The sequence below is a fragment of the Mycolicibacterium sp. HS_4_1 genome, assembly GCF_054515875.1.
In genome coordinates this window covers 2515315-2570734 of sequence record NZ_CM137261.1, presented here as the reverse complement: position 1 = coordinate 2570734, position 55420 = coordinate 2515315, and the positions used below count along the sequence as shown (strand labels likewise).

Sequence of the window (55420 nt, the reverse complement as noted above, 5' to 3'; positions counted from 1 at the left end):
GTCTGATTCGAGACAAGGCATCTCTGTCTCCCAGATAGCTGATGCACCCGGGGGTGGATGCCAGAATCGAGGAATACCGACGGGGAACCAACCAAACGGGTCGGCGGTCCACGTCGGTCAGGGGGCGAAGTGGCGCAGGTGTACCGGCTGTGGACACAGGCACGTTCGTGGTGCGACTACGAAATGACCGTCGAGAAGGAGCATCTACCGGCGATCCGCAGTCTGTTCCCGCCGGAGTGGCCCGGAGGCAATCAAGCCCTCTTGCCGGACGTCGAACTGGTTCCAGAGCCAGATGGACCGAGAGGCCCGTGGGCGATCTCCGTACGAACAGCGGGACGGACACTCGGCTATCTCGACGCCGAGGTCGCACCCGAATGGGCTGGAGTCATTCGGCGGGTCGTCGCATCGGGTTTCATACCAACCACTGTCAGCCGAATCGCGGCCCACGAGTACGACGGCTGGGACGGGCTGGAGTTCCGGGCCTGGATACGTATCGCTCTCGGCAAGCCCAAAGATGCGCTGCCGCTCAACGATCCGCCTGTAGTCCCTTTCACCTTGCTGCCGAGGTCCTCGATCGTGCAGGTGACCAAGGAGGACGAACACTTCGATGAGTTGCTGAAGTTCGTCCCGAAAGGCGGCTACGGAACCTTGTTCGTCACGCTGCATGAACAGGCGTGTGGAGGTAACGCAAAACCCCATGTCGAAGTGCGTATCAACGACAGGCGCATCGGACAGCTCACCCCGCAGATGAGCCAGCGGTTCCTGCCGATGATCAGGCACCTCCAGGACCGGGGCCTCGTCACAGCGTCCTGGGGCGACATCACCGGTTCCGCTGTCGCTGCAGAGGTTCGCATCGACGCGGTCAAGGCCAATGAGGCAACGGCTGCGGTCCTCGACGGCCCACCGGTGACGGTGCCTTCGCTCCTGGCCGAAGAGACGAATCCAGCTGGCTACGATCTCTCCGCGATGGGCCAGTGGCTCCGACCTCTTCCTCTTGTGAAGCCAGTGTCGCCGCCGATGCCCGACGAGCCTCCTGACGGGTCCTTGGTGCGGTTCTCGAAAGGCCGCCGCTACAACTACGTGGCCGTCCGTCGGTCCGATCACTGGGAAACCACAGCTACGGGCGATTGGGGCTCGATCAACGAGGCCATGACCTGGCGGGACCTCGCCACAAAGGTTGCCAAGTTTGACATCGCGACGGCGTGGGCTTCAGTCGATCCTCGTGATGATCCCCGGGTACGTGAGCACCTTGCGGTGGTGCGGTTCACCATCAACGCCCAGTACCTGGCAGCGATCAACGTCAGCGACGACGACACGCCGTGCGGCGACTGGTACACGACGATCAGCGACGAAGCTGAACAGCACCTGCCCTTCGGGGACCACGCCGAATGGTCCGACATCACGCGCTTCGGCGAATACATTCAGGTCGTGACGGAGTGGGTGCCGCTGAACTAGAAGTTATGTTCGAGACAGCTGGTACCGCGTGTCAGGTGACGGCCCGCCGGTCCGGAATGCATATCTTCGACATCGAGCCAGGCCCTTGCACCACCGCGACCAGATGGGGGAAGTCAGCATCGTGTCGCCGAGTAGGGATGATTTCCTGCAGACCACCAAGACCAACTTGGCCAGGCGCGTTGGGTACCTCTGCTCGAACCCGAATTGTGGCAAGCTCACCGTCGGTCCAGCCGCCGGACACCCTGGCTCTACCAACATCGGTATCGCGGCACATATCACCGCCGCGTCGGTCCTCGGCCCCCGATACGACGAGACCCTGAACCGCGAGCAACGGCGAAGCGCCGACAACGGCATCTGGTGCTGCCAGAACTGTGCGCACCTCATCGACGCCGATGACTCGGCCTACGAGGAAGAAACGTTGCGGTCCTGGAAACGCGCTGCCGAAGCCCGCGCCGCCAGCAGCATCGCAGCCGCACCGGCTGACGGTGACGATGCTCCAACCGTCCTGGATATCCAGCTGGTGGTCGATGGTGTCGGGCGGTTCTTCACCGGCGGAGATGAAGTGCGTGAAACCTTGCTGGAGTACTGCGACCAGCAGACCCGCGACAGCCAAACCAAGTCCCAGCGCCGGACGGCCTCGGAGCGAACGGCGTGGGCAGCATATGACTCGCTATTGGGACACGACCACCCGGCGGCACCGCCGACGGCGGAAGACGTAGACGAAGTCATCGCCGAGCGACGCGCCAGGGTTACCCGAGAATGGCATCGCACCGAACACTATGTCGCCGGAATGACCTGGCCAGCACTCAGATTCGTCGTCACCAACTACACCTCTGAGTACCTGCGTGACGTCAAGTTGGTGATCAACTTTGCGGGTGCTGCTGGCATCGAAAAGGAGGACCTGAGCGACTTCTCGATCTATCGGCTGCTTGACCCGGATTACGAAGAACCGGTCACGATGTACAACGCGGCTGCGAGAGTCCGGATACCGAAGCCTGCCCACTACCCGGTCAGCTGGAAGAACCTCGATGCTGGTCTCGAAGTCGGGATCAACCTTGCAGAACTCCCCCCCCCCCCCCCCCCCCCCCCCCCCCCCCGGCGAAGAGTTCGCGTGGGATAGTACCGAGTATCACGACGTGGTCCTGTCAGCGCAAAGCGGTGTCAACCGGGTATCGGTCACCTGGGTTGCCGTGGCACCCGGCTACGGCGCACCGGTCGCAGGTGCGGGCATCGAACTCGGGGTTGAAGAGGAACCGATGTTGGAAGCTGTCGCGCAGCTATTCGGAGACGCCATCCCGGAGGACTGACCATCGCTGCCGGGCTCTGTGCGGGTATGCGCCCGCCCATTACCCCCGCCGCGCACCCGGGTGGCAGATCGCCGGTCAGGACCACAGTGTCTAAGGGTGGTACTTGGTCCAAGTGGATATGGAACCAGGGGGGTCGTATTGGCCCCCACCCGTACACCACACGAGGTAGTTATCGCTGGACCGCCCCAACGTAAACGGCACCTCGCCCCTGCAGGAGCTACCAACCTTGCCGACGCGAGGTTTGTCCGCTGTTCCCTTTGCCGGTCCTACCGCACCCTCCTCGGCGGAGGACCATGTCATGGAGTCACCGCCTGGGTATCCGCCACACAACATAGTTTGCCCCGACACAGGATCGGTGGAGAACTTCATCCAGTCGCCGCACTCGTCACCGATGGTCGGTCCGCCGGGAATCTGGGCGGCGCTCGTCGTTGGTGCGGCCATGACGGTTACCGGCGGCGGAGCGGCAACAGACTGCGCGGCTGCCACCGAGGTCGGGGTCGAGGTGGACGTAGATGGTGCCTGGCCGGATGGGTTGGCGCTGGCATTGGACTGCGCGTGCTGCCATGGCCGCCACAGCACTCCGATAACAGCCAGTAGCAAGACGGTGGCCGCGACGCTGCCAAGGATGAGCCAGGTCCGCCGAGATGATCCGGCGGCTGCCACCGGAGACGCTGCGCTCGTAGACGGTGCCGGAGCAGATCGGCGCGGTCGTGGGGCTGCCCGGGTAGTCGCGTTTGCCGATACAGTGCCCCGGCCTGGGGATTCATCGGCGAGGGCATGCGCGAACGCCGAACACGACGTGAATCGGTCGTCGGGATTTTTGGCCAGCGCGATCTGCAGTACGTCGTCGAGGACGGCACAGTCCGCGCGCTGGTCGCCCAACGGAGGCGGCTCTGCGCTGAGATGTCGGCTGATCACCACCGCCGGGTTGGAGTTCGGGAACAGCTGCACCCCGGTCAGGAGGTGGTAGGCGGTGGCTGCCAGCGCGTACTGGTCGGCGCGCCCGTCCATCGGCTCACCCATGAGTTGTTCCGGTGCAGCGTAGGCAACAGTGCCCACCGTCATGTTGGTGGTGGTGATTCCGGTGGTGTCGTCGAGCGGTCTCGCAATACCGAAATCGGCGAGGAAGACCTGCGGATCGTCGGTGTCGATGTCGGCGACGATGATGTTGGCGGGCTTGACGTCTCGGTGCAGCAGGCCCTTCTTGTGGGCGTAATCGAGCGCGCTGGCCACGGCGATGATGATGGTGGTGGCCAGTTCGGTGGGCATGCCCGCCGGGTAGCGCTGCTGTATGAGTTGAGCCGCGTCGGTGCCGTCGATGTAGTCCATCGCGATCCACATCTGGCCGTCGTGTTCGCCCCGATCCTGGACACCCACGATGTGTGGATGCCGCAGACCCGCAGCCAGGTCAGCCTCCCGGATGAACCGCTCCCGAAACGAGGTATCGCTGGAAACGTCTGCGCGAAGGACCTTCAGGGCGTCCCGCCTGGGCAGTCGGGGGTGCTGGACAAGATAGACCTCACCCATCCCCCCGGAGCCCAGCAATCGCAGAATCCGGTATCCGGCGAAGGTCTCACCGATCCGCAATGGCATGGGCGAATGCTAGCGGGTGCAGCCTCCGCGCCCGACCGCTTCCTGTGGTGTTGCTGTAGGCCTGTGCAATCGGATCATGCGAGTCCGAGAGGTCGCTCGTCAGATCACCATACCGTTGCGCCGGGCCATCTCCTTGTACTCGTCGATGCTGACAACGGCCCGCTTGGTTACAGTCAGCGGAGCGTCAGGATCGCGGGGACCCCCCTCGATGTTCTCACACTCGACGATGGGCACGTGGTTGATGTTCATCAGGTCGAACCAGCCTTCGTTATGCACTGGGTGGTGCCACGGATGACACACGGACGGCAGAGCTGACACCAGGTCCGGCAGCCGATGAGTTTCGTTCGGCAGGTACTGGGTCCAGTCGCTAACGTTGACCCAGCCATCAGCATCAAGAGTCGTATCACCGGCCTGCACCAGTTCCCAAGCCATCGGCGGGAAGTACACCGAGGCCAGGGCGTTGATGCCGATCGGAGCGCCCTCCAGATTCCGGCGCGCGTTTGGCCCGTAAATCTGGAACCCCGACATGGACCCAGCAACACGGGCTGTCATGCCTCGGGCCAGCGCAAGGTAGAGCCTCATATCGGATGGCAGCTGCACCGACTGGCCGTTGGTGAGGTCGGACGGCAGCGACGGCCAATTGCGATAGATCAGCTCACCGGTGGCGCACATCCCGAGCAAGATCGACCGGACGACCGAGCCGGGGTCGAATTCGATCGATGGCATCTGGATGCGCGGCGGTACCTCGATTCTCCAGGACTTGACCCACAGCGGACGAAGGCCGCTGGCCAGGACTCCGTAGGCCTCGTCGTACTGGCCCGCCAGCGTGTTGCAGTCACCGCACAGCCCATAGAAGTGGATGCCGCCCATGGTGCTTCGACCGGCATCAGCCTCGTGGCCGTTCCTCGTGAAGTGGTGGCGCTTGACCAACATCTTGTTGCCCGCGCACTTCGGAGGTACGTGCGCCTTCGATAACACCATCTTCACTCCGCACATACCGCACGGGTATTCCCCATGGCGGTTCATCAGCGGGCCGAGCATAGGCGCTCGGGAAACGTTGCTGGATTTGGCTTTGGCCTTGGACATGGTGGCGCAACGCTACGCGCTCCCACCGACACCCCAGATCGATTGGGCAGGTAGGTCAGCGTGGCTGATGCACCTGTGCCCCCGGCAGTCGCTTCCGACTCGCAGGGTCAGCCCTCTCGAAGAGCTCGTTGAACCACTCAACGCCCGAGATGTCAGGGTATTCGGTGGTCAGAACGTCGGCTCCTGACAGGTATCGCTGGTTGTTCCATACGATGCCGAAGTTCTTGCCCGCTTTGATGCGGTGGAGACCTACAAGCTGCGGTGGGCCACCAGAAGCCGCGTCCTCGCCGGACCGCAGGGCTTCACAGAATGCGCTGAAGACCGCGCGGCTGGTGCCCGCTGCTGGACTGGCATCCCAGCGCGCGACTGCTTCGTTGACCGTCGTCTGGCCGCTGCCCCTCAGCTCCAGGACACTGGAGGTGAGCGGCATCGAAACTGGCTGAAGTTTCCAACGACGACTCGATGCCGAATAGTTCGCGACTGACAGGTGGAAGTCGCTCGAACGGTCTCCGTCCCGGCTGCCGATCACGATGCCCATGGTCCTTCGCTCATGGTCCGGATAGCTCGACCACTGCCGCTGGATCATGCCGAATATGGCTTCGTGGGCGAGTTGCGGTTGCAGCCCCAAATACTGCCCTCTATCGATACGGTCCAGAACCATCGGGATGACCATCGCGGGAAATTGCACATCTCCCCAGTAACCAAAGATGAACGGAGCTGACACTGACGCGAACGTCTTGCGGCCACGGTCCCATGCCGATACGCCGTCACCACGTGCCCATGTAATGCGGCTGTCGGATGCGATGTACAGCGATGCCGGAGCACGCGAATCAACGCCACACCACACCACGATCGAGGTCACGATCAACATATTGACAGCAGAGCGAATATGGGGCACCGTTGCCCCCGCAACTCCTGGGACCGGCCCCATTCATGCCGGTACGAGGTGTCCCTGCGAATTCTTCGGAATTCGCACCCAGGTCGTTGGGGAGGGTCGGCGAGAATGCTGGCCCTCCCACCCAACGATCAGTCGATCACGGGATTGTCGAGCAGATTTCGCGGGCCGACGCCGATCAACGTGGCGATCTTTCAGCGACTTCAGAATCAGATTGCGCTCGCCGCGCGCGGCACCCGCTACGCCGGTTGAGGCTATGAACCAGCCACCTAGTTCGCGTTCCGATCCAACCTGGAGACCACTTCACTCAGGGTGCTTCCCAGTGCGTCTGCAACATGTTGGAGCTCGATCACGTCAAGGCGGCGCTCGCCAATCTCGTACTTGCTGACGAATGACTGGGGCACCGCAAGTCGCTCGGCGACCTCAACCTGGGTCAACCCAGCCTCCCGGCGCAGGTTACGCAGCAGCGCACACAGCTGCTGGTACTGCTCCGAGTAGATGGACTTCTCCATCCTGGCAGCGCACCTTGCCGCCAGGAATATCCCAATTTAGGATATTGTTCTTCTAGTTTGCTGTGTCGCTCAGGAATGAGGCGTGATCCCGGTGATCCCGCAGTGTTTACAGCGGACTTCGGCCAGCGGCACGGGTCGATGCTGATTGCTGCTACCGCGAGAAGGGCGGGCGATGGACTGTCTGAGGTGGCCCGGCGCGGAATGTTCTTCGGCCTGGCGGACGCGGTCCTTCCCTAACATGCGGAACAGCGCGCCGGTAACGCGATTTCTCACAACGGTCGCACTCGTCGGTGCGCTGATCAGTGCCAGCTCATGTTCTAAATCAACTGCTGATGGCACCACGTGGTCGGCGTTGCCGCACACCATGGGTTGCCAGGTCCTTCCGTTCGGACCGAAAGCCGATCCCCGGATGTCCAAGCCGTTGACGCCCGAGGCCTGGGTGGACTGGGTGTCCGTACGCCACCCCGGGGATCAGCGCCTTGAGGTAACCTTGCATTTCCCCTTGGGGCCACCAGCCGAGGGCATGTCCTACGGGGCCGACATCGCCACCACAACCGACCTGGACGGGGCTGCCGCCGCCCACGACCCGGTTCTCGTCGTGAACTCGCCGGACCGCTTCCACTCGACCTGGTACGCCGATGGCGATGGACTCGACCGGCCCCCACAACAGGTCCCGCCGTCGGTGAACGTGAACGCCTCGCGACACACCGTGGACATTGTGGTCGACCTGGACGGCCAGAACAAACTCCTCGGCAACGGTCCCTTCAAACCGGAAATTCAGATGTCGTCGGCCCCAATCATGGTGGCCAGTAACGGCACGCTGCCGATGGTGTTCCAACCGCAGGCGTGCACCTGGAATACCCCGATCAGCTCCACGCCCCCATCGGGTGCAAGCACCCCTGCGGCTACCGCACCCGAACAGCAGCTACCTGCACCTGCCGCCCCAGCAGCTTCCGTCACAGTGCCCGGAGCCGACGGTCACGGCTTCCTTGGGAACTACCTCGCCCGGTGCCTCGACGTCGATCCGGCGGTGGCCATAGGGCGCACCAACAGTGCACTTGTGGTCGTCTGCCAATCCCGCAACGGCGCTCTGTATTACAAGGGGATGGGCCTGCAGAACCAGCAAGGTGTCTACGCCGACGGCGTGACCCGCACCTCCTCGGGCTTCACGGTCACCAACAACGGGGTCCTCTACACGATCTCATCCAGCGAACTCACGATTACCCAGGGCGGCAGCGTCCTCAGCGACGAACCGATGACCGCGTACTGGTCCCAGTAGGCCAAGCACCGACCGAGTTCCTGCGTCTTCCTGCATCCACAGACCACAAACCAACCGGAGGAACGATGACACGGACGGCCCCTGCCACGTGGCCCCGCCGATCACCAATGGCGCGCCATCTCTTCACCGTGGGCACCGCCCTGCTGCTCGTGGGCATGAGTATCGGTGCGGTCGGCGCACCCGCTGCGGCCCACGCGGACGACCTCTGGGTCGCCGTGGCGGCATCACAGACCAGTGGCGAAGAAGGCGTCGATACCGGCTTTACCCGCCAGTCCGCGTTGATCAACGCCACAAGAGGCTGTAACCGCCTCGGCGGCGTAGTCGACTGCCAGCCACTGGCGGCAGGTCCCGAAGGATGCGTCGCCGCCGCCACGATGGGGACTCCCTACAGCATCCGAGGAGCGTGGGCTCCCACGCGGGAAGCGGCGGCTCAAGCCGCACTCGCCCAAGCTGCACCCGGTTCGCGCGTCATTGTGGACTGCCTCGGGGACCCAGGCCTGCCAGCTCACCGCGACGCCTCCGGGGCGTTAGTGCCCGGAGTGTAGCCATGCACAACATCCCCATCGGCTTGGAGCGGACCCGAGAGCCGGTCGCAGTGCTCGATCGCCCTCGGGACGACGAAAAGACGGGGCCCCTTCTGTGCTGAGACCATCAAGGCCGCCGCCATCAAGTGCCGGTACTGCGGCTCAGCCCACTAGCGACTGTCGGTGCCGGGTGGTTCGACACGATGCTCTCGTGAGTCGGCGTTCACCCGTTGTCCCCGAGGGTGTGAAAGCAAGACGTGCCGTCGCACCCGCCGAGCGATGTTCCTACCGGGATTTTGTTTTGATACACCTCGACACTCCACCGGACTTCCGTCGCGCCGGGAGCGTAGACCTGCAGACTGAACGCTGAGGTTGCTGTGTCTACTTGAGGTGTGGTGTAGAGGCTCGTACCCGGAAGGTAAACGTACTGATCGATTGTAGTTTTCGGTTGGCCAGCGTCGATTATGGTCTTGGTCCAGTTGGTCTGACAGTAGTTGCTGTACCACAATTCCACCCGCCCAATCGAGTGCTTGAAGCTGGTATCTCTCGTGGGACCAAGGTTCCACACGGGAGCGGTGTGCACGACATACGCATCACCCCAGCATCCGGCTTTGTTTGGATCATGGTTCGTTTGGCAGTCACCGGCACCATCGCAACCCGGAAGAGTGATCGGGTCGGCGTGGGCGATACCAGCGGTGAGCAAACCGCCGTGGACGACACCGAGGCTGAGAATCCAGCAACTTAGGGCTCGCACGCATTTGGCGAACATTCAATCCCCCAGCCCTCAGCAACGCCACCGCCAGCTGACCGAATGCTAGAGCGTCAACGCACTACGCGCAGGATTTCTGGGCTTCATGCCGTGATGAGAGTCTTCAGCGCACCGCGAACCGCTCAGCATCGTCCGGAGCATCCGGACTACCGGGGCAAACTTTGACGAACGATGGTGACCGCCTCGATACGCAAACGCACTGCCTCTAGCGGGCGCGCATGGAGGAGGATCAGAACCGTGGCGCGTCTTGCACAACGTCGGCGATAGGGGCTTCTTGATGCTCTCGGGCCCGCTGTCGGGCAATCACGACCTGGGCGGGGTCCCGAACATCGAACCGTTCGGCATGGAGCCACTGGCACCGCAAGCACGCGGAGTAGGCGAAGAAGTCCGTCCCATTTAGGACCACGCCTGGATGGGCGTCCGGCCACCGGTCTAGGTCATCACCGTGCAGCTGTTCGTAAGCCACCCGCAGTGCCTCTCGCTGACGCCACAGAGCAGCTGCGCGGTCAGCGCCGAGCTGGTTGTTCTTCCAGCTGGCGTACCAGTGCACCCGGCGCGGCGCACCGGTCATGGCGTTGAAGTAGGGGCCCCACGTTGTGACTGCGTACGCCGGGGCCGCTGCCAGCGCGACCATCGAATCCCCTTGAGGCAGTTCGGTCAACGCCATGCCCCCTTCAACGTCACCGCCGGATCGGAAGTTCCAACCGAACCGGCAAGTACGACAGCGCCGACGGACATATTTCGGCGCGATTCGCTACACGGTTTCTGTAGCGGAGCAATAACTTTCGACGTCAACACGCACCGTCCGACATAGCCTCAAGAAGGCTGACAACGCACTTACACCGCAGTTGCCCGGGACAACCACGACGTTGAACTCCGACCCGTCATCAGACGCGATCCATTCCTCCCGGGGTCCAAGACCTCCGGCCTCTCGGGGCAACCGCTGCCTAGACAGCCGCAGCGAATCCGTACGAACCCCGCAAGCCAGAAGCGCCAGGAATCCGCTCGGCCCATGGGTGCCCACGCACCTCGAATTGTCGCATGTTCGACTCCAACACAGTTCAAACTGTTGGACGTGCCGAGAAACCGATCACCCGTCACCAAGTGGGTCGGCTATGTCTCGCTGGTCCTGGGGCTCGCCGCAATCGTCGTCGGAGTCTGGTCGGCAATGACCGTGGGCCCCTGGCGTCAGCTCGGCACCGGCGCGTTCAGGGACATCTCTGGCGGCATCCAGAGCCTTGTCACCGCCGCAGGTGTGGCCGTCGGTGGGTCATGGGCGTATTTCAAATTCGTCCGAGGGCGGACATACCGCCCCCGCCTTTCTGTCGAACTGGCCTGCCAATGGCGCGCGGTGGATGAGACAGACCTGCTTCACGTGAGAGTTCGTGTCACCAATATCGGCGCGTCGATGATCACGCTGAATCAGCACGGGACCGGCCTGCAAGTGGCCTTCCACGGCGACTCCGTCCACAACGAGGTCAAGTGGAATTACGTGCAGCTGTCGATCGACAACGAAGGGACCCCTGACAACGTTGACCGTGCTTTTGAAATCCTGCGTGAGCACGCATGGATTGAACCGGGAGAAACGGTGTCGGACGACCTGCTGCTTGATCTGGGCAGACCGCCAAACATCTGCAGGCTCGAAGTCAGGTTGTTGTGGTCGCTGAAGGACGACCACAACGGCAAATTCAGCGACGAAGATGTCGAGGTATTCGCGCGACGGATTGTGGCCCCGGAGGAGTTGCTGATCGATAAAATGGCTGGCGGCAAGGCTAGTTGATAGGGGCCGATGTTATGGCAGGACCGTCACGCAGATTTGAAGAGTCTACGGAGACTAGGCAGCAGAAACCGTCGCAGCCTCGCTCCGAGAAAATCCAGGCAGGCAAGCCAAAATCACAGGTGGAAAAGACAAAGGACGTCCACCATGACAAAGCGAGGTGATGACCACGGTCCGGGAAGGTCGGTGATGGGACAACGTGGTGCCGACCCCAATAGATCGACTCATATAGAGCAGGGCAAGCCCACGGAGTCCAGTCCGAAGCCCGAAACTGACCCGAAGCCGGACGAGAAACCTCAGTCAACCAATAGGTAGTCGACACCCATCACGCACTGCGTGGTCGGCTCATACGCATCATCCAGCTACGACGAGTTGAGATCGGGATCGCCATGGATGACAGTGATGTGCCTGGTTTCGGAGCCATGCCTCCGCAGCGCGAGGCAGACGTGAGTCGATCCGATGCGCTACAGCGAGGTAAACCTCCCGGCGGATATGGGACTCAGCCAGGCTTCGGACCACTCCCGGTTGGTAGTGGGTCATCGCCATGCTCGCCTGCGAGCGATCACCCACCCAGTCGCCGCTGGCTTTGGATCGCAGTGTTGGCGCTCGCTCTGGTGATCGCCGCTGGCGTAATCCTGGGCTTCTCCCACCTGTTTTAGACGAGCTCTCGCCAGTCGGCTGGGCCCTCGCCAAGTTTCAGCGTCGTCGCCGGAGGCGAAAGGCCCCTCCCACGTGCAGTTAATAGCCGGTATCGCGAACCTGCATCCCCCAAACCACCACTCCAGCCCGACGCTTGGGCGCGCTGGAGGCAGAGTGTTTACTCCCCGAGCGCCATCCGGGACAGCGCCGCCGCTATCTGACGGTCTCGACCCTGGGCAGCATGCTGATAGCGCATAGCCGCCTGTGGCGTGGAGTGGCCCAACCGGGACATCAGCTCCGCCAGCGTGGCACCGGTTTGAGCCGCCAGTACCGCGCCAGTATGGCGCAAATCATGGAACCGAAGATCGTCACGGCCAGCTGCAGTGCGCGCAGAGTAGAACCTGCGGTAGAGCGACGCGGGTGCAAGGTGTCCCCCATGCTTCGCCGGGAACAACAGCGCATCGGGCTTGGCCTCGACGTGGGTCTGCAGGTGCGCTTCGATCACCGGCACCAGGTGGGGCGGGATTGCAACATCACGGGTTCCGGCGTCACTCTTGGGCGTGGTGACCTCGAATCCGTCGCCCATACGAACCACCGCGCGACTGATGTGTACAACACCCTCATGCACGACCAGCTCATTTCCGTCGTCATCGCGTTCGGTGCGTGCGGTCAACTCGATGTCCTTGCGACGCAACTCGGTGAGCTCACCGAATCGCATTGCGCACCAAGCTGCCATCAGTACTAGAGCCTGATAGGGCGCAGGCATGGATTTGGTGAGCACCTCCAGCTCGGACAATGTCGCGGGCCTGATCTTCTTGACCCTCGGGGAAGTTCCAGCACCGCGAATTACGCAAGGACTCAACGTCGCCTTGCCGTCAGCCACAGCGGTGTTCATGATCGCGTTCAGCAGGCCGTAGGCGTGTGAGCGTGCCGTCGGGGTCGCCTTACCCATTCGGGTGTGCCAGACACGTACATCGTCGGCGGTGATCGCACTAACGGACATTGCTCCGAACGTCGGAAGCAAGTGCTCGTCAAGCAGCCATTGGTAGTGCTCGCGAGTGCGCACCTTCAATGGCTCCCCCTTGACTCGCCGGTCGGCCATCCACGACTTGGCGTAGCGACCGAAGGTCAGCTTGCGGTCAACCTTGAGCGCCGCCTCGGGCGGCACCCAGGCGTTGCGAATAATCTCGGACTGCCGCAGAGCCAACCAGCAGCGCGCGTCCTTGATCGTCAAGAACGTCGTCGGGGCCTTGTGCCGTCGTCCATCCGGACCGACATAGCGAGCCCGGTAGTGCCCGCCGGAGAGCAGCTCGACGCTTCCGAAGGTGCCCTTGGTGCGCGCCACTGGATACACCTTCCCGCGATACTGAGGTGGGCAGACCGTGGGCTGAAGGATGCCCACGGGGTATCTGTGGACAAAAATTAGCACACACACTTCCGGAGTCTTCCGCAATTTTCCGGATACTAATCTTGTTGCACAGCAACCGATTACATCATATCCGCTGATCGCGCCCAATGTCGCCAGCAAACCAAAGAGGTGATTCAATCCCAGTATCGCGCACCACGACCTTCAGGACAGGCCCGGTTTTCGAACCGGGCCTTTTCTTGTTTCACGGCAACCAGCAACCGCACACGCGTTCACAGTCAATCTGCAGGAATTTCCCTATTTCGCTTACAGACCCGCAAAAGCCCGGGTAGCGTCCAGCTCGCAATATCGGCATATTGCCGTTCCGAGCTAACTCTCCGAGGTCGAAAATGTTGCGTGCGTTGGTCGTTGCTGCCCTGATCACGTCTGCCGGGGTGGCCATCGCGCCCGCCGCGCAGGCATCCGGCTACAAGAACTGTTCGGCAGCCCACGCCGACGGCCGATACAACATCCCGCAGGGCGATCCCGACTACAAGGCGTCCCAGGACCGCGACGGCGACGGAATCGCCTGCGAAGGCTGATCAGAGGCCGTCGGAGTACGACTCAGACCGCGGCAGCCCGCAGGCCTTCGTCGAGTTCCTCACGGACGTGTCGCTCTACCAGGAGGGGCACGAAATCCCGCACGCTGCTCGACGCGAACCCGTCGTGCGTCTGCCGGACTGCGGTGGCGATCTGCGCGGGGTCGAGTGACGGGTAGCGAGCCGTCAGACGTATCACAACTTCGCTGATCGCTCGCTCTTCGCTGAACTCGCGCATCGACCTATTCTCGCGCGGCGCTCCCCCGCGCGCGGCCAAAGCGCGAAATGAGACCGGTCACCGACCGGCAGTCACCTCGCCGTAGAAGATGCCCAATCGGTCGATCCGCCACAGCTGCCCATAAACGACGAGTACGGCGCCGAACACCGCCGGCCAGATGAGCAGAGCGGCAAGGCCCCATGTCAGCAAGGCTGCGCCGGCCACCGCGCCGACGATCCAAATTCGTTGCACCACAGCGAAGCCCGCCGGCATGCTCGAGCGATCCCGCAGCCACAGCCGTTCGCCGTAGATGCCGCGGGACGACCAGGCAACCGGTTTGTCGACGGGCGCGAATGCGTGCGGATTCCACCAGAGCCAGAGGATGACGACGCCGACAGGCGCCAACGCCCACCACCCGATCCAGACACGGCTCCAGATCGCCAGCATCATGAGCGGGATGGCCGCGAATCGTGTCCACACGCTCCATGGGTTGGCGTGGCGGCGCCAGGCGTCGTCGCTCATGCCGGCCACATGGGCGTACTTGTCCAGAAGTTTCATTTGAGCATCCCCCTTGCCAAAGTCCGGATGGTTGCCTCGAGCACGGCGGCGTAGTCGGCGCCGAACCGGTCCTTGTTCAGCACGAGCAGACCGACCGACGGCATGACGCCCAGCAGGACCTCCGGCGCGATGTCGTCGACCAGGACGCCAGAAGCGACGTTTTCTTCAGGCCCTGGGTGGCGAACAGGCGCTCGGCCGTATCCGCCAGGACGCGCGCGATGTCGTCCTTCTCGCCGGACGTGAAAGCGCGTGCCATACCTATGACTCCTTCAGTCATTCAGTCATAGGGTCCTCGTTTCACGCCGCGGCGTCCAGGGCATCCCAACACCACCCGCAGGCCACGAAGCGGCGCCGACAGTGAACATGCTCGGACCCCCGCCACGCCGCGTGTAACGCTTTACTGATGCGCACCGATGAAGTAGACCGAGCCGTCTCACTCAATAGCTGCTCGGCGATGTTTATTCGCCGTCCAGCTAATTCCATCGACGTAACCCCAGCAGCGTCGACCGTCACGGTCCAGTCACCCGCTCAGAGGTGTCACGAGACAGCCATAGCGGCAGTTCAAATGCATTATCAGCGCAGCGCTGGCGGCTTGATGCTCGGCATCACCGCGCTGCCACACATGTCCCACCCGACTCTGCAGCAGCGATCGCCCTCGATTTGGCCAGCAAATATCAATTCGCAATATGAATCTTCGTCAAAAGTTCGCTCAGATGGTTGCGAAGCGGCTGAATCTGGACTACAAATATTTGCTGTAAGCGAGTTTCGCTCCAGGAGGGACACCAGTCATGGCTAACATCACCACTCGCATCGCAGGATCGATCGCGCTGGCCGGCGGGGCCGCAATCGTCGCGCTCGCCGGAGCCGGCGCCGCCTCGGCCGCCCCGACCCCGCCGCCGCCGAACCCGATCCAGGCGATCGGCCAGTTCGGCACCCAGGTCAACCAGGCCGTCGGCCAGTTCGGTACCGCCAACGAGCAGGCCCTGGGCAAGGCCGGGACCTACTACAACCAGCAAACCGGCACCGCCGGCACGTACTACAACCAGGGCGCCGGCACGCTCGGCACCTATGCCACCCAGCAGCTCGTCGGCTTGGTGGGCGGCATCTTCGCGCCGCAGCACTGATCTCGCAAACCGTCATCGTCAGGGCGTGGGCCACAACGGCCCACGCCCTGCGGTGTTTTCTGTACCACTGCGCACCCCACGCACATTGCTAGAAGAGCTAAACTTTGTCGTCATGAGCTCAAAGACGTCGATCGCCGTTGCCGCGGCACTGGCCGTGGTGAGCTGGGGCGCTTCGACGGCCATCGCCATGGCCGACCCCACGCCGGCTCCCCCGGGCCCCGCCGCCCCTAACCCGGCCGGCCCGAAGACCAGCATCGACGGCGACGGACTGTTCGTCGTCGGCAAGGACATCGCGCCCGGCACGTACGCCACGGCCGGCCCAGTCGGCGATCACCGCTGCTACTGGCGCCGCATGAACAACGTGGATCCGCACGCCAAGGACAACGTCATCGACAGCGCCATGAGCGCCAAGCCGCAGGTCGTCCTCATCGACGCGACGGACAAGGCATTCAAGACCAGCGGCTGCCAGCCCTGGCACGTCACCGACGCCGCGCCGGACTCCCCCGGACCGGGACCGAACATCTCCCCGCAGGCGCGCGCCGCGATCGCGATTCTCGGCACCCTCGGCGGCGGTGGTGGTCCCGCCCCGGCACCGGCGCCGCCCGCGCCGGCACCCACGCAGTAGTAGTGCATCCTTAGCGGCATGGACGTCGACACGCTGCTGCAATCGATCCCGCCACTGGCGGTGTATCTCGTGGTAGGGCTCGTGATCGGGCTGGAAAGCCTGGGCATCCCGCTGCCGGGCGAGATCATTCTGGTCACGGCTGCGGTCCTGGCGACGCGACACACCCTCGACATCGACCCGGCCGCCGTCGGGCTCTCGGCCGCCGCCGGCGCCATCATCGGCGACTCGATCGGATACAGCATCGGCCGACGCTTCGGCATGTCGCTGTTCGAACGCCTCGGCCGCAGGTTTCCCAAACACTTCGGGCCGGGCCACGTCGCGCTTGCGCGCCGGCTCTTCAGCCGCTGGGGCGTCTGGGCCGTCTTCTTCGGCCGCTTCGTCGCACTGCTGCGCATCTTCGCGGGCCCCCTGGCCGGTGCTCTCAAGATGCGATACCCCCACTTCCTGGCGGCGAACGCGGCCGGCGGCGTGGTCTGGGCCTGTGGCACCACCGCCGTCGTCTATTACCTGGGCGTGGCCGCCGAGAAGTGGCTGGCCCGGTTCTCCTGGGTTGCCTTGCTGGTCGGCGCCCTGCTCGCCTTGACCGTCACCCTGGTGCTGAAGGAGCGCACGGCCAAGGCCATCGAGCAGCTGGAAACCGAGCACGACTGGGATACCCTCCGCCACTCATAGATTTCGTCAACTTGCGGTTGACGATCTCCTGTCGTCAACCTAGGGTTGACGCATGTCTGAATCCGCACATACGTCGACCCCCAATCCGATCGCCGGCACCATCCGGCTCGACGACCTGATCGAGACGATCAAGAAGGTGCACACCGAACCGCTCGACCAACTCACCGACGCGATGCTCGCCGCCGAACACCTCGGTGACATCGCCGACCATCTCATCGGCCACTTCGTCGACCAAGCCCGCCGCTCGGGCGCGTCCTGGACCGACATCGGCAGCAGCATGGGCGTCACCAAACAGGCCGCCCAGAAACGCTTCGTCCCCAAGGAACCCCGGTTCGACACCATGGATCCGAAAGACGGATTCAGCCGCTTCACCCCGCGCGCCCGGACCGCCGTCGTCGAAGCCCAACAAGCCGCACACACGTCGCGCAGCGCCGAGATCACCCCCGACCATCTGTTGCTCGGACTGCTCACCGATCCGGGCTCACTGGCGATGGTCCTGCTGAGCAACCAAGGCGTCACCGCCGACCAGATTCGCACGGCCGCCGCCGTCCCCGTCGGCACCGCCGAACCCAAGGCCCTGATCCCATTCGACAGCGCCGCCAAGAAGGTGCTGGAGCTGACCTTCCGCGAGGCACTTCGGCTGGGGCACAACTACATCGGGACCGAGCACATCCTGCTGGCACTGCTCGAATCCGAGGACACCGACGGACCCTTGCACCACCTCGGCGTCGACAAAGGCCGCCTCGAAACCGAGCTGGAAAAGATGCTCAGCGACTTCGTCGCCGCCCAGCAGTCGGCCGGCGGCCAGCCCGGGCAGGCGTGAGTGTCCACTGACAGGGACGAAACGATCCACCGACCACGCTGAAGTGGCCAGATCTGGTCCATTCGGGCGAGGCCGTGATGGCGGTATGCCATCATGCGAGGCAGTCACAACTGAGAGGACGCGATGAGCACGGGCGTGAACGGCAACAGGACCTACCGCTGGCTGGCGGGTTTCCTCGGTGCGCTGACCCTGCTGGCCGCCACGCTGGCGCCGTCGGCGGCAGCCGAGACGAGCATCGGCAACCTGGGCCAGACCCTCCACGTCGACTTCAAGGGCCTCGTTGCGGATGTCACCGTCCACAACGTATTGCCGTCGGACGAACCGCCGGGCTGGACCTGGAACGGCTCGCCGCGCTGGCGCAATCAGGGCGGCCCCTGGAAGGCCGACGTCACCGTGCACGTCATCTCGACACCCAACCCCTACTGGATGGCCTCGGGTGTCACCTTCAGCGGCGTCACCCCCTACGCCGACGCGTACGTGTCCAAGCACACCGACGACCCCAACGCGTTGGAGACCAAGCTGCTGAACGCGCCGGCGGGCTCGACCGTCGACGGCGTCGTCTACTGGGACGTCTATCGCGGGCTGGTGACCAACGTGGTCATGCTGAACCCGGCCACCGGCACCCACCTGGCGCAGTGGAACATCTGGCAGCCGGGCGACCAGCTGCCCTGAGGCTCCCAAGAACGCACATAAACTGCCCCTGCCCCTTGCGGACAGGGGCAGTTTTGTGGCCGGGGACAAGGAGATTCCGATGACGGTTCAAGTGCGGGCTGCGCGGACCGGCGATATCGCCGAACTTGCCGACGTGGCCGCGGCGACCTTCCCGCTGGCGTGCCCGCCGTCGTCGACACGGGAGAACATCGCCGCGTTCATCGCCGCCAACCTGTCCGCGGATCGTTTCGGCGAGTACTTGCGTGATCCCGAGCGCGCTGTGTTCGTCGCCCACGACGACGTCCGAATCCTGGGCTACACCATGCTGATTCGTGGCGTGATCGACGACGCCGACGTGCAGCGTGCGGTGCCGGAGCGACCGGCCGTCGAACTGTCCAAGTGCTACGTACTGCCCGACGTCCATGGCGGCAAGGTCGCCGCGACACTCATGGATGCGTCGGTCGGGTTCGCCCGGGACCTCGGCGCCCGCTGCGTGTGGCTGGGCGTCAACCAGGAAAACGGGCGCGCCCAACGGTTTTACCGCAAGCACGGATTCGAGGTCAGCGGCACCAAGACCTTTCAGCTCGGCGAGCGAACCGAGAGTGACTACGTGCTGGTGCGGCCGCTGTCGCGCTAGACGTGGAGCTGCGTGCCCTCATGGGTCAGCGCGAGCAGCCGAGACGTGGCACGCAGGTACTTCTTGCGGAAGCCACCGGCGAGCATCTCCTCGCTGAAGACGGCGTTCATCTTCTCCCCCGACGCCACGACGGGAACGCCGGCGTCGTAGAGGCGGTCGATCAGCGACACCAGGCGCAGCGCGACGGCCTGGTCGTACACCATGTGCACGCCGGTGATGAAAACCCGTTGCACGCCTTCGATCAACGCGTGATAGCGCGACGGGTGCATGGTCGCCAGGTGCGCGCACAAGGCGTCGAACTCGTCGAGCGTGGCACCCTCGACACCGACGGCCCAGGACCGCACCTCGTCCTCCGACGGCGGCACCGGAGCCGACGGCAGTGCGCGCTGCCGGTAGTCGGGGCCCTCGACCCGGACGGTGGTGAAAATACTTGACAGCGTGTTGATTTCCCGCAGGAAGTCCTGTGCGGCGAAGCGCCCTTCACCGAGCTGTTCGGGCAGCGTGTTCGACGTCGCCGCGATGGACACGCCGCGCTCCACCAGCGCCGAGAGCAGCCGCGAGATCAGAGTGGTGTTGCCGGGATCGTCGAGCTCGAACTCGTCGATGCAGACCACCACATAGTCGGACAGCAGGTCGATGCACTCGGTGAAGCCGAAAACGCCGGCCAGCTGGGTCAGCTCACCGAACGTGGCGAATGCGGCCGGGCCCGCGTCGGCCCCGGCCAGCGTGTAATAGGTCGACGCCAAAAGGTGGGTCTTGCCGACGCCGAAGCCACCGTCGAGGTACATGCCGACACCGGGCAGCGCTTCGCGCTTGCCGAACAACTTCTTCTTGCCGGCCCGCTGGCGGGTTGCGTGGTCGCAGAATTTGCGGGCCGAGACCACCGCCGCGGCCTGCGACGGTTCGTTCGGATCCGGGCGGTAGGAGTCGAAGCTGACGTCGGCGAAGGTGGGTGGCGGAACCAGTTCGGCGATCAGTCTTTCCGGCGTGACGGTCGGGTGACGATCGGTCAGGTGCGCGACTTCGCTGGCCCCAGGCATTAACGCACCATAGCGGCGTGTTGCAATGATTCACGTGTCCGATCCCGACGCTGCGACGCAGCTCACAGAGCTCAACGCGGTTGGCGCTGCCTTCCCGGCCGGCGCCGAGACCGGCGACGACACGGCGCTGGCGCCGTTCTACAGCTACCCTGCCGAACTCGACCGGCCCTGGGTGCGGGCCAACATGATCTCCAGCCTGGACGGCGGCGCCACCGACGACGGACGCGCCGGCGGCCTCGCCGGTCCGGGCGACCGGGCACTGTTCGGCTATATGCGCCAGCAGGCCGACGTCATCCTGGTCGGCGCGGCGACCGTCCGCATCGAGAACTACTCCGGCGCCCAGATGTCCGCGGCGCAACGGCAGGCCCGCCAACTCCGCGGCCAGGCCGAGGTGCCGCCGATCGCGGTGATCACCCACAGCGCGGACATCCCGCACGACGCCAAGCTGTTCACCCGCACCGAGGTGCCGCCGCTGCTCCTCACCAGCCGCGACAGTATCGACGACACCTACCACCGGTTCACCGGGCTCGCCGAGGTCATCGACGCCTCCGGCACCGCACCCGACCGGGTCGACCCGCACATCGTGCTCCGCATTCTCGGTGAGCGCGGGCTGCGGCGGGTGCTGACCGAGGGCGGGCCGTCAGTGCTGAACATGTTGATCGAAGAAGATCTGATCGACGAGATGTGCGTGACCATCGCCCCCATCCTGGTCGGCGGATTTGCCCGGCGGATCGCCTCTGGTCCCGGTGAGGCCCACACCCGGCTGCGGCGCAGCCACGTGCTCACCGACACCGCGGGCTACCTGTACACGCGCTACGTCCGCTGACGGGTCCGGACCACCCGCATCGCTACTGTGGTGGCCATGCGTCGCCACCTGCTCCCGGCCCTGAGCCTGTCGACCGTGGTGCTGTCGACGGTCGTCGCCGGATGCGCTCCGCTGCTGGCCGCCAACCCCCGGTACGTCACGGACTCCGGTGCCCGCCCGCAAGGCGCAGCCACCGCGTCCAAGGCGCCTGACGGCCCGCCGCCGATCGCCGTGCCCAAGAAGGACCTGACGTGGCGCGAGTGCACGTCCCGGGTGTTCGGCGACGCGACGGTGCCCGCCGTGCCCGGCGTCATCCTGGACTGTTCCGATTACGATGCCGACCTCGATTCCCTGGGCGGCTCAGCCGGGACCGTCAGCATCGGTGTCGTACGTGCCCGCCTGGCCACCACACCGGCCGACGCCGGACCGATCGTCATGACCACCGGATCGGACATCCCGACCTCGCGTCAGCTGCCGGTGTGGTTGCAGCGCGGCGGCGTCGACCTGCTGAAGACGCGCCCGGTCGTCGCCGTCGACCGCCGCGGGATGGGCATGTCCGGACCACTGAGCTGCGTGTCGACCAATGACCGCCAGGACCTGCTGGACCAGGCCCAGTTCCTCGCCGGCGACGACCAGGTCGCCAACCTGGCGAAGGTCGCCACCTCGGCCACCACGGACTGCACCGACAGCATCGCGCCCGGTGAATCGGCCTACGACAACGCGCACTCGGCGGAGGACCTGGAACGACTGCGCAGCACCTGGGACGTACCCGCGCTGGCCGTGCTCGGCATCGGCAACGGCGCCCAGATCGCGCTGGCGTACGCGGCGTCGCACCCGACCAAGGTCGCCCGGCTGGTGCTGGACTCCCCCTTGCCGCTGGGCATCTCCGCCGAAGCCGCGGCCGAGCAGCGGGTCAAGGGCCAGCAGGCTGCGCTCGACGCGTTCGCCGCGCAGTGCGTGGCCAACAACTGCCCACTGGGCCCGGACCCCAAGGGCGCCATCGACGGCATGCTGGCCGACGCGCGCGCCGGCCGGGGTGCCGGCGGCGCCTCGACGGCCGGCCTGGTCGAGGCGATCACCACCGCACTCGGCTATCCGCGTGGCGACGGGCTGGCCAACACCCAGTTCCTCGCCGGCGCACTGGCTTCGGCCCGAAACGGTGACCCGACCGCCCTCAACGCGCTGAGCGCGACGGCCGAGGCGACACGCCAGACCGACGGCCAGTTCGTCAACCGGTGCGACGACTCCGTCAACCGCCCCACCCCGGACCGGGTCCGCGAACTGCTCGTCGCCTGGCCCAAGAAGTACCCGCAGTTCGGCGCCGTCGGCGCGCTCAGCCTGGCGCCGTGCCTGAGCTGGCCCAGCAGCCCCGCACCCGCACCGCCCAAGGAGCTGAAGATCCCGCTCCTGCTGCTGGGCACCCACAACGACGCGATCATCGGCGGCGACGGCATTGCCGCGGTGGCGGCCATGGCGATCAACGCGGGCACCAACAGCCGGCGCGTCATGTGGCAGGGCACGGGCCACGGCACCGTCGTCTACACGGCGTGCGCACTGCCGCCGGTGCAGGCGTACGTGAACACCGGCAAGCTGCCGGACACCGACACGTTCTGCCCGGCCTGAGCGGCCCGCCCAACACCCCGTTATAGGGTTCGGTGGTGACGCGCCCTCTATCGCTTCTGAGCGTCTTCGGTCCCCGCAGCGGCCCACCGAGCACCGCGGACGTCGTTCGCAATGCGCTGTGGCCCATCGCGATCGTGTCGATCATCCACCGCAGCTACGTGCTGACGACCAACGGTTACATCACCGACGACTTCGGTCCGGTGTACCGCGCGGTGTCCAACTTCCGGCGGCACTGGGCGATCTACAACGAGCATTTCAACTACGTCGACCCGCACTACCTGTACCCGCCCGGCGGCACGCTGCTGCTGTCGCCGTTCGGCTTCCTGCCGGAGTTCGCCTCCCGGATGTGGTTCGTCGCGTTCAACTCGGTCGCGATCATCGTCGCCGCCTGCCTTCTGGTACGGCTGTTCAAGTTCTCGCTCACGTCGGTGGCGTTGCCGGCCCTCCTACTGGCCATGTACTGCACCGAATCGGTCACCAACACTTTGGTTTTCACCAACGTGAATGGCTGCATCCTGCTGGCCGAGGTGTTGTTCTTCACCTGGCTGCTGGACGGCAAGAAAAATCACGAGTGGTTGGCCGGCGCCGCGATCGGCCTGACCCTGGTACTCAAGCCGCTGCTGGGCGTCCTGCTGCTCCTGCCGTTGCTGAACCGCCAGTGGCGGGCGCTGGTGGCCGCGTTCGCGATGCCGCTCATCTTCAACGCCGTGGCCTGGCCGTTGTCGGCCGATCCGATGGGCTTTGTCCGCAACACGGTGCCGTACATCTTCCAGACCCGCGACTACTTCAACAGCTCGCTGCTGGGCAACGGCATCTACTACGGCCTGCCGATGTGGCTCATCGTGGCGCTGCGCGCCGCCTTCGTGCTGCTGGCCGCGGCCAGCCTGTGGCTGCTGTACCGCTACTACCGCGAGCGCGACCAACTGTTCTGGATGCTGACCTCGTCGGGCGTGCTGCTGATCACCTCGTGGCTGGTGCTGTCGCTGGCGCAGGGCTACTACTCAATGATGCTGTTCCCGTTCCTCATGACGGTGGTCCTGCCGCGGTCGGCGATCCGCAGCTGGCCGGCCTGGCTCGCGGTGTACGGCTTCCTCACCATGGACCGCTGGCTGATGTGGCGCTGGCCGACCACGGGCCGCTTCCTCGAGTACATCAGGATCACCTACGGCTGGTCGCTGATGCTCATCGTGGTGTTCTGCGTGCTGTACTTCCGGTACCTCGATGCCAAGAAGGACGGCCGGCTGGATCAGGGCATCGACCCGTTGTGGTTGCCGAAGGACGAATCGAAGCCCGAGCCTGCGGCAGCCTCCGCGGGTAGCGTGGGCGCATGACTCGCAGCGAGGAGCCGAAGGCGGATCGCGCACTGACACTGCCGCCCCCCAAAGTTGAACTCTCCGACGCCCAGTGGCGCGAGAAGCTCTCGGCAGAGGAGTTCCACGTGCTGCGCGAGGCCGGGACGGAACGCCCTTTCGTCGGCGAGTACACCGACACCAAGACCGAGGGCATCTACCAATGCCGGGCCTGCGGCGCTGAGCTGTTCCGCAGCACCGAGAAGTTCGAATCCCATTGCGGCTGGCCGTCGTTCTTCGACCCGGCCGATTCGGACGCGGTGATCCTGCGGGCCGACAACACCCTCGGCATGCGGCGGGTGGAGGTGCTGTGCGCCAACTGCCACAGCCACCTCGGGCACGTCTTCGAGGGCGAGGGCTACCCCACCCCGACCGACCAGCGCTACTGCATCAACTCGATCTCGCTTCGCCTGGTTCCGGCCGAGAGCTGAGACGTGGTGGCACAGCCCACCGACGCGCAATTGCGACGGTGGCGACAGCATCTGGCCAACGAACGCGCCGAGGCCGCCGTCTACCGGGATCTGGCGCAGCGCCGTGCGGGCACCGAACGCGACATCCTGCTGCAACTGGCGACCGCCGAAGGTCGCCATGAGAAACACTGGCTGACGCTGCTAGGCGACCAGGTCGGCAAGCCACGCCGCCCCGACGTCCGGACTCGGCTGCTGGGCTTTCTCGCCCGTCACCTCGGATCGGTGTTCACGCTGGCCCTGGCCCAGCGCGCCGAAGCCCGCTCGGAGTACGACCACGACGCCGACGCCACACCCACGATGGCGGCCGACGAACGCATCCACATGGAGGTCGTGCGCGCCCTCGCCAGCCGCGGCCGCGACCAGCTGTCGGGCAGTTTCCGCGCCGCGGTGTTCGGCGCCAACGACGGACTGGTCAGCAATCTGGCTCTGGTGCTGGGCGTCGGCGCGACCGGGGTGTCGAGCGCGACGATCCTGGCCACCGGTCTGGCCGGGTTGATCGCGGGAGCGCTGTCCATGGGCGCCGGCGAGTACGTGTCGGTCAACTCTCAGCTCGAACTGCTGGAGGCCTCGTTGCCCAGCGCCACGGCAGGTACCGCGGTGCAAGCCCTCGATGTCGACGCCAACGAGCTGGAGCTGGTGTACCGGGCCCGCGGGATGAGCCCACAGGACGCCGCCGCCCGGGCCGCCGGAGTGTTCGCGAACCTGCGGTCGGGTGCACTGGCCGACTCACCGCTCGGCGAGGTGTCGACCGAGAAACACGAAGCCGTGGGCACCGGATTGCGGGCCGCGGTGTCCAGCTTCCTGTTCTTCGCGTCCGGCGCGCTGATCCCGGTGCTGCCCTACCTGTTCGGGCTCACCGGAATCGCGGCTGTGGTGGTCTCGGCGGTCCTGGTCGGCTTGGCGTTGCTGTCGACGGGCATGGTCGTCGGCCTGCTCTCCGGCGGACCGCCGCTGAGACGGGCGCTGCGCCAGTTGACGATCGGCTACGGCGCCGCCGCGGTGACCTATGCACTGGGCCTGCTGTTCGGCGCCACTACCGGCTGAGCGTTACGGCAGGTTCGCGACCAGCTGCTCGATACCGACGCGCGGGCCGGTGAAGAACGGCGTCTCCTCGCGGACGTGCCGGCGGGCGTCGGTGTAGCGCAGCTTCCACATCAGTTCGACGATGCGGGCCAGGTCCGGACCTTCGAAGGCGAGGATCCACTCGTAGTCGCCCAGCGCGAAGGCCGGCACGGTGTTGGCGCGCACATCGGGGTACTCACGCCCGCTCATGCCGTGCTCCACCAGCATCCGGCGGCGGTCCTCGTCGGGCAGCAGGTACCAATCCAACGACCGCACGAACGGGTAGACGCAGATGTAGTCGCCGGGGTCCTCGCCCGCGATGAACGCCGGCAGGTGGCTCTTGTTGAACTCGGCCGGACGGTGCAGCGCGACGACGCTCCACACCGGTTCGGTGGCGGCGCCGAGGGCGGTGCGACGGAAGCCGGTGTAGGTGGCCTGCAGGTCCTCGACGCGTTCGGCGTGGGTCCACATCATGAAGTCGGCGTCGGCCCGGAAGCCGGCGACGTCATAGAGCCCGCGGACCACGACGCCCGCGTCCTCGCGCTTCTTGAGGTAGGCGGCGGTATCGGCGGCGATGGCGGCCCGCGACTTCTCGTCAGCAGGCAACTCATCCGGCTGGACGGCGAAGACCGAGATCATCATGTACCTGGTCACCGCATTGAGGGCGTCGTAGTCGAGCTTGGCCATGGCTCTATCGTGCCCTATCCCTGAACGTCACCACGAACCACTAGCTCCGTGGCCGCCCGGGTTGCCGACGCGACGCAGGCCGGCACCCCGATGCCGTCCAGATAACCGCCGGCCACGGCCAGCCCCGAGGGCAGTCCGGCCCGCAGCTCCTCGACCAGTTCGAGATGGCCCGGCCCGTACTGCGGCATGGCGTCGATCCAGCGCTGCACCAGGTAGTCCACCGGCTCGGCGGTGATACCGAACAGCGTCCGCAGGTCCTCCAGGGACCAGGCCAGCAGCCGATCGTCGCCGACATTGCGCGCGAGGTCATCGCCGAACCGGCCGAACGACAACCGCAGCAGCTCCACGTTGCCGCCGCGTCCCCATTTCCTGGAGGTCAGGGTGATCGCCTTGGCGTGCAAGGCTTCTCCCGCCGCCATCAGGACACCGGACTGCTGCGGCAGCGGGGTTCCGCCCGGCAGCGCCAGCGCCACCACCGCGGCGGAGGCCACCGGAATCAACCGAGCCATGGCCGCGCTGCCCGGTGCGATGTCGGCGAGCAGCGTGGCCACCCGTGGCGCCGGAACGGCCAGTACGACCGCGTCGGCCGACCAGATCTTGCCCTCGTCGTCACGTAGCTGCCAGCCGCGAGCCAGGTTTCTCCCGTCGCTCCGCTCGCCCCGGCCCGGGGCCAGCCCTTCGATGCCCACCTGCGCCCACTGAGCTCCGGTACGCCGGACCAGTTCGTCCACCAGGACGGCGTAACCGCCGTCGACGGCGCCGAACACCGACGCGCTCGTGGGAGGCGCGGAAGCGAGCACCGAGGCGACCGCCGCAGTCAGGCTCGGGGCGCCGCGATCCAGCGCGGCGGCCAGCGCCGGGACGGCTGAACGGATCCCGATGGTCTTGGCCGAACCGGCGTAGACGCCCGCCAGCAGCGGGTCGACCGACCGCGTCACCACTTGGGCGCCGAAGCGGTCACCGACCAGTTGCGCGACGGTCGGGTCGGCGTCGAGCTGCCAGTGCAGCGGTCGCGTCGGCTCGCTCGCGATCTGCGCCAGCGTCGCGTCGTCGACCAGGCCGCGCAGGTTCGCGCCTGGTCCCGGAATGCCCTGCATCGTGCCCTCGGGCATCGGGTGGAGGCGGCCACCGCTGCAGATCAGCGGGCGGACGCCGGTGGTGCCGATCTGCCGCAGGCCCAGTTCTTTCAGCAGCGACGCCACCTCGGGCCGACGGGCCACAAAGGCCTCGGCGCCCACGTCCAGGCTCTGCCCGGCGAGCCGTTCGGTGCGGAGCACACCGCCCAGCCGATCCGCCGGATCGAAGACGGTGATGCGCGCCAACGGGTCATCCTGGCGCAGCCGGTACGCCGCGACGAGACCCGAGATGCCGCCGCCGACAACGCAATACGTCATACTCATCTACAGACTCACAGCGAGTGCGCCAGTGCCACCGCTTCGGTGACCACGCCGGGATCGGTGGCCGGCAGCACACCGTGACCCAGGTTGAAGATGTGCCCGGCCGCGCCGGCCGCGACGGCCCGGCGACCGTCGGCGACAACCTGACGGACGGCGTCGTCGACCACACGCCAGCCGGCCAGCAGAACCACCGGATCGAGATTGCCCTGCAGCGCCTTGCCCGGTCCGACCCGGCGCGCGGCGTCGACGAGATTGGTGCGCCAATCGACACCGACGACCGTCGCGCCGGCCTCCCCCATGGCGCCGAGCAGCTCGGCGGTGCCGACGCCGAAGTGCGTCATCGGGACGCCTTCGTCTTTCAGCGAGGCGAAGATGCGGGAGCTGTGCGGCAGCACGTAGTCGCGGTAGTCCGCGAGCGACAGGGTACCGGCCCAGGAGTCGAAGAGCTGGATCGCATCGACCCCGGCGGCCAGCTGGGCGCGCAGGAACTCGATCGTGAGATCGGTCAGCTTTTCCATGAGGTCATGCCACGTCGCGGACTCGCCGAGCATCATGGCCTTGGTCTTCTCGTGATTGCGGCTCGGGCCGCCCTCCACCAGATACGAGGCCAGCGTGAACGGCGCGCCGGCGAAACCGATCAGCGGCACGTCGCCCAGTTCCTTGGCGAGCAGGCCGATCGCCTCGGCCACCGGGGCCACCTGATGGGGCTCAAGCGGCTTGATGCCTTCGACGTCGTCCGGCGTACGGATCGGGTGGGCGATCACCGGCCCGACGTCGGGCACGATGTCCAGATCGATGCCCGCGGCCTTCAGCGGCACCACGATGTCCGAGAACAAGATCGCGGCGTCGACACCGTGACGGCGTACCGGCTGCATGGTGATCTCGCAGACCAGCTCGGGATTGAAACACGCCGAGAGCATGGTGTGGGTGGCGCGCAGAGCGCGGTACTCCGGCAGGGACCGGCCGGCCTGCCGCATCATCCACACCGGGGTCCGGTCCGGGGTGCGGCCATTGGCGGCAGCCAAATAGGGCGAATGCGGCAGTTCACGACGGGTGCTCATCACTGCTAATGCTGCCATGTCCGGAACGCTCGCTTATACCCTGTCGGGCAGCCAAATGTCGGGCTATCGGCGCGCCTGCTTACGCGACCGCCCGGATCGGGCTAGCGTCCCAGAATGTGACCTCCGCCGAGCCGGCCCAGTTCCGCACTGCTGTTGCGGCAATGAACGCCGCCACCGTGCGCCAGGAGATCGAACTCGGCCCGATCCGTCCACCGCAGCGACTGGCCCCCTTCAGCTACGCGCTGGGCGCCGAGGTGCGTCACCCCGACGCCTCCGTCGTACCGGAGAGCTCGGAGGGCGACGCCTTCGGACGTCTGATCCTGCTGCACGATCCCGACGGCGCTGAAGCCTGGGACGGCACCATGCGTCTCGTCGCGTACATCCAGGCCGACCTGGACTCCACCGAGGCCGTCGACCCACTGCTGCCCGAGGTGGCGTGGAGCTGGCTGGTGGACGCGCTCGAGTCACACGCCGACGGCGTCACCGCACTGGGCGGCACCGTCACCGCGACGACGTCGGTCCGCTACGGCGACATCTCCGGGCCGCCGCGGGCCCACCAGCTCGAGCTGCGCGCGTCGTGGACCGCGACGTCGCTGGAGTTGGGACCGCACGTGCAGGCGTTCTGTGAGGTGCTCGAGCACGCCGCCGGACTGCCGCCTGCCGGCGTGACCGATCTGGGTTCGCGCACCCGCGCGTGACCGCATGACTGATTCTGATCCGGTCGAGACGTCTGACGACGATCCCGACGTCACTCCCCTACTGGCACCCGCCGACGGCGTGCCCGCCGTTGCCATCTATGCGAGCGACATCGCCCGTGCCGGTGAGCTTTTGGCATCCGGGCACGGCGCGTTCGCGATCGACGCCGAGCGGGCCTCCGGCTTCCGCTATTCCAACCGGGCCTACCTGATCCAGATTCGCCGCGCCGGTGCCGGCACGGTGTTGATCGACCCCGTCAGCCACGGCATCGACCCGCTGAAGGCGCTGGCGCCGGTAGCCGACGTCGTGAATTCCGACGAGTGGATCCTGCACGCGGCCGACCAGGACCTGCCGTGCCTGGCCGAACTGGGGATGACGCCGCCGTCGCTGTACGACACCGAGTTGGGCGGGCGGCTCGCCGGCTATGACCGGGTGAACCTGGCGGCAATGGTGCAGCGGTTGTTAGGGCTGGGGCTGAAAAAGGGCCACGGCGCCGCCGACTGGTCCAAGCGCCCGCTGCCCGCGGACTGGCTGAACTACGCGGCACTGGACGTCGAGGTGCTGCTGGAGTTGCGTGCCGCGGTGGCCGCCGAACTGGAGTCGCAGGGCAAAAGTCACTGGGCCGCACAGGAATTCGAGCACATGCGGACCGTCGAGCCCAGCCCGACCCGGCGTGACCGCTGGCGGCGGACGTCGGGCATCCACAAGGTGCGCAACGGCCAGGCGCTGGCCGCCGTGCGGGAGCTGTGGCAGACGCGCGATCTGATCGCGCAGCGGCGAGACATCGCGCCCGGCCGCATCCTGCCCGACGCGGCGATCGTCTCCGCCGCCGTCGCCAACCCCGACACCATCGAAAAGCTCACAGCACTGCCGATTTTCGGCGGTTCGCGGCAGAAGCGCGGTGCGCAGGTGTGGCTCGACGCGTTGGCCCGGGCCCGGGAAGCCGAACCCCCGGCATCCGAGCCGAACAACGGGCTGCCGCCACCCGCCCGGTGGGCGCGCCGCAAGCCCGAGGCGTTCGAGCGGCTGGAAAAGTGCCGCGCCGGGCTTTCCGAACTGTCGGAACAGGTTTCGATACCAACGGAAAACCTACTGACACCGGAGACCGTGCGCCGACTGTGCTGGGATTGGCAGCCGGTGCCTGATGTCGCCGCCACGGTCGACGAATTCCTGGCCGCGGCCGGCGCCCGTCCGTGGCAGCGGGAGCTGTGTGGCCCCGTGCTGACTGCCGCGTTGAGTTGAGTACTCAGGACATGCACGTCCGCAGCGCGGAGGGTCGCCGCCGACGCAGGGTCAGTCCACCCCCCACGTTGATCCTGCACTCCGGGCGCAAAAGTGCGAGTAGGTAGCGCAGCCAATTCAGGCTCAACGCGGATCCATCTCCGTTCAGCGTTGATCCTGAACCGGGGAACTACAAAAGCGAGTGGGTTGCCCCGCCGGCGCAGCCTCGACCGATCACTGGGTGCCGATCACCGGCACCCCGTCATGCTGGGGCGCATCCTGGTAACCCGGCCCGGGTATCGAGATCAGCGGGCCCCGAACGGCCGCTACAGGTAGGGCGTGACGAACTCCAGGAAGTGCTCGAGCACCGCGTCGGGCGCCTCGATCTGCGGCCAGTGCGCGATGTCGTCGCGCAGCATCACCACGTCCGGGTTCGGGATGACCTCGCGGTACCTGGCCGCCATGTGGGCACCGGAGTTCGGGTCGGACGGGCCGTCGATGAGCCGCATCGGGATCGTCGTCTCCCGCATCGCGCGCACCCACCGGTTGCGGTGCGTGTAGCGGTCGTTTATGAACCGGCCGACCTGGTGCATCACCTTCTTGCCGTCGTTGTAGTCGAGGATTTGGTGGAACTTGTCCATCAGCTCCTTCGACGGTTTCGTGTTGACGCCGAACATCTCGTTGATGGTCGGGTCGGCCAGGCGCCGCGACAACGGGCTGCCCTGCAACGGACGCATGATGTCGCCCAACGGAGTTTGCGACATCGCCTTCTGCAACAGCCGCGGCGTGTAGGACTCGACGAACAGCCCGCCGTTGAGCCAGGTGACCGACTCGATGTTCTGTGTGCCGTAGGCCTGATCACCAAACTGGTTGCGGGCCAAGAGCTCCTGCCCGACCGAGTCCCCCAGGTCGTGGGCCAAGATGTGGATGGAGGCGGCCCCGAGATGCGCCAGCAGCGCCTCGTGCATGTCGGCGTGGTCGTGCACCGAATACCGGTACGCCGACGGTTTGGCGGAGAACCCCATGCCGATCATGTCCGGCGCGACGAGGGTGAACTTCTCTGCGAGCGTCGGCCAGATCAGCGACCAGTCCCAGGAATTGAACGGGTAGCCGTGGATGAGCAGCAGTACCGGACCGCTGCCGAGTTCCAGGCCGCCGAGCCGATAGAAGATGTCGAATCCGAGATAGTCGAAATACTGGCCGGCCGACTTCCAGGCTTCGAGTTCGTCGTGCATGGGGTGAGCCTATGCGCGCCGACGTCGTGACGCTCTACGCAGCACCGACCAGGCATGTCGGCCCGCCGAACTACCATTGACAGCATCAATCAGTGAAGGACATCGGGATGATTCGGCTCCTCCTACCGCTCGTGGTCGTGACAGTCATCCTCGCCGTCATCATGATCGTCGGAGGCGCCGCATTCGGGGCGGCCTTCACGTCCGAGACAGACGAGACAGATCGGAAAGCCGGCCGCCCCTCTCGCAGCCCTATCTCCGTGATGACCAAGGCCTGGCTCGTGTCGGCTGTTGTGGTGATCGTGGTCGGAATCGCGACGGAGGGCATCGCCCTCGTGCCCGCTCTGGGCGTATGTGCCATCGGTCTGCTGATCACTCAGCTGGTGATCGGTGGCCGCACCAGGTCTGCACCGACGCACGAACCGTCACCGCAGGAAATCGAACGTGCCCGGCTCACTGAGGAGTTCGGAGCCCACGGCATCGAGATGCTCGACGGGGCCCAGGCCGCCATCGATCGGATCAGGCGGTCCGAAGCCGCGACAGGAGGCTGGCTCGGCGATCCGCAGGACCTGGACTTCACCGGTGACCTGGCGACCATCCGCGAAAACTGCCGAGCCACACGAGAACTCAACGGTCTGATGAAGGAGCTCAGCGACCTCGCCGATCCCGACTCGGACGACCTGTCGATGCTGGACGACGCCCGGACGAAGGCGCGGCAACTGGAAGGCCAGTCGCGACAGCGGGTCGCTGACCTGCGCACGTGTGCCGACAAGGCCGAGGAGATCGACCGGTCACTGCGCGATGACCGCACACGGGCAGAGCTGGCCGAAAAGCGTGACGACGTCCGGGGTCGCCTGGCCGCCAAGCTGTACGGCGTTGATGCGACGCCTGCGCCCGCGTCGTCGTCGGTGGACAAGATCACCGCCCTCGCCGCGGCGTACGCGGAGATCAGGGGCAGGGTCGATCGCGAGGCCGAGGACTAGCGGCCTCGGCCTCGGGCTAGGACGGCTGCGCGAACCGCAGGAGGTTGCCCGACGGGTCGGTGATCGTCATCGTCGGACCACCTGGCCCGTCGTCCTCGATACCGGGGCGCGAGTAGCCGTGCTCCTTGGCGATCAGCTCAGCCTGGAAGGCCACCACGTCGTCGACCGGAATCCACAGCGCCGTGTTCGGGCTGCCGTCGCCGTAGTGCTCGGACAGGTGCAAGGTCATCTCGGACCGGCTCACCTGCACGTACAGCGGGAAGCCGGGTTCGAAGCGGTGCTCCCAGTCCTTGGTGAAACCCAGGTAGTCGCAATAGAAGCCGATAGTGGCCTCGACATCGAACATTCGCAGGATCGGCACCGCCGGACTGATCCGCACACCGTCCCCCATAAACGTCCCCCTCGTCGTCCGCGAGCGGCCTCAAAGTGCACGCGACACACCGTGTTTGAGCGTACAGACATGCACGGTCGCGCGAGGTTCGCTCGCGGGAGGTTTGGTTATTGGGAAGTGATCTCGACCGAGGTGCCGAGGGCGGCGACCCAGCCGGTGACCTGGCGCGCGATGTCCTGATCGGTCAGCCCGAGCGACACCAAAACCTCGCTGCGGGTGGCGTGCTCCTGGAACTCCTGCGGCACACCGACATCGCGGCACGGGACGTCGATCTCGGCGTGGCGCAGCGACGCCGACACCGCGGATCCGATGCCACCGGCGACACCGTTGTCCTCAAGCGTGACAACGAGTTTGTGTGCCCGGGCCAGGTCGGCGATGACCGCCGGGACCGGCAGCACCCAGCGGGGATCGACCACCGTCACGCCGATGCCCTGTTTGCGCAGCCGGTCGGCCACCACGAGCGCCATCCGCGCGAACGCGCCGACCGCGACGAGCAGCACGTCGTCGGACAGGCCGTCGGCGGGCTCGGTCAGGATGTCGACACCGTGCTGGCGGCGAACCGCCGGGATGTCGTCGCCGACAGCACCTTTCGGGAACCGAACAGCGGTCGGGCCATCGGCGACGGCCAGGGCCTCGCCGAGTTCCTCACGCAGCCGGGCGGCGTCGCGCGGAGCCGCGACCTGCATGCCGGGCACGATGCCGAGCATCGACATGTCCCACACGCCGTTGTGGCTGGCGCCGTCGTTGCCGGTGACACCGGCGCGGTCGAGCACCATGGTGACGGGCAGCTTGTGCAGCGCCACGTCCATCATGATCTGGTCGAACGCCCGGTTCAGGAATGTCGAGTAGATGGCGACGACGGGGTGCATACCGCCCATGGCCAGGCCGGCGGCCGACGTCATCGCGTGCTGCTCGGCGATACCGACGTCGAAGAACCGGTCGGGGAAACGCTGCCGGAATGCGGACAGTCCCGTCGGGCCTGGCATGGCCGCCGTGATCGCGACGATGTCACGCCGCTTGGCGGCTTGCTTGATGAGCTCCTCGGAGAACACCGACGTCCAGCCGAGCACCGACTCAGCGGTGGAGCGGCCAGTGTGCGGGTCGATGATGCCGGTCGAGTGCATCTGCTCGGCTTCGTCGTTCTCCGCATGCGAATACCCCATGCCCTTGCGGGTGACGACGTGCACGATCACCGGCGCGTTGAACCCGCGGGCGTGCCGCAGGGCCGCCTCGACGGCGTGCTCGTCATGGCCGTCGATGGGCCCGACGTACTTGAGCCCCAGATCGGTGAACAGCGCCTGCGGTGCCAGCGCGTCCTTGATGCCGGCCTTGATGCTGTGCACGCACTGGTAACAGAACTCGCCGACGACGGGCACGCCGCGCAGCGCGTTCTTGCCGCGCTCGAGCGCCTTCTCGTAGCCGGGCTGCAGGCGCAGGGCGGCGAAGTGGTCGGCCAGGCCACCGATGGTCGGCGCATAGCTGCGGCCGTTGTCGTTGACGACGATGACGATGGGCCGGTTGGCGGCGGCGATGTTGTTGAGCGCCTCCCAGCACATGCCGCCGGTGAGCGCACCGTCACCGACGACGGCGACGACGTGCCGGTTGCGGTAGCCGGAGAGCTCGAAGGCCTTGGCCAGGCCGTCGGCGTAGGACAGCGCGGTGCTGGCGTGGCTGGACTCGACCCAGTCGTGTTCGCTCTCGGCGCGTGACGGATAGCCGGACAGCCCGCCCTTCATGCGCAGGGTCTCGAAGTCGGGGCACCGGCCGGTCAGCATCTTGTGCACGTAGGCCTGGTGGCCGGTGTCGAAGATGATCGGGTCGTGCGGAGAGTCGAAGACGCGGTGCAGGGCCAGCGTCAGCTCCACGACGCCTAGGTTGGGCCCGAGATGCCCGCCGGTGGCGGCCACCTTGTGCACCAGGAATTCCCTGATCTCGGCGGCAAGTTCGGTCAGCTGAGGCTGCGACAGGTGCGCCAGATCAGCTGGGCCGCGGACCTGTTCAAGCATTCCGACAGTCTACGCACGCGTACCGGGTAGAGCCGGTCAAGGCTGATAGATGTCCGGCACACCGTCGCCGTCGTCGTCGGCGGTCTCGCGCTCGTGGATGCGGCGGTATGCGGCGTTGCGGGACAGCAGCACCACCGCCGCCAGCATCCCCGCGATGACCGAACCGGTGAGCACGCCGATCTTGGCATCAGCGCTGGCGGCCGTGCCGGTACCGAACGCCAGCTCACCGATCAGCAGCGAGACCGTGAAGCCGATCCCGGCCAGCAGCGCCACGCCCGCGACGTCGAGCCAGCCCAGGCCGTCGTCGAGTTCGGCACCGGTGAACCGCGCGATCAGGAATGTGGTGCTGAACACACCGATGGCCTTGCCGAACACCAGCCCGAGCAGCACACCGGCGGTCACCGGATGACCCATCGCGTCGATGAGACCCGACCAACCGCCGACACTCACGCCCGCGGCGAAGAACGCGAACACCGGCACGGCCACCCCGGCCGACAATGGCCGCAGCGCGTGCTCGAACGTCTCGGCCGACGCATGCTTGCCCAGCACGGGTACCCCGAACCCGAGCAGCACGCCGGCCACCGTGGCGTGGATGCCGCTCGCGTGCACCAGCGCCCAGGTCGCCACCGCCAGCGGTAACAGCAGCCACCAGTGCCGGATGCCGCGCTGCACGGCCGCGACGAACAGCCCGCCGGGAACGACGGCCAGCGCCAACGCCACCGGGTTGAGGTGGTCGGTGTAGAAGCAGGCGATGACGATGATGGCCAGCAGGTCGTCGACCACCGCAAGGGTCAACAGGAACGTGCGCAGCGCGGTCGGCAGATGCGTCGAGATCACCGCGAGGACCGCGAGGGCGAACGCGATATCCGTCGCGATCGGCACCGCCCAGCCGTCCAGATTCTCGGGGTGCCCCAATGCCAGGTTCAGGCCGACGAAAATGGCGGCGGGCGCCAGCATGCCACCGACGGCCGCGGCGATGGGTAGCGCGGCACGCGCCGGGTCACGCAGGTCGCCGGCCACGAATTCACGTTTGAGTTCGACGCCGACAACGAAGAAGAAAATCGCCAGCAGGCCGTCGGCCGCCCACTCCGACAAGCTGAGCCGCAGGTGCCACGACTCGGGGCCGAACGCGAATTCGGACAGCGCGTGATAGCTGTGCGCGGCAGGCGAATTCGCCCACACCAGCGCCGTACCGGCGGCCAGCAACAGCAGGATGCCGCCGACGGTCTCCTTGCGCAGGATCTCGGTGAAACGCTGGGCTTCGGGCCAGCTGCCACGCGTCAGCAGCCGCCGGCGCGTATTGCGGTTGTTCATTGGGAATCTCCTGGGCAGCGTCGGACGGCGCCGACCAGGCTTCCCGGCACACCTGGGCGCAAACTTACCGGGTCAGCAGCGCGACGCACTCGACGTGGTGCGTCAGTGGGAACGAGTCGAAGACGCGGAGGTTGGTCACCCGGTAGCCGTGACCGCGGTACAGACCGATGTCCCGGGCGAAAGATGCTGCCTCACAACCGATGTGGATCACCCGCGGCACGCCTGCGGCGGCCAGCTGATCGATCACCTCGTGTCCGGCGCCGGTGCGCGGCGGGTCCAGCACGGCGACGTCGGCCGCCACCCGCTGCGTGCCCAGTGCCCGGCGCACCGAATCGGTCACCACCTCGACGCAACCCAGATCCCGCAACGCGGCCCGGGCCGCGCGCGCCGATCCGCGCGAGGTGTCGACCGTCAGCACCTTTCCGGACTCCCCCACCGAGCCGGCCAGCGCCGCGGCGAAAACGCCTGCGCCGCCGTACAAATCCCACGCCGTCTGCCCCTCGGAGAGCTCGGCCCAGTCGGCGACCAGCGCGCTGTAGGTGGTGGCGGCGTCGCGATGGGACTGCCAGAACGCCGTCACCGGCACGCGCCATTCCCGGTCGCCGACCCGCTGCACGGCTTCGTACTCGCCCGAGACCACTTCGGTCATGCCGGGTTTGTTCTTCTTGCCACCCCGCGGACCGGACCGCACGACGTGCCGGTGTCCGGTGTCGTCGAGCACCACGTGCAGGTGGGAACCGGGCGGTTGCAGCGGCAGATCGTCCAGCATCCCCGGCGGCACCTGAGCGCACGACAGATCGGTCACCAACTCGTCGCTGTGGTACCGGTGGAATCCGGCGCGGCCATCCGTACCGACCTCCAGACGCACCCGGGTGCGCCACCCCGTCGCGCCGACGGTGCCGACCTCCGCAGCCTCGAGATCACCCGCCTCGTAGCCACCGAGGCGGGCCAGCTGATTGGCCACCACCTCGCCCTTGAGCCGTCGCGCCGCGGCGGGATCGACGAAAGCCAGGTCGCAGCAACCGGACCCCTCGGACCCCGCGATCGGGCACAACGACTGCACCCGGTCGGGCGACGCTTCGAGCACCTCCAGTGCATCGGCGTGCCAGTACGCCCCCCGCTCGGACGTCACCTCGGCGCGCACCACCTCGCCGGGCAGCGCGTGGCGGACGAAGATCACGCGGCCGTCGTGGCGCGCCACGCAGCTGCCACCGTTGGCCGGGGGGCCGACCGTCAGTGTCACCAGCGAACGAAGCGACGAGATATGGTCGGTCACTCGATGATGCCCCGCCGGGTATCGCCGGGCGCCGAGCCCGGGGCCATGGTCACCTTGACGCGCTCCGACGAATTCAGCTGCCACGGCACGGAAGTCACCATCACGTTCGGGATGAACAGCAGCCGGCCCTTGAGCCGCAGCGCACTCTGGTTGTGCAAGATGTGCTCCCACCAGTGGCCCACCACGTACTCCGGGATGAACACCGTCACGACGGTGCGCTTCGACTCGGCGGTGATGCGCTTGACGTAATCGAGGATGGGCCTGGTGATCTCGCGGTAAGGCGAGGCGATGACCTTCAGCGGGACCGAGACATCGCTGTCTTCCCATTTGTGCACCAGCTCACGCGTCTCGGCGTCGTCGACGCTGACGGTGATCGCTTCCAGGACATCCGGGCGGGTGGCCCGGGCGTAGGCCAGGGCCCGCAACGTCGGGAGGTGCAGATTGGACACCAGCACCACGGCGTGGTTGCGGCTGGGCAGCACGACATCCTCGTCCGGCCCGGATTCGGTACGCAATTCCTGGGCGACGGTGTCGTAGTGCTTGTGGATCGCTTTCATCAGGACGAACAGCAAGCTCATCGCCAGGATCGCGATCCAGGCGCCGGCCAGGAACTTCGTCACGATGACCACCAGCAGCACGGTGCCGGTGCACAGGAAGCCGATGGTGTTGACGATCCGCGCGCGCTGCATACGGCGCCGCTCCGAGCCGTCGGTTTCGGTGCGCAGCAACCGGTTCCAGTGCCGCACCATGCCGATCTGGCTGAGGGTGAACGACACGAACACACCGACGATGTACAGCTGAATCAGCGCCGTGACCTCGGCGTTGAACGCCACCACGAAGGCAACGGCGGCGAATGCGAGAAACAGGATGCCGTTGGAGAACGCCAGCCGGTCACCGCGGGTGTGCAGCTGGCGGGGCAGATAGCGGTCCTGCGCGAGGATCGAGCCCAGCACCGGGAACCCGTTGAACGCGGTGTTGGCGGCGAGCACCAGAATGAGGCCCGTCACCCCGGCGATGGCGTACAGGCCGACCGGGAAGCCTTTGAAGATGGCTTCGGCCAGCTGCGTGACGACGGTCTTCTGGTGGTAATCGCCCGGCGCACCCACCAATTGGTCCACGTTGTCGGCCATCTTCAGACCGATCTTCTCGGCCAGCACGATGATGCCCATGAACAGCGACACCGCGATGGCGCCGAGCAGCAGCAGCGTCGTTGCCGCGTTGCGCGACTTGGGCTTCTGGAAGGCCGGCACGCCGTTACTGATCGCTTCCACACCAGTAAGGGCGGCACAACCCGACGAGAACGCCCGGGCCAGCAGGAACACCATCGCGAAACCCATCACGTCGCCGTGCTCGGACTTCAGAGTGAAGCCGGCCGATTCGGCCCGCAGCGGGTTACCGAGCACGAAAATCTGGATGAATCCCCAGGCCAACATGATGTACATACCGATCATGAAGGCGTAGGTGGGAATCGCGAACGCGGTACCCGACTCCCGGATGCCGCGCAGGTTGAGCGACGCCAGGATCAGGATCGCCAGCACCGAGAACAGCACCTTGTTCTGGGCGATGAACGGCACCGCCGACCCGATGTTGGACATCGCCGACGCCGTCGACACCGCGACCGTCAGCACGTAGTCGACCAACAGCGCGCTGGCCACCGTCAGCCCGGCGGTGTGCCCGAGGTTCGTGGTGACCACCTCATAGTCGCCGCCACCGGACGGATAGGCGTGCACGTTCTGCCGATAACTGGCGATGACGATAAGCATGACCCCGGCCACCGCGAGACCGATCCACGGCGCCATCGAATAGGCCGACAGACCGGCGACCGACAGCACCAGGAAGATTTCTTCCGGCGCGTAGGCCACCGACGACAGCGCATCCGACGCGAACACCGGCAGGGCGATACGTTTGGGCAGCAACGTGTGGGCGAGCTTGTCGCTTCGGAAGGGTCGGCCGATCACCAACCGTCGCGTAGCGGTCGAAAGCTTTGACACGGAGCCAAGGGTACGGCCCGGGGTCATTGGTTGTAGCGTTCGGACGAGCAGAGGCAAGATATTCGCTTCGAGGCCGGTTCCCGGCCCAGAAAGGATCGGCTGGTGCGAGTAGTCGTGATGGGCTGCGGCCGGGTTGGCGCATCGCTGGCAGACGGATTGGCCCGCATCGGCCACGAAGTCGCCGTGATCGACCGGGACAGGACCGCCTTCCACCGGCTGTCCCCCGAATTCCCCGGAGAACGCGTGCTGGGCATGGGTTTTGACCGCGACGTCCTGGAACGGGCGGGAATCGAAGAGGCCGGCGCGTTCGCCGCCGTGTCCTCCGGCGACAACTCGAACATCATTTCCGCCCGGGTGGCACGCGAGACCTTCGGCGTGCAGCGCGTCGTCGCGCGCATCTACGACGCCAAGCGCGCCGCGGTGTACGAGCGGCTGGGCATCCCCACGATCGCGACGGTCCCGTGGACCACCGATCGATTGCTGAATCTGCTGACCCGCGAGACCGAGACCACCAAGTGGCGGGATCCGTCGGGCAACGTCGGCGTCACCGAACTGTCCCTCCACGAGGACTGGGTCGGCTACCGCGTCACCGCGCTGGAAGGCGCGACCGGCGGCCGCGTCGCATTCCTCATCCGGTTCGGCAGCGGCGTGCTGCCGGACGCCAAGACCGTCATCCAGGCCGGCGATCAGGTGTACATGGCCGCGGTGTCGGGCCGCGTCGCCGAGGCCATCGCCATCGCAGCACTGCCGCCCGGCGACGACGTCGAAAGCCACTAGGGAGCGCACATGAAGGTCGCAATCGCGGGCGCCGGCGCCGTCGGCCGCTCCATCGCGCGGGAACTGGTCGATCACCACGAGGTGACGCTGCTGGAGCGCAATCCGGACCATATCGACGTCGACGCCGTGCCGGCGGCGCAGTGGCGTCTGGGCGACGCCTGCGAGCTGTCGCTGCTCGAGTCCGTCAAACTGCACGAATTCGACGTCGTCATCGCCGCCACCGGCGACGACAAGGCCAACGTGGTGGTCAGCCTGCTGGCCAAGACCGAGTTCGCGGTCCCCCGCGTCGTCGCCCGCGTCAACGACCCGCGCAACGAGTGGCTGTTCGACGACAGCTGGGGCGTCGACGTCGCGGTGTCCACGCCGCGCATGCTGGCGTCACTTGTCGAAGAAGCCGTGTCGGTGGGCGACCTGGTGCGCCTGATGAGTTTCCGCAAGGGCCAGGCCAACCTGGTCGAGATCACGCTGCCCGACGACACGCCGTGGGGTGGCAAGGCGGTCAAGCGGCTGCAGCTGCCGCGCGATGCCACCTTGGTGACCATCCTGCGCGGCCCGCGCGTGATCGTGCCCGAATCCGACGAGCCGCTCGAGGGCGGCGACGAACTGCTGTTCGTCGCCGTTGCCGAGGTCGAGCAGGAGCTGCGCAACCAGGTGCTGAACCCGAGTTAGTCCTCGGTGACGGCCTGCTCCGGGTGGTGCTCGGCGTCGCGGAGGGCGTGCTGAGCGGTGCGGATGGCCAGGTAGGACGCCAGCGCCGCCACCGCGGTGAGCGGCCAGCCCATGGCGATCCGGGCCACGCCGAGCAGGCCGGTCTGGTCCTGCCCGTACAGGTGGTTCTGGACCAGGAAGCGCGCCCCGAACACCAGCACCCAGACCGCCGTGGCGATGTCGAACGCCAGCACGGCACGCCGAACGTCACGCCAGCTGCGGTCGTGCCCGGTGACCCAGCTCCAGCCGTACCCGACCAGCGGGCGCCGGACCAGGATCGAGATCGCGAACGCCCCGGCATAGATCAGCGACGACCAGATGCCAAGCAGGAAATAGCCTTTCGAGGCGCCGATCAGGTAGGCGATCAGCGCGCTGATCCCGACGCCGATGAAGCCCGACACCGCCGGCTGCACCGATTCGCGGCGCGCCAGCCGCCAGACCAGGACGAGGCCGGCCACACCGAGCGCCGCATAGATCGCGGCGGTCAGCCCGAAGAAGCTGGATACGGGGACGAAGACGAGGACCGGCAGGGACGAATAGATGAGGCCGCTGAGGCCGCCCATCTGCTCGAGCAGGACGTGCGCTGTCAGCTTGGCGTCGCTGTCGTCCTGCTGGGCTTCAGCGACGGTTTCAGCGTCGGCCGCGCTCTGCGCTTCGGCCTGCTCGTTGTCCGCGGTCCCCTTGTCGGGGAATGTCACTTCTGAATCTCGTAATGCGGGTTGTAGATCGCTTTGGCCCCGCTGTCCAAGTTGCCCAGCCGGCCGTGGACCCGCAGGGTCCGGCCGGATTCGATACCCGGAATGCGCCGCTGACCCAACCAGACCAACGTGACCGTGTCGGTGCCATCGAACAGCTCGGCCCGTACGCCGCCCGAACAACCTTTGCCGTTGGTCTCGACACATCGCAATGTGCCCACCATCGTCACTTCTTGTCCGCGCGTACAGTCCGCCGCCCGCATGGCACCGGTGTTGAGGGCCTCGTCGTTCAGCTCCTGGACATCACTCTGTTCGAGGTCCTCGGTAAGCCGCCGGGTGAGTCGGCGCAAATAGCCTTCCGCCGTAGCCATGGTCTCTCCTGAGACTTGCTGCGAATCCACCATGGACCCGCTATCCAACCAACGTCACGCTAGACCTCTTGGTTCCGATTCGCCATTTCGGCGCGGGATATATCTCCGTTGTCCCGCTCAGTGGACCGCACACCCGGCCCGACCCCCTTGTCCGCGCTGTTCCGGCCGCCGGGCACCATCGAAGGATGACGGCCAACTTGCCAGGGATGACCGCGGTACTCCTGCCCGGAACGGGATCTGACGACGACTACATCCGCCGGGCCTTCGGCGGCGCCCTGGTCGAAGCCGGCGCCGTGGTGATCGCCCCACGGCCGCTGCCGGGCGACCTGATCGCCGGCTATCTCGAAGCGCTCGACGCCGCCGCACAGCACGGCCCGATCATCGTCGGTGGGGTGTCGCTGGGCGCCGCGGTGGCGACGAACTGGGCGCTCGAGCACCCCGACCAGTGCGTTGCCGTGCTGGCCGCCCTGCCCGCCTGGACGGGCGATTCCGACGGCGCACCGGCCGCGCAGGCCGCCCGCTACTCCGCGCGGCAACTGCGCGAGGTCGGGCTGGACGCGGCCGTCGCCGGCATGCGGGCGGGTAGCCCGGCCTGGCTCGCGGACGAACTGACGCGGTCGTGGACAGCGCAGTGGCCGGGGCTGCCGGACGCAATGGACGAGGCAGCGGCGTACGCCGGGCCGACTCGTGACCAGCTGGCAGAACTTCAGGTGCCCATGGGCGTCGCGGGGGCGGTCGACGATGCCGTCCACCCTGTCGCGGTCGCCGCGGAATGGGCCGTGGCGGCCCCCAGGGCCGCGCTGCGGACCGTCACCCTCGATGCGATGGGGGAACAGCCGACCGTGCTGGGCGATGCCTGCGTGGCCGCGTTGCGGGAGGCCGTCAGCCTCCTGTGATGGTGCCCATCTGCTGGGTGCGCAGCTGCTGCATGGCCGAGCCCTGCTCGCTGCGCCGGGCATCAGGCCCGGTTTCACCCTCGCCCATCGGTTGTTGTTCCTGCTGCATGTGCTGCTGCAGTTGTTCGAGCGCCTGCTGAGCCTGCTCCATCTGCTGCTGCGCCATCTGGGCGGCGGCCGCGCGCAACTGCTCCAGCAGCGGCTCGGACAGCTGCACCGGCAGTGGGCTACGGACCGGCAGCGGCGTGTCACCGCGGCGAATGACGGTGTCCGCCAACGAGGTTCGCGCCTCATCGGCGATGGCGTCGATGGTCTCCTCGGTGCCCACGACGACGCAACGCACCATCCACCGGTAACCGTCAGCGCCGATGAACCGCATCACGACCTGCGGCTGGCCGGGCTGCGGCACGGGCAAGCCCACAACCTCGCGGCCCCACGGCCCATCTTCGATCCGGGCCTGCGCGTTGTCATTGCGCAACGACTCGGCCAGTTCGGCGGCGATCTCACGCCACAACCCACCGGTCTTCGGCGCCGCGTACGCGGCCACGGAGAAGCGCCCGTTGGGCGTCATGATCCAGACGGCGTTCGGCACGCCCTGCTCGTTGACCTCGACGTTGAGTTGTGAACCGTCGGGCACCGGGACGAGCACCCCACCTAGGTCCAGGCGGGCCGCCTCAGCGTCGGCCGGGTCGTCGAAGTCCTCGACGTCGAAGGGGCCGTCTTCTTCGGAGTTGAACTCGAATACCATCACAAACTCGCATGTCCGCCGGAGGAACCGTGGCCGCCCGCGCCACGTGAGGTGTCTGCCAGCCCCGCCTCGTCGAACGACGTGAGCTCGACCAGCTCGGGCAGCTCGACCCGCTGCACCAGCAGCTGCGCGATCCGGTCACCGCGATGCACGGTGATGGGCTCGCTGGGATCGAGGTTGATGAGCGCCACCTTGATCTCACCGCGGTACCCGGCATCGATGGTGCCGGGCGCGTTGACGATCGAAAGGCCGACGCGGATGGCCAATCCCGAGCGCGGGTGCACCAGGCCGACCATGCCGTGCGGTATTGCGACGGCGATCCCCGTCGGCACCAACTCGCGCTGGCCGGGGGCCAGTTCGAGGTCGATTGCGCTGAACAGATCGACGCCGGCATCGCCGTCGTGAGCCCGGGCCGGCATCGGCAGATCCCGGTCCAACCGAACTACCGCCAGAGAGGTGGACACGACCGCACAGACTACCCTTGGCCGCGTGTCAGACACGCGAGCAGCCACCCAAACCGTCCGCTACCGGGAGCGGTTGACAGTGCCTTTGTGGTGGTGGTTACCGGGTTTCGGGTTGGCGGCCCTGATCGCACTGGAAGTGGTGCAGGGCGTGTCGGGGGTGCCGACGTGGGCGCCGTTCGCCGTGCTGCTGCCGGTCGCCGCGGCGACGCTGGTGTGGATGGGGCGCGTCGAGCTGCGCGTGGTCAGCACCGGAACCGGACCCAACGCCGAAACCGAGCTGTGGGTCGGACCGGCACACATCCCGACCAGCGTCATCTCCCGGTCGGCCGAGGTGCCGCGGTCAGCGAAGTCGGCGGCCCTGGGGCGGCAGCTCGACCCGGCCGCGTACGTCGTGCACCGGGCCTGGGTGGGCCCGTTGATCCTCGTGGTCCTCGACGATCCGGACGACCCCACGCCGTACTGGCTGGTGAGCACTCGCCATCCGGACCGCATCCTGGCGGCGCTGCAAGGGCGCTAGAACGCCCCTGAGACGCCGAATGGCCGGTTCCCGCACGCGGTAAGCGTGCGAAAACCGGCCATTCGGCTCTGCGTGGATCCCTAGGCGGCGCAGTCGGTGCAGATCATCACGCCGTTCTTCTCGCTGGCGAGACGGCTGCGGTGCTGCACCAGAAAACAGCTCGAGCAGGTGAACTCATCGGCCTGCTTGGGCACCACTCGGACCGAGAGTTCCTCGCCCGACAGGTCAGCGCCCGGCAACTCGAAGTTTTCGGCCGAGTCGGTCTCATCGACGTCGACGACGGCGGATTGCGCCTCGTTGCGCCGTGCTTTCAGCTCCTCCAGAGAGTCCTCGGAAACCTCGTCAGTCTCAGAACGCCGCGGGGCGTCGTAATCGGTAGCCATGGTCATCCCCTCCGTTACCTTGCAGCAGAGCTTTGTACCAGCGTCGAACGCTTCTACCAAATGATTCGTGCCCAGAAAGCGCGCCGATTGTATGTGATTTGCATCACACGCGCTAGGGGTGCTTGGTAATCACGCAGGAAGCGGGGCATCTACAGTGCACATGTGGTCGCTCAAATCACCGAGGGCACAGCCTTCGACAAGCACGGCCGGCCGTTCCGGCGGCGCAACTACGTGCCCGCCGCGGTTCTGTTCGCAGTACTCGCCGTGGCGACACTGGTCGCGTGGCTCGTCGTCGCCAACCAGCCGGCCGAAATCCACCAGGCGATCACCTGTAATCCCCCGCCGGCGCCCAGCGAGCCGAACCAGCCGAAGCTCGGCGAAGAGGTGTCGCAATCGTCGATGGTCAATGTGGTACCGGCCAAGCTCGCCGACACCAAGATCCGCGTGCTCAACGCCAGCGGACAGGGCGGCCAGGCCTCTGAGGTCGCCGGCGAGCTGCGCGACCTCGGATTCAGTCAGCCCGCGGCCAGCAACGACCCCGTGTATGCGAGCACCCGGATGGAATGCCAGGGCCAGATCCGGTTCGGGCCGGCCGGCAAGTCCGCCGCGGCCGCGCTGTGGCTCGTCGCGCCGTGCACCCAGCTGTTCCAGGACCAGCGGCCCGACGACTCCGTCGACCTGGCCATCGGCACCGAATTCAACGAGCTCGCCCACAGCGACGACATCGAGGCCATGCTGGCCAGCCTGAAGCCGGACGCGACCCAGCCGGCCGACACGTCGCTGTTGCCGAAGATCCACAGCGGGACCTGCTAGTCGTACGACGATCAAGCGGCGAGGTACGAGCCGCGATGTGGGGGCACCTCCCGCTGGCGGGGCGGGTGCGACCATTCGGCCCTAGCGGTAGCCGACCCGCTCCAACTGCCCGGCCAGCGCCGCGAACACCCCGGGTGCCGCGGCGACGACCAGGTCGTCGTCTTCGGCGCCCGGCGCGGGCAGTCGGACCACTGCGCCCGCTTCCTCGGCGATCAGTGCCGCAGCCGCCCAATCCCACACGTGCACACCGGATTCGAAGTACGCGTCGAGCTGTCCAGCGGCGACCATGCACAGGTCCAGGGCACACGAGCCGACCCGGCGGATGTCCCGCACCTCTGCCAAGAGCTCGGCCACCACACCGGCCTGGCGCCGCCGACGCGTGCGCTCGTAGGCGAACCCGGTCGCCACCAACGCCATCGGGAGTTCGTCGATGGCGTTGCAGCGCAAGACCGTTGACAGCCCGTCCCGGACGACCACGGCGCCGTGACCGCGCGCGGCCGAGAACACCGCTCCGGTCGCGACGTTGGCCACCGCACCGGCCACCGACACGCCGTCGATCTGCACGCCCACGGACACCGCATAGGCGCCCAGGCCGTACATGAAGTTCACCGTGCCGTCGATGGGATCGAGCACCCACACCGGCACCCCCGCCGGAGCCTGCGCCACGCCGCCTTCCTCCTCGCCCAGGATCGCGTCGTCCGGCCGCAGTGCCGCCAGGCGCTCCCGCAGCAGCCGCTCCGTTTCGGTGTCGACCACCGTCACCGGATCGGTCGGACTGCTCTTGGTGCGTACCGCGCCGCGGTCCTGCTGGGCACCGGCGAAAACCTCACTGCGCCGCCGGCGGACGAATCCGGCGGCCTCGGTCGCCAACTGCTCGGCGAGCGCGCGCAGCGCAGCAGGTGCGGTGCCGCTTTCGGGTTCGCGTGCTGTCATGACACCTATCGCAGCACACGCGGTTAGGGTGTGGGTCGCGCCCTGTAGCCCACCCCCTCCAAGGAGTGCAGATGACCGAGACGCCCATCGCGACGACAGACGGCTCGCAGCATCGAGCGCTGGGCATCGACGTCGGCGGCAGCGGCGTCAAGGGCGGCATCGTCGATCTGGAGACCGGCCAGTTGATCGGTGAGCGCTTCCGGCTCCCCACCCCGCAGCCGGCCACTCCCGAAGCCGTCTCGGAAACCGTCGCCGCGGTGGTCCGCGAGTTCGGCTGGACCGGACCGCTGGGGGTCACCTACCCGGGCGTGGTGACTGACGGCATCGTGCGCACCGCGGCCAACGTCGACAGCAGCTGGATCGGCACCAATGTCCGGGACATGTTCGCCTCGCGGTTGCACGGCCAGGACGTGACCGTGCTCAACGACGCGGACGCCGCCGGACTGGCCGAGCAGAAGTTCGGCGCGGGCCGGGACGTGCACGGCCTGGTCGTGTTGCTGACGTTCGGCACCGGCATCGGTTCGGCGGTGATCTACGACGGCGTGTTGCTGCCCAACACCGAGTTCGGCCACATCGAGGTCGACGGCAAGGAAGCCGAGCACCGCGCCGCGTCGTCGGTCAAGGAGCGCAAGGACTGGTCGTACGAACGCTGGACCGTGGAGGTCACCAAGGTGCTTGTGGCGGTCGAAAACGCCATCTGGCCGGACCTTTTCATCGTCGGCGGTGGCATCAGCAAGAAGGCCGACAAGTGGGTGCCGCTGCTGAAGAACCGCACGCCGGTGGTCGCCGCGACGCTGCAGAACTCGGCCGGCATCGTGGGCGCGGCGATGGCCGCCGACGGCGCTCTGCACCACCATTAGCAGCCCGCCAACGCACCGAACCTGCCGCTGATACGGCTTCCGGGCACTATGTCGTTACAATGGTCAACGGCGGCCGCCTGAACGGATAGCGGCGAACATCCGATCGAAGATCGACGCCAATATTCGACAGCCGACGCTTTTCGGTGGCGCACGCCCACGCCACCGATGTACGAAAGACCGAAAGGGTGGCCGTGGTAGCGACCAAAGCCAGCGAGACAGCCGACGAGCCGGTGAAGCGCACCACCAAAGCCCCAGCGAAGAAGGCGGCCGCGAAGGCCGCGCCGGCCAAGCGCGCCGCCAAGGCCCCCGCCAAGAAGGCTGCGGCGAAAGCCCCCGCCAAGCGCGGCCCCCGCAAGGCCACTGACTCGACCAAGCCCGAGGACGGCATCGGCACCGACGACGCCACCGACGTCGACGATCTCGCCGTCGAGCCCGGCGACGATCTGGACGTCGACGACGCCGACCTGGAACTCGACGACGAACTCGAGGCCGACGTCAGCGATGACGACGAAGACGACACCGAAGACGGTGTAGCCGACGGGGATGCCCCCGCGGAAAGCGCCAAGGCCGCCCCCAAAGCCCCCGAAGGCGACGAGTCCGATGACACCGCCGAGCTGTCCGAGAAGGACAAGGCATCCGGCGACTTCGTCTGGGACGAAGAGGAATCCGAGGCGCTGCGTCAGGCCCGCAAGGACGCCGAACTCACCGCATCCGCCGACTCCGTGCGCGCCTACCTCAAGCAGATCGGCAAGGTCGCGCTGCTCAACGCTGAGGAGGAGGTCGAACTCGCCAAGCGCATCGAAGCCGGCCTGTACGCCACTCAGCTGATGTCAGAGCTGATGGAGAAGGGCGAGAAGCTGCCCGCCGCGCAGCGTCGCGACATGCAGTGGATCTGCCGTGACGGCGACCGCGCCAAGAACCACCTGCTGGAAGCCAACCTGCGTCTGGTGGTGTCGCTGGCCAAGCGCTACACCGGTCGCGGCATGGCGTTCCTGGACCTGATCCAGGAGGGCAACCTCGGTCTGATCCGTGCGGTCGAGAAGTTCGACTACACCAAGGGCTACAAGTTCTCGACCTACGCCACCTGGTGGATTCGTCAGGCCATCACGCGTGCCATGGCCGACCAGGCTCGCACGATCCGTATCCCCGTCCACATGGTCGAGGTCATCAACAAGCTCGGCCGCATCCAGCGTGAGCTGCTGCAGGACCTGGGTCGCGAACCCACGCCCGAAGAGCTGGCCAAGGAAATGGACATCACGCCGGAGAAGGTGCTGGAGATCCAGCAGTACGCGCGTGAGCCCATCTCGCTGGACCAGACCATCGGCGACGAGGGCGACAGCCAGCTCGGCGACTTCATCGAGGACAGCGAAGCCGTGGTGGCGGTGGACGCCGTGTCGTTCACGCTGCTGCAGGACCAGCTGCAGTCGGTGCTCGAGACCCTGTCCGAGCGTGAGGCGGGCGTCGTCCGGCTGCGCTTCGGCCTCACCGACGGCCAGCCGCGCACCCTCGACGAGATCGGCCAGGTCTACGGCGTCACGCGTGAGCGCATCCGTCAGATCGAGTCGAAGACCATGAGCAAGCTGCGGCACCCGTCGCGCTCGCAGGTCCTGCGCGACTACCTGGACTAACCCCGCTCAACGAACTGCCCCGAGACTGCGGTTTCGGGGCAGTTTTCGTAGTCAGCGGGTCAGCAGGGCACGCACCTGTTGCCGTTCCAGATCCACCCCGCGCCGCACCCGTGGTCGCCGGTTTCGCCGCGACAGTTCATCGGTTGCGCTGCGACCGTCGGCTGTGGACTGAAGGTCGTGGTATCAGTTGAGCTTTGCGCCGCCTGGGCGACGGATGTCGGGCCGACGGGCGCGACCAGCAGCGCGGCAGCGGCAAGAGCCAGGACAGTTTTGGTGTGCATGAAAGCCTCCGGCGTCGGGTCACTGGTTGGATTCGAACCGTCAAATTTTACGCTCGCGTCAGATTGATGACCAGAGGCCGGACTCCCCCGCTGCCCAAAAATCTGAGGCGGGAAAAGTCCTGCGTGTGAAAAGCTCTCGCGCATGCCAACCTCGGAACACCCATTGGGCCAAGCACTGCTGGACGTTTCGGCCGAATGCTTCACCTCGATGGCCGACATCCTCACGGTCCTCGGTGACGACCTCGCCAACCGGCGGCCCGACCTCGCCGGCGCGAACAGCTGCTACGCAATCGTCAACCACTGCATCGGCGTGGTCGACTACTGGGCGGGCTCTTTCATAGCCGGACAACGAATCCCACGGGACCGCGACAGCGAGTTCACCGCCACGGGGCGGGTCGACGAGCTGTTGGAACGGCTGACGGCCCTGCAGCAGCGCCTCCCCGTCTGGGTCGAGGTGGCGGTCACCGAAGGAATCCGGGACCGCTCGGTGGCCGACGGGGTGCGTGGCGGTACCACCCGCGCCACGGTGCTGGCCACCGCCACCCCGGAGTGGGCACTGCTGCACATCCTGCACGACATCGCACAGCACGTGGGGCACTTGGAGATCACCAGGGACCTGCTGCTCTCCGCCCACCCGCAGGGCTGACGCAAACCGACCCCCTTCTCCGAGGAGAAGGGGGTCGATCCGTCCGACCGGGAGCCGTCAGTCGGCGGTTCCAGCGCCGGCGTTGGCATTGGCATTGGCCTTGGCAGGCTCGGCTTTGGCCTTCGCCTCGGCTTTCTTCGCCTCGGCTTTCTTCGCCTCCGCAGCGGCCTTCTTGGCGTCAGCCTTGGCCTTGGCTTCGGCCTTCTTGGCCTCCGCCGCAGCCTTCTTCTCATCGGCCTTGGCCTTGGCCGCGGCCTTCTTCGCCTCCGCCGCAGCCTTCGTGTCGTCAGCCTTGGTGTTGGCCTTGTCAGCCGTGGCCTGACCTTCAGCCTTGGCAGCGTCGGCACCAGACTGGGCCCCATCGGCACCAGACTGGGCCCCATCGGCCGTGACCTGACCCTCGACCTTGTTGTCCGAAGCCGGGGCGTCGGCAACCTTGGCCGGCGAGTCACCCGTCCGAACCGCCGCCGCAGCCTTGGCCGCGACTGGAGCCGGAGCAGAGAACGCCGCCGGCGAGGCCGCAGCGCCCGAGGTCAGGGCGGTAGTCTGCGTGCCCGCAGCCGGAGCAGACGGCGCCAGCTTCTTCTGCAGGTTGTCGATGGCCGTGGTGACACCACCAATGACCTGCGCGTTGATGGCGCGGACGAACTTGGCCGTCGAGAACAGCGCGTCGGCCGCCCCGTGGTTGATCGCGGTCAGGATCGTGCCGACGTTTCCGATCTGGAACGCCGCGGCGACATCCTGCACCACCGAGTTGAGCTGGCGGCTCAGCGTGCGGACCTGGGTCAGCACCTGCTCGATCGGCCCCTTCTGCATGCCGGCGATCTTGACGCCGTTCCATTCGACCAGGTTCCAGCCGTCTTCGGGGTTGCCCTCGACGACGACTACGCCCGTGTTGCCGAGCGGATGCTGGGTGAACAGCATGATCTTCTGCTCAGCGCTCAGATTCTTGGCGTTCATCATCGTCCAGATCATGATGGTGCCGCCGTGCGAGAACACCGCCGCGTTGCGATCGCCGTTGTTGTAGATCGTCTGCAACGCGCCGTTGACCCGGTCCTCGAACTGATGGCCGTTGAGACCGGTCGTCGGATCCGCCGCCGACGGGATGAACGCGTCCAGGTTCGGGGTGATCGGGTTGAAGCTGATGTTGGGCGGCGGGCTCACCGACAGACCCGCCCAGGCCAGCGGCGCCGTCAGGTAGCCGAAGATGCCGGCGCGCTCCGGAGTGCCTTCGTACTTGCCGGCTTCGATCTCCTGCAGGCCAGGCAACACCTGGATCGGCAGACCCAGGTACTGCGACAGCGGCGTCGCCGTCTGCTGCGTCCGAACCATCGTGGACGCGTAGATGGCGTCGAAGTTACGGTCGCCGAGCTTGGCCGCGATGTCCTTGGCCTGCTGCTGGCCGTCCGGCGTCAGAACCGGACCCGGCACCTGGGTGTCGATGTTGCCCGAGGTGTTCCCATACGACTGACCGTGCCGAATGAACGTGATGGTCATGTTCTCGGCCGCCCATGCCGGCAGCGCCGACATGACCAGAAGGGCGATCGCCGCCAGGGCGACACCGAGTCCCTTCAGCCTCCGTGCGCGACGGCGCTTACCGGCCGCGTCTTCAGGATTGGTGTGGTTGATCATGCCCTCTCACCGGTTCGGGGATATTTACGCGCGAGATCGTGCCAATCCCCTGATCGTGATTCGGACCGCATTCCCAATGAGTGGACAGATTTCTCAAAGTGTCATTCGGTTTCCGTCAACCAGAACCACGAGTGCCGAAATTCGCCGGTAGGACCACAAAAGCGCCGTCGGCACCAGGCTGGTAGGGCACGGTGCAGGTCACCGCGGCGACGGGCAGAGCCCCATACAGATGGGGAAAGAGCATCGAGGCGGGATCCGTCGGCACCCCGGGCTCCCAGCGAACCGGTGACCCCAGTAGCTGCGGGTCACACACCAGGAGGATCAGGTCGGAGTGACCGCGGTAGAGGCGGTTGGCCGGCAGGTGGACCTGTTCCGGCGCCGACAGGTGGACGAACCCGACCTCGGCAAGCGACGGCGGCCGAAGCTCGCCATCGAACTGAGCACGGGCCCAATCCGTTTCACTACACAGATGAACGAGGACTGCGGGCTCGGCGATCATGCGGTCAGCCTGCCGCGCCCGCAACTCCAGAGATAGGTGAGACACGACACACCCGTGAACACCTGGGGAACAACGCTGGAATCCAAATCGTCTGACAGAGTAGAGATGTGTAACCGGCAAAGCGCCCAGGCGGCGACGAGCAGAAGGAGGCGCCATGAACGCAACTCTGACGGGCCCGACACTGACACGGGCCGACCGCTGCGACCGGTGCGGTGCCGCCGCCCGCGTTCGCGCTACCCTGCCGTCCGGCATGGAACTTCTGTTCTGCCAGCACCACGCCAACGAACACGAATCCAAGTTGGTCGAGTTGGCCGCCGTGCTGGAGATCAGCGCCGAGGACTGAGTGACCCGCCGGTCACCTCAAATACAGTCCTGATGGGATCTCTTCGGTAATGCTGGTCTGGTCATGAACGACCAGACGCAGCCGATCAAGCCGACACGTCATCACGTGCTTCGGGTCATCCGGCGCACGCTGGCGAAAAGCTGGGACGACTCGATCTTCTCGGAGTCCGCTCAGGCGGCGTTCTGGTCGGCGCTGTCCCTACCGCCCCTGTTATTGGGCATGTTGGGCAGCTTGGCGTACGTGGCTCCGTTGTTCGGTGCCGAGACGCTGCCGATGATCCAGGAACAGCTGATCGGGACGGCGAAGAACTTCTTCTCGCCGAACGTGATCAACGAGATCATCCAGCCGACCGTCCGCGATATCGCGGTGGGCGCCCGCGGCGAGGTGGTGTCCCTAGGGTTCGTCATCTCGCTGTGGGCGGGCTCATCGGCGATCTCGGCGTTCGTCGACGCCGTCGTCGAGGCCCATGACCAGACGCCGCTGCGCCATCCCGTGCGGCAGCGGTTCTACGCTCTCGGGCTGTATCTGGTCATGCTGCTGTTCGTGATCGCGACCGCTCCGGTGGCCGCCATCGGACCGATGAAGATCGCCCAGCACATTCCCGAAACCTGGGCCAACGCAATGAAGTACGGGTACTGGCCGGCGCTGCTACTGGGCATCATGCTGGCCGTGACGGTGCTCTACCGGGTGTCGCTGCCCAAACCACTGCCGACGCATCGGCTGCTGTTCGGGGCGGTACTGGCGACCGTGGTCTTCGTGGTGGCGACGGTGGGGCTGCGGTTCTACCTGACCTGGATCACCGAGACCGGCTATACCTACGGCGCACTGGCGACGCCGATCGCGTTCCTGCTGTTCGCGTTCGCGCTGGGCTTCGCGATCATGCTCGGCGCCGAACTCAATGCCGCGATCCAGGAGGAATGGCCGGCGCCGGACACGCATGCCCGGCGCCTGCGCGAATGGCTCGAGGAGAAAACCGAGACCCTCACCGGCGATCAGCCCGTGGAGCCGGCGGAGCCGCCGGCCTGACGGGCTGCGGCTACTTCTTCATCTGTTCGTAGATGCGCTTGCAGTCGGGGCACACCGGCGAACCGGGCTTGGGCGACTTGGTCACCGGGAACACCTCGCCGCACAGCGCGACGACATGGGTGCCCATGACAGCGCTCTCGGCGATCTTGTCCTTCTTGACATAGTGGAAGTGCTTAGGTCGGTCGTCGTCCGTACCGTCGTCGACCTGTTCATCGGAATCGGTGCGTTCGAGGGTGTCGGTCTGCATGGACTCATTGTGGCACTTCGGGCGAACCGGTCGCGGCGGCACGGAGCCGGATGTGGGACAGTAGAGAGATGAAACACGGCCCTGAGCTGAGTTTCGACGACGACGGTCGGCCGGTCCTCATCACTCGCGCAGCACCCGCCTACGAAGAGCAGCACCGAGCCCGCGTGCGCCGCTACCTGACCATCATGTCGTTCCGCATACCGGCGCTGTTGCTGGCCGCCCTGGCCTACAGCATCTGGCACAACGGCCTGATCTCCCTGGCCATCCTCATCGCATCCATCCCGCTGCCCTGGATCGCGGTGCTCATCGCCAACGACCGGCCGCCGCGCACCGCAGAGGAGCCGCGCCGCTACGACGCGGGCCGACGGGCACCCATGGTCCCGGGCGCTGAGCGCCCCGCAATCGAGGACGGGCATCACGTCATCGACGGCGACGTCGAGCCCTGACCGCCACCTGAGTTTCATTCTTTCTCCTTTCTAAGGACATTCTCAGGTCGACCGCGAAAAACCGCAGGTCAGAGGCCATGCGCAGAGAAGACTTCGGGAACTTCTCCTGCTGCTTCCGCGTTGAAGCAAGTGACAGTTCGAGCTGAGCACGAGCAGGAGGCCGCAAATGGCAAAAGCCACCACAAGCCGTATCGATTCCGACCTTGACGCCCAGAGTCCCGCCGCGGACCTGGTGCGCGTCTACCTGAACGGCATCGGTAAGACCGCCCTGCTCAATGCCGAGGACGAGGTGGAACTGGCCAAGCGGATCGAGGCGGGCCTGTACGCGGCGCATCTGCTGGAGACCAAGAAGCGACTCGGCGACAACCGCAAGCGCGACCTGGCGGCCGTCGTCCGCGACGGCGAGGCCGCGCGCCGGCATTTGCTCGAAGCCAACCTGCGCCTCGTGGTCTCGCTGGCCAAGCGCTACACCGGCCGCGGCATGCCGCTGCTCGACCTCATCCAGGAAGGCAACCTCGGCCTCATCCGGGCGATGGAGAAGTTCGACTACGCCAAGGGCTTCAAGTTCTCGACGTACGCCACCTGGTGGATTCGTCAGGCGATCACCCGCGGCATGGCCGACCAGAGCCGCACCATCCGGCTGCCCGTCCACCTCGTGGAGCAGGTCAACAAGCTGGCGCGGATCAAGCGCGAAATGCACCAGAGCCTGGGCCGTGAAGCCACCGACGAAGAACTCGCCGAAGAGTCGGGCATCCCGGTCGAGAAGATCAACGACCTCCTCGAGCACAGCCGCGACCCGGTGAGCCTGGACATGCC

Annotated in this window: 60 protein-coding genes (1 of these 60 cut by a window edge); 33 read left to right on the top strand and 27 right to left on the bottom strand. The window is 66.4% G+C overall.

Going from position 1 to position 55420, the window contains the following annotated elements:
* The first annotated feature begins 183 nt into the window (after positions 1-183).
* The 3 genes from ACX12F_RS12275 to ACX12F_RS12265 all read left to right on the top strand — a co-directional run bounded on the left by ACX12F_RS12275 (position 184) and on the right by ACX12F_RS12265 (position 2762).
* Positions 184-1455: a hypothetical protein gene (locus ACX12F_RS12275; RefSeq protein WP_459369812.1), complete on the top strand. Its 1272-nt coding sequence runs from the start codon at positions 184-186 to the stop codon at positions 1453-1455.
* 103 nt (positions 1456-1558) lie between these two features.
* The gene (locus ACX12F_RS12270; protein WP_459369811.1) at positions 1559-2575 is read left to right on the top strand and encodes a hypothetical protein; all 1017 of its coding nucleotides are present in this window, start codon (positions 1559-1561) and stop codon (positions 2573-2575) included.
* Between the two features lie 16 nt (positions 2576-2591).
* Positions 2592-2762, top strand: a complete 171-nt coding sequence (locus tag ACX12F_RS12265; protein ID WP_459369810.1) for a hypothetical protein — start codon at positions 2592-2594, stop codon at positions 2760-2762.
* A 90-nt stretch (positions 2763-2852) separates the two neighbouring features.
* On the opposite strand, the gene ACX12F_RS12260 is transcribed toward ACX12F_RS12265, so the two are convergent.
* The 4 genes from ACX12F_RS12260 to ACX12F_RS12245 form a co-directional block, all read right to left on the bottom strand.
* A complete protein-coding gene (locus tag ACX12F_RS12260) occupies positions 2853-4355 on the bottom strand; it encodes a serine/threonine-protein kinase (RefSeq protein ID WP_459369809.1) in 1503 nt (500 codons plus the stop codon).
* Positions 4356-4454: 99 nt separating this feature from the next.
* On the bottom strand, positions 4455-5336 hold the full coding sequence (locus ACX12F_RS12255) for a hypothetical protein (RefSeq protein WP_459369808.1): 882 nt from the start codon (positions 5334-5336) through the stop codon (positions 4455-4457).
* Between the two features lie 160 nt (positions 5337-5496).
* A complete protein-coding gene (locus tag ACX12F_RS12250) occupies positions 5497-6303 on the bottom strand; it encodes a hypothetical protein (RefSeq protein WP_459369807.1) in 807 nt (268 codons plus the stop codon).
* 302 nt (positions 6304-6605) lie between these two features.
* On the bottom strand, positions 6606-6848 hold the full coding sequence (locus ACX12F_RS12245; RefSeq protein ID WP_459369806.1) for a type II toxin-antitoxin system RelB family anti-toxin: 243 nt from the start codon (positions 6846-6848) through the stop codon (positions 6606-6608).
* Between the two features lie 409 nt (positions 6849-7257).
* Here ACX12F_RS12245 and ACX12F_RS12240 point away from each other — a divergent pair, with 409 nt between their 5' ends.
* A complete protein-coding gene (locus ACX12F_RS12240; protein ID WP_459369805.1) occupies positions 7258-8127 on the top strand; it encodes a hypothetical protein in 870 nt (289 codons plus the stop codon).
* A gap of 107 nt (positions 8128-8234) precedes the next feature.
* Complete coding sequence (locus tag ACX12F_RS12235; RefSeq protein ID WP_459369804.1) at positions 8235-8672, top strand: DUF4189 domain-containing protein; 438 nt, start codon at positions 8235-8237, stop codon at positions 8670-8672.
* A 977-nt stretch (positions 8673-9649) separates the two neighbouring features.
* Here the strand turns inward: ACX12F_RS12235 and ACX12F_RS12230 are convergent.
* On the bottom strand, positions 9650-10087 hold the full coding sequence (locus tag ACX12F_RS12230; protein WP_459369803.1) for a hypothetical protein: 438 nt from the start codon (positions 10085-10087) through the stop codon (positions 9650-9652).
* Between the two features lie 408 nt (positions 10088-10495).
* Between ACX12F_RS12230 and ACX12F_RS12225 the strand changes: the two genes are divergently transcribed.
* Positions 10496-11200 (top strand): hypothetical protein, encoded by a 705-nt coding sequence (locus ACX12F_RS12225; RefSeq protein WP_459369802.1) that lies wholly within the window; start codon positions 10496-10498, stop codon positions 11198-11200.
* 814 nt (positions 11201-12014) lie between these two features.
* Here the strand turns inward: ACX12F_RS12225 and ACX12F_RS12220 are convergent.
* Positions 12015-13181, bottom strand: coding sequence for a tyrosine-type recombinase/integrase (locus ACX12F_RS12220; RefSeq protein ID WP_459369801.1), 1167 nt, complete (start codon positions 13179-13181; stop codon positions 12015-12017).
* Between the two features lie 410 nt (positions 13182-13591).
* Here ACX12F_RS12220 and ACX12F_RS12215 point away from each other — a divergent pair, with 410 nt between their 5' ends.
* Complete coding sequence (locus ACX12F_RS12215) at positions 13592-13783, top strand: excalibur calcium-binding domain-containing protein (RefSeq protein ID WP_459369800.1); 192 nt, start codon at positions 13592-13594, stop codon at positions 13781-13783.
* A 22-nt stretch (positions 13784-13805) separates the two neighbouring features.
* Here the strand turns inward: ACX12F_RS12215 and ACX12F_RS12210 are convergent, their stop codons facing one another.
* Positions 13806-14018: a three-helix bundle dimerization domain-containing protein gene (locus ACX12F_RS12210; RefSeq protein ID WP_459369799.1), complete on the bottom strand. Its 213-nt coding sequence runs from the start codon at positions 14016-14018 to the stop codon at positions 13806-13808.
* Between the two features lie 57 nt (positions 14019-14075).
* Complete coding sequence (locus ACX12F_RS12205) at positions 14076-14555, bottom strand: DUF6653 family protein (protein WP_459369798.1); 480 nt, start codon at positions 14553-14555, stop codon at positions 14076-14078.
* A gap of 788 nt (positions 14556-15343) precedes the next feature.
* Here ACX12F_RS12205 and ACX12F_RS12200 point away from each other — a divergent pair.
* The 6 genes from ACX12F_RS12200 to ACX12F_RS12175 all read left to right on the top strand — a co-directional run bounded on the left by ACX12F_RS12200 (position 15344) and on the right by ACX12F_RS12175 (position 19087).
* The gene (locus tag ACX12F_RS12200) at positions 15344-15679 is read left to right on the top strand and encodes a hypothetical protein (protein WP_459369797.1); all 336 of its coding nucleotides are present in this window, start codon (positions 15344-15346) and stop codon (positions 15677-15679) included.
* 112 nt (positions 15680-15791) lie between these two features.
* Positions 15792-16304, top strand: coding sequence for an Rv1352/Rv1906c domain-containing protein (locus ACX12F_RS12195; RefSeq protein ID WP_459369796.1), 513 nt, complete (start codon positions 15792-15794; stop codon positions 16302-16304).
* A gap of 18 nt (positions 16305-16322) precedes the next feature.
* Complete coding sequence (locus tag ACX12F_RS12190) at positions 16323-16976, top strand: DedA family protein (protein ID WP_459369795.1); 654 nt, start codon at positions 16323-16325, stop codon at positions 16974-16976.
* Positions 16977-17028: 52 nt separating this feature from the next.
* Entirely contained in the window at positions 17029-17799 is a 771-nt protein-coding gene (locus ACX12F_RS12185) for a Clp protease N-terminal domain-containing protein (RefSeq protein WP_459369794.1), read from the top strand.
* 123 nt (positions 17800-17922) lie between these two features.
* Positions 17923-18471: a hypothetical protein gene (locus tag ACX12F_RS12180; protein ID WP_459369793.1), complete on the top strand. Its 549-nt coding sequence runs from the start codon at positions 17923-17925 to the stop codon at positions 18469-18471.
* A 79-nt stretch (positions 18472-18550) separates the two neighbouring features.
* Positions 18551-19087 (top strand): GNAT family N-acetyltransferase, encoded by a 537-nt coding sequence (locus ACX12F_RS12175; protein WP_459369792.1) that lies wholly within the window; start codon positions 18551-18553, stop codon positions 19085-19087.
* Here the strand turns inward: ACX12F_RS12175 and zapE are convergent.
* A complete protein-coding gene (gene zapE / locus ACX12F_RS12170; protein ID WP_459369791.1) occupies positions 19084-20127 on the bottom strand; it encodes a cell division protein ZapE in 1044 nt (347 codons plus the stop codon). The genes ACX12F_RS12175 and zapE overlap by 4 nt on opposite strands.
* Positions 20128-20161: 34 nt before the next feature.
* Here zapE and ACX12F_RS12165 point away from each other — a divergent pair, with 34 nt between their 5' ends.
* From ACX12F_RS12165 to ACX12F_RS12145, 5 genes are read left to right on the top strand one after another with little or no spacing between them, the layout of a single operon-like run.
* Complete coding sequence (locus ACX12F_RS12165) at positions 20162-20953, top strand: pyrimidine reductase family protein (RefSeq protein WP_459369790.1); 792 nt, start codon at positions 20162-20164, stop codon at positions 20951-20953.
* 36 nt (positions 20954-20989) lie between these two features.
* The gene (locus ACX12F_RS12160; RefSeq protein ID WP_459369789.1) at positions 20990-22555 is read left to right on the top strand and encodes an alpha/beta fold hydrolase; all 1566 of its coding nucleotides are present in this window, start codon (positions 20990-20992) and stop codon (positions 22553-22555) included.
* 35 nt (positions 22556-22590) lie between these two features.
* On the top strand, positions 22591-23886 hold the full coding sequence (aftC, locus tag ACX12F_RS12155) for an arabinofuranan 3-O-arabinosyltransferase (RefSeq protein WP_459369788.1): 1296 nt from the start codon (positions 22591-22593) through the stop codon (positions 23884-23886).
* 32 nt (positions 23887-23918) lie between these two features.
* Complete coding sequence (msrB, locus tag ACX12F_RS12150; protein ID WP_459370328.1) at positions 23919-24335, top strand: peptide-methionine (R)-S-oxide reductase MsrB; 417 nt, start codon at positions 23919-23921, stop codon at positions 24333-24335.
* Positions 24336-24338: 3 nt separating this feature from the next.
* Complete coding sequence (locus ACX12F_RS12145; protein WP_459369787.1) at positions 24339-25418, top strand: VIT1/CCC1 transporter family protein; 1080 nt, start codon at positions 24339-24341, stop codon at positions 25416-25418.
* A 3-nt stretch (positions 25419-25421) separates the two neighbouring features.
* Here ACX12F_RS12145 and hemQ read toward each other — a convergent pair whose 3' ends face one another.
* From hemQ to hemE, 3 genes are read right to left on the bottom strand one after another with little or no spacing between them, the layout of a single operon-like run.
* Complete coding sequence (gene hemQ / locus ACX12F_RS12140) at positions 25422-26123, bottom strand: hydrogen peroxide-dependent heme synthase (protein WP_459369786.1); 702 nt, start codon at positions 26121-26123, stop codon at positions 25422-25424.
* A 14-nt stretch (positions 26124-26137) separates the two neighbouring features.
* Positions 26138-27523 carry a protoporphyrinogen oxidase gene (locus ACX12F_RS12135; RefSeq protein ID WP_459369785.1) on the bottom strand — a complete coding sequence of 462 codons (1386 nt, stop codon included), beginning with the start codon at positions 27521-27523 and terminating at the stop codon, positions 26138-26140.
* 8 nt (positions 27524-27531) lie between these two features.
* Entirely contained in the window at positions 27532-28581 is a 1050-nt protein-coding gene (hemE, locus tag ACX12F_RS12130; protein WP_459369784.1) for a uroporphyrinogen decarboxylase, read from the bottom strand.
* Positions 28582-28742: 161 nt separating this feature from the next.
* Between hemE and ACX12F_RS12125 the strand changes: the two genes are divergently transcribed.
* Together ACX12F_RS12125 and ACX12F_RS12120 are read left to right on the top strand one after the other, a co-directional pair.
* Positions 28743-29279: a DUF3000 domain-containing protein gene (locus ACX12F_RS12125; protein WP_208103798.1), complete on the top strand. Its 537-nt coding sequence runs from the start codon at positions 28743-28745 to the stop codon at positions 29277-29279.
* A 4-nt stretch (positions 29280-29283) separates the two neighbouring features.
* A complete protein-coding gene (locus tag ACX12F_RS12120) occupies positions 29284-30519 on the top strand; it encodes an HRDC domain-containing protein (RefSeq protein ID WP_459369783.1) in 1236 nt (411 codons plus the stop codon).
* 305 nt (positions 30520-30824) lie between these two features.
* Here the strand turns inward: ACX12F_RS12120 and ACX12F_RS12115 are convergent, their stop codons facing one another.
* Complete coding sequence (locus ACX12F_RS12115; RefSeq protein WP_459369782.1) at positions 30825-31733, bottom strand: alpha/beta fold hydrolase; 909 nt, start codon at positions 31731-31733, stop codon at positions 30825-30827.
* A 107-nt stretch (positions 31734-31840) separates the two neighbouring features.
* On the opposite strand from ACX12F_RS12115, the gene ACX12F_RS12110 reads away from it, so the two are divergent.
* Positions 31841-32713 carry a hypothetical protein gene (locus ACX12F_RS12110; RefSeq protein WP_459369781.1) on the top strand — a complete coding sequence of 291 codons (873 nt, stop codon included), beginning with the start codon at positions 31841-31843 and terminating at the stop codon, positions 32711-32713.
* 16 nt (positions 32714-32729) lie between these two features.
* Here the strand turns inward: ACX12F_RS12110 and ACX12F_RS12105 are convergent, their stop codons facing one another.
* The 5 genes from ACX12F_RS12105 to ACX12F_RS12085 form a co-directional block, all read right to left on the bottom strand.
* The gene (locus tag ACX12F_RS12105) at positions 32730-33104 is read right to left on the bottom strand and encodes a glyoxalase superfamily protein (RefSeq protein ID WP_459369780.1); all 375 of its coding nucleotides are present in this window, start codon (positions 33102-33104) and stop codon (positions 32730-32732) included.
* A gap of 107 nt (positions 33105-33211) precedes the next feature.
* The gene (dxs, locus tag ACX12F_RS12100) at positions 33212-35110 is read right to left on the bottom strand and encodes a 1-deoxy-D-xylulose-5-phosphate synthase (RefSeq protein WP_459369779.1); all 1899 of its coding nucleotides are present in this window, start codon (positions 35108-35110) and stop codon (positions 33212-33214) included.
* Between the two features lie 36 nt (positions 35111-35146).
* Positions 35147-36424, bottom strand: coding sequence for a Na+/H+ antiporter NhaA (gene nhaA / locus ACX12F_RS12095; protein ID WP_459369778.1), 1278 nt, complete (start codon positions 36422-36424; stop codon positions 35147-35149).
* A gap of 64 nt (positions 36425-36488) precedes the next feature.
* Positions 36489-37700, bottom strand: coding sequence for a class I SAM-dependent RNA methyltransferase (locus ACX12F_RS12090; protein ID WP_459369777.1), 1212 nt, complete (start codon positions 37698-37700; stop codon positions 36489-36491).
* Entirely contained in the window at positions 37697-39691 is a 1995-nt protein-coding gene (locus ACX12F_RS12085; protein WP_459369776.1) for an APC family permease, read from the bottom strand. The genes ACX12F_RS12090 and ACX12F_RS12085 overlap by 4 nt, the downstream gene beginning before the upstream one ends.
* Positions 39692-39793: 102 nt before the next feature.
* Between ACX12F_RS12085 and ACX12F_RS12080 the strand changes: the two genes are divergently transcribed.
* Complete coding sequence (locus ACX12F_RS12080; protein ID WP_459369775.1) at positions 39794-40468, top strand: potassium channel family protein; 675 nt, start codon at positions 39794-39796, stop codon at positions 40466-40468.
* Positions 40469-40477: 9 nt separating this feature from the next.
* Positions 40478-41137 (top strand): potassium channel family protein, encoded by a 660-nt coding sequence (locus ACX12F_RS12075; protein WP_043393866.1) that lies wholly within the window; start codon positions 40478-40480, stop codon positions 41135-41137.
* Here the strand turns inward: ACX12F_RS12075 and ACX12F_RS12070 are convergent.
* Both ACX12F_RS12070 and ACX12F_RS12065 read right to left on the bottom strand, forming a co-directional pair.
* Positions 41134-41874 (bottom strand): DUF3159 domain-containing protein, encoded by a 741-nt coding sequence (locus tag ACX12F_RS12070; RefSeq protein ID WP_459369774.1) that lies wholly within the window; start codon positions 41872-41874, stop codon positions 41134-41136. The two genes, ACX12F_RS12075 and ACX12F_RS12070, sit on opposite strands and share 4 nt — an antisense overlap.
* Positions 41871-42242: an OB-fold nucleic acid binding domain-containing protein gene (locus tag ACX12F_RS12065; RefSeq protein WP_138230190.1), complete on the bottom strand. Its 372-nt coding sequence runs from the start codon at positions 42240-42242 to the stop codon at positions 41871-41873. The genes ACX12F_RS12070 and ACX12F_RS12065 overlap by 4 nt, the downstream gene beginning before the upstream one ends.
* Before the next feature lie 185 nt (positions 42243-42427).
* On the opposite strand from ACX12F_RS12065, the gene ACX12F_RS12060 reads away from it, so the two are divergent.
* Positions 42428-43138, top strand: coding sequence for an alpha/beta hydrolase (locus ACX12F_RS12060; RefSeq protein ID WP_459369773.1), 711 nt, complete (start codon positions 42428-42430; stop codon positions 43136-43138).
* Here the strand turns inward: ACX12F_RS12060 and ACX12F_RS12055 are convergent.
* Complete coding sequence (locus ACX12F_RS12055; RefSeq protein ID WP_459370327.1) at positions 43125-43886, bottom strand: DUF3710 domain-containing protein; 762 nt, start codon at positions 43884-43886, stop codon at positions 43125-43127. The two genes, ACX12F_RS12060 and ACX12F_RS12055, sit on opposite strands and share 14 nt — an antisense overlap.
* Positions 43886-44350 carry a dUTP diphosphatase gene (gene dut / locus ACX12F_RS12050; RefSeq protein WP_459369772.1) on the bottom strand — a complete coding sequence of 155 codons (465 nt, stop codon included), beginning with the start codon at positions 44348-44350 and terminating at the stop codon, positions 43886-43888. The genes ACX12F_RS12055 and dut overlap by 1 nt, the downstream gene beginning before the upstream one ends.
* A 25-nt stretch (positions 44351-44375) precedes the next feature.
* Between dut and ACX12F_RS12045 the strand changes: the two genes are divergently transcribed.
* Positions 44376-44867, top strand: a complete 492-nt coding sequence (locus tag ACX12F_RS12045) for a DUF3093 domain-containing protein (protein WP_459369771.1) — start codon at positions 44376-44378, stop codon at positions 44865-44867.
* A gap of 80 nt (positions 44868-44947) precedes the next feature.
* Here the strand turns inward: ACX12F_RS12045 and ACX12F_RS12040 are convergent, their stop codons facing one another.
* Positions 44948-45250, bottom strand: a complete 303-nt coding sequence (locus tag ACX12F_RS12040) for a DUF4193 domain-containing protein (protein WP_029105318.1) — start codon at positions 45248-45250, stop codon at positions 44948-44950.
* 162 nt (positions 45251-45412) lie between these two features.
* Between ACX12F_RS12040 and cei the strand changes: the two genes are divergently transcribed.
* A complete protein-coding gene (gene cei / locus ACX12F_RS12035; RefSeq protein ID WP_459369770.1) occupies positions 45413-46063 on the top strand; it encodes an envelope integrity protein Cei in 651 nt (216 codons plus the stop codon).
* Between the two features lie 81 nt (positions 46064-46144).
* Here cei and ACX12F_RS12030 read toward each other — a convergent pair whose 3' ends face one another.
* On the bottom strand, positions 46145-46996 hold the full coding sequence (locus ACX12F_RS12030; RefSeq protein ID WP_459369769.1) for an inositol monophosphatase family protein: 852 nt from the start codon (positions 46994-46996) through the stop codon (positions 46145-46147).
* Positions 46997-47067: 71 nt separating this feature from the next.
* Between ACX12F_RS12030 and ppgK the strand changes: the two genes are divergently transcribed.
* From ppgK to ACX12F_RS12015, 3 genes are all read left to right on the top strand, one after another.
* The gene (ppgK, locus tag ACX12F_RS12025) at positions 47068-47856 is read left to right on the top strand and encodes a polyphosphate--glucose phosphotransferase (protein ID WP_459369768.1); all 789 of its coding nucleotides are present in this window, start codon (positions 47068-47070) and stop codon (positions 47854-47856) included.
* A gap of 191 nt (positions 47857-48047) precedes the next feature.
* Positions 48048-49484, top strand: a complete 1437-nt coding sequence (locus tag ACX12F_RS12020; protein ID WP_459370326.1) for an RNA polymerase sigma factor — start codon at positions 48048-48050, stop codon at positions 49482-49484.
* 423 nt (positions 49485-49907) lie between these two features.
* A complete protein-coding gene (locus tag ACX12F_RS12015; RefSeq protein ID WP_459369767.1) occupies positions 49908-50411 on the top strand; it encodes a mycothiol transferase in 504 nt (167 codons plus the stop codon).
* 57 nt (positions 50412-50468) lie between these two features.
* Here the strand turns inward: ACX12F_RS12015 and ACX12F_RS12010 are convergent, their stop codons facing one another.
* Together ACX12F_RS12010 and ACX12F_RS12005 are read right to left on the bottom strand one after the other, a co-directional pair.
* On the bottom strand, positions 50469-52043 hold the full coding sequence (locus ACX12F_RS12010; protein ID WP_459369766.1) for a histidine phosphatase family protein: 1575 nt from the start codon (positions 52041-52043) through the stop codon (positions 50469-50471).
* Positions 52044-52158: 115 nt separating this feature from the next.
* Entirely contained in the window at positions 52159-52542 is a 384-nt protein-coding gene (locus ACX12F_RS12005) for a DUF952 domain-containing protein (RefSeq protein ID WP_459370325.1), read from the bottom strand.
* A 154-nt stretch (positions 52543-52696) separates the two neighbouring features.
* On the opposite strand from ACX12F_RS12005, the gene ACX12F_RS12000 reads away from it, so the two are divergent.
* Both ACX12F_RS12000 and ACX12F_RS11995 read left to right on the top strand, forming a co-directional pair.
* Positions 52697-52885 carry a DUF7455 domain-containing protein gene (locus tag ACX12F_RS12000; RefSeq protein WP_459369765.1) on the top strand — a complete coding sequence of 63 codons (189 nt, stop codon included), beginning with the start codon at positions 52697-52699 and terminating at the stop codon, positions 52883-52885.
* A 63-nt stretch (positions 52886-52948) separates the two neighbouring features.
* Complete coding sequence (locus ACX12F_RS11995; RefSeq protein ID WP_459369764.1) at positions 52949-53911, top strand: YihY/virulence factor BrkB family protein; 963 nt, start codon at positions 52949-52951, stop codon at positions 53909-53911.
* Between the two features lie 10 nt (positions 53912-53921).
* Here ACX12F_RS11995 and ACX12F_RS11990 read toward each other — a convergent pair whose 3' ends face one another.
* Positions 53922-54158, bottom strand: coding sequence for a DUF3039 domain-containing protein (locus tag ACX12F_RS11990; protein ID WP_029105322.1), 237 nt, complete (start codon positions 54156-54158; stop codon positions 53922-53924).
* Between the two features lie 68 nt (positions 54159-54226).
* On the opposite strand from ACX12F_RS11990, the gene ACX12F_RS11985 reads away from it, so the two are divergent.
* Together ACX12F_RS11985 and ACX12F_RS11980 are read left to right on the top strand one after the other, a co-directional pair.
* A complete protein-coding gene (locus ACX12F_RS11985; protein WP_459369763.1) occupies positions 54227-54604 on the top strand; it encodes a DUF3099 domain-containing protein in 378 nt (125 codons plus the stop codon).
* Between the two features lie 166 nt (positions 54605-54770).
* Positions 54771-55420 carry the 5' portion of a sigma-70 family RNA polymerase sigma factor gene (locus ACX12F_RS11980; protein ID WP_459369762.1) on the top strand. The gene runs 310 nt beyond the window's last position, so only the first 650 of its 960 coding nucleotides appear in the window; its start codon is at positions 54771-54773; its stop codon lies off the right edge, out of view.

Bases quoted from the DNA above. Each gene is read 5' to 3' on its own strand.
- ACX12F_RS12010 (WP_459369766.1), bottom strand. From the start codon at position 52,043: ATGATCAACCACACCAATCCTGAAGACGCGGCCGGTAAGCGCCGTCGC.
- ACX12F_RS11985 (WP_459369763.1), top strand. From the start codon at position 54,227: ATGAAACACGGCCCTGAGCTGAGTTTCGACGACGACGGTCGGCCGGTC.
- ACX12F_RS12060 (WP_459369773.1), top strand. From the start codon at position 42,428: ATGACGGCCAACTTGCCAGGGATGACCGCGGTACTCCTGCCCGGAACG.
- ACX12F_RS12005 (WP_459370325.1), bottom strand. From the start codon at position 52,542: ATGATCGCCGAGCCCGCAGTCCTCGTTCATCTGTGTAGTGAAACGGAT.
- ACX12F_RS12275 (WP_459369812.1), top strand. From the start codon at position 184: ATGACCGTCGAGAAGGAGCATCTACCGGCGATCCGCAGTCTGTTCCCG.
- ACX12F_RS12240 (WP_459369805.1), top strand. From the start codon at position 7,258: ATGTCCAAGCCGTTGACGCCCGAGGCCTGGGTGGACTGGGTGTCCGTA.
- ACX12F_RS12180 (WP_459369793.1), top strand. From the start codon at position 17,923: ATGAGCACGGGCGTGAACGGCAACAGGACCTACCGCTGGCTGGCGGGT.
- ACX12F_RS12230 (WP_459369803.1), bottom strand. From the start codon at position 10,087: ATGGCGTTGACCGAACTGCCTCAAGGGGATTCGATGGTCGCGCTGGCA.
- ACX12F_RS12175 (WP_459369792.1), top strand. From the start codon at position 18,551: ATGACGGTTCAAGTGCGGGCTGCGCGGACCGGCGATATCGCCGAACTT.
- ACX12F_RS12000 (WP_459369765.1), top strand. From the start codon at position 52,697: ATGAACGCAACTCTGACGGGCCCGACACTGACACGGGCCGACCGCTGC.
- ACX12F_RS12040 (WP_029105318.1), bottom strand. From the start codon at position 45,250: ATGGCTACCGATTACGACGCCCCGCGGCGTTCTGAGACTGACGAGGTT.
- ACX12F_RS12185 (WP_459369794.1), top strand. From the start codon at position 17,029: ATGTCTGAATCCGCACATACGTCGACCCCCAATCCGATCGCCGGCACC.
- ACX12F_RS11995 (WP_459369764.1), top strand. From the start codon at position 52,949: ATGAACGACCAGACGCAGCCGATCAAGCCGACACGTCATCACGTGCTT.
- ACX12F_RS12245 (WP_459369806.1), bottom strand. From the start codon at position 6,848: ATGGAGAAGTCCATCTACTCGGAGCAGTACCAGCAGCTGTGTGCGCTG.
- ACX12F_RS12200 (WP_459369797.1), top strand. From the start codon at position 15,344: ATGGCTAACATCACCACTCGCATCGCAGGATCGATCGCGCTGGCCGGC.
- ACX12F_RS12190 (WP_459369795.1), top strand. From the start codon at position 16,323: ATGGACGTCGACACGCTGCTGCAATCGATCCCGCCACTGGCGGTGTAT.
- ACX12F_RS11990 (WP_029105322.1), bottom strand. From the start codon at position 54,158: ATGCAGACCGACACCCTCGAACGCACCGATTCCGATGAACAGGTCGAC.
- ACX12F_RS12205 (WP_459369798.1), bottom strand. From the start codon at position 14,555: ATGAAACTTCTGGACAAGTACGCCCATGTGGCCGGCATGAGCGACGAC.
- ACX12F_RS12160 (WP_459369789.1), top strand. From the start codon at position 20,990: ATGCGTCGCCACCTGCTCCCGGCCCTGAGCCTGTCGACCGTGGTGCTG.
- ACX12F_RS12235 (WP_459369804.1), top strand. From the start codon at position 8,235: ATGGCGCGCCATCTCTTCACCGTGGGCACCGCCCTGCTGCTCGTGGGC.
- ACX12F_RS12120 (WP_459369783.1), top strand. From the start codon at position 29,284: ATGACTGATTCTGATCCGGTCGAGACGTCTGACGACGATCCCGACGTC.
- ACX12F_RS12210 (WP_459369799.1), bottom strand. From the start codon at position 14,018: ATGCGCGAGTTCAGCGAAGAGCGAGCGATCAGCGAAGTTGTGATACGT.
- ACX12F_RS12115 (WP_459369782.1), bottom strand. From the start codon at position 31,733: ATGCACGACGAACTCGAAGCCTGGAAGTCGGCCGGCCAGTATTTCGAC.
- ACX12F_RS12030 (WP_459369769.1), bottom strand. From the start codon at position 46,996: ATGACAGCACGCGAACCCGAAAGCGGCACCGCACCTGCTGCGCTGCGC.
- ACX12F_RS12215 (WP_459369800.1), top strand. From the start codon at position 13,592: ATGTTGCGTGCGTTGGTCGTTGCTGCCCTGATCACGTCTGCCGGGGTG.
- ACX12F_RS12105 (WP_459369780.1), bottom strand. From the start codon at position 33,104: ATGGGGGACGGTGTGCGGATCAGTCCGGCGGTGCCGATCCTGCGAATG.
- ACX12F_RS12110 (WP_459369781.1), top strand. From the start codon at position 31,841: ATGATTCGGCTCCTCCTACCGCTCGTGGTCGTGACAGTCATCCTCGCC.
- ACX12F_RS12015 (WP_459369767.1), top strand. From the start codon at position 49,908: ATGCCAACCTCGGAACACCCATTGGGCCAAGCACTGCTGGACGTTTCG.
- ppgK (WP_459369768.1), top strand. From the start codon at position 47,068: ATGACCGAGACGCCCATCGCGACGACAGACGGCTCGCAGCATCGAGCG.
- ACX12F_RS12195 (WP_459369796.1), top strand. From the start codon at position 15,792: ATGAGCTCAAAGACGTCGATCGCCGTTGCCGCGGCACTGGCCGTGGTG.
- ACX12F_RS12065 (WP_138230190.1), bottom strand. From the start codon at position 42,242: ATGGCTACGGCGGAAGGCTATTTGCGCCGACTCACCCGGCGGCTTACC.
- ACX12F_RS12135 (WP_459369785.1), bottom strand. From the start codon at position 27,523: ATGAGTATGACGTATTGCGTTGTCGGCGGCGGCATCTCGGGTCTCGTC.
- ACX12F_RS12255 (WP_459369808.1), bottom strand. From the start codon at position 5,336: ATGGTGTTATCGAAGGCGCACGTACCTCCGAAGTGCGCGGGCAACAAG.
- dxs (WP_459369779.1), bottom strand. From the start codon at position 35,110: ATGCTTGAACAGGTCCGCGGCCCAGCTGATCTGGCGCACCTGTCGCAG.
- zapE (WP_459369791.1), bottom strand. From the start codon at position 20,127: ATGCCTGGGGCCAGCGAAGTCGCGCACCTGACCGATCGTCACCCGACC.
- hemQ (WP_459369786.1), bottom strand. From the start codon at position 26,123: ATGGCCAAGCTCGACTACGACGCCCTCAATGCGGTGACCAGGTACATG.
- ACX12F_RS12055 (WP_459370327.1), bottom strand. From the start codon at position 43,886: ATGGTATTCGAGTTCAACTCCGAAGAAGACGGCCCCTTCGACGTCGAG.
- nhaA (WP_459369778.1), bottom strand. From the start codon at position 36,424: ATGAACAACCGCAATACGCGCCGGCGGCTGCTGACGCGTGGCAGCTGG.
- hemE (WP_459369784.1), bottom strand. From the start codon at position 28,581: ATGAGCACCCGTCGTGAACTGCCGCATTCGCCCTATTTGGCTGCCGCC.
- ACX12F_RS12260 (WP_459369809.1), bottom strand. From the start codon at position 4,355: ATGCCATTGCGGATCGGTGAGACCTTCGCCGGATACCGGATTCTGCGA.
- ACX12F_RS12125 (WP_208103798.1), top strand. From the start codon at position 28,743: ATGAACGCCGCCACCGTGCGCCAGGAGATCGAACTCGGCCCGATCCGT.
- ACX12F_RS12270 (WP_459369811.1), top strand. From the start codon at position 1,559: ATGGGGGAAGTCAGCATCGTGTCGCCGAGTAGGGATGATTTCCTGCAG.
- ACX12F_RS12075 (WP_043393866.1), top strand. From the start codon at position 40,478: ATGAAGGTCGCAATCGCGGGCGCCGGCGCCGTCGGCCGCTCCATCGCG.